The sequence below is a fragment of the Phaeobacter sp. CC-HEC084 genome (assembly GCF_059429255.1).
The window spans coordinates 393,209-450,032 of sequence record NZ_JCAIJQ010000002.1; the positions used below are offsets into that span (position 1 = coordinate 393,209).

50 protein-coding genes and 4 pseudogenes (2 of these 54 cut by a window edge) are annotated in these 56,824 nt (G+C 59.7%); 24 read left to right on the forward strand and 30 right to left on the reverse strand.

What is annotated here, in order from left to right; all coding sequences use genetic code 11:
* Positions 1-589, forward strand: partial view of a CDP-alcohol phosphatidyltransferase family protein gene (locus tag AC5SSZ_RS02265; protein ID WP_274837478.1) — the 3' portion only. The gene continues 26 nt to the left of window position 1, outside the view; 589 of the gene's 615 nt are visible here — the last part of the coding sequence; the start codon falls outside the window, past its left edge; its stop codon occupies positions 587-589.
* A gap of 44 nt (positions 590-633) precedes the next feature.
* On the opposite strand, the gene AC5SSZ_RS02270 is transcribed toward AC5SSZ_RS02265, so the two are convergent.
* From AC5SSZ_RS02270 to xdhA, 8 genes are all read right to left on the reverse strand, one after another.
* Positions 634-951: a hypothetical protein gene (locus tag AC5SSZ_RS02270; RefSeq protein ID WP_495436643.1), complete on the reverse strand. Its 318-nt coding sequence runs from the start codon at positions 949-951 to the stop codon at positions 634-636.
* 211 nt (positions 952-1,162) lie between these two features.
* Positions 1,163-2,236, reverse strand: coding sequence for a BMP family ABC transporter substrate-binding protein (locus tag AC5SSZ_RS02275; RefSeq protein ID WP_065271094.1), 1,074 nt, complete (start codon positions 2,234-2,236; stop codon positions 1,163-1,165).
* Between the two features lie 71 nt (positions 2,237-2,307).
* Positions 2,308-3,228, reverse strand: coding sequence for an ABC transporter permease (locus tag AC5SSZ_RS02280; RefSeq protein WP_495436646.1), 921 nt, complete (start codon positions 3,226-3,228; stop codon positions 2,308-2,310).
* A 1-nt stretch (position 3,229) separates the two neighbouring features.
* Positions 3,230-4,312 carry an ABC transporter permease gene (locus AC5SSZ_RS02285; RefSeq protein WP_065271092.1) on the reverse strand — a complete coding sequence of 361 codons (1,083 nt, stop codon included), beginning with the start codon at positions 4,310-4,312 and terminating at the stop codon, positions 3,230-3,232.
* Between the two features lie 39 nt (positions 4,313-4,351).
* Positions 4,352-5,869 carry an ABC transporter ATP-binding protein gene (locus AC5SSZ_RS02290; protein ID WP_065271091.1) on the reverse strand — a complete coding sequence of 506 codons (1,518 nt, stop codon included), beginning with the start codon at positions 5,867-5,869 and terminating at the stop codon, positions 4,352-4,354.
* Entirely contained in the window at positions 5,866-6,828 is a 963-nt protein-coding gene (gene xdhC / locus AC5SSZ_RS02295) for a xanthine dehydrogenase accessory protein XdhC (RefSeq protein ID WP_274837481.1), read from the reverse strand. Before xdhC ends, AC5SSZ_RS02290 begins: the two co-directional genes overlap by 4 nt.
* A complete protein-coding gene (xdhB, locus tag AC5SSZ_RS02300) occupies positions 6,818-9,115 on the reverse strand; it encodes a xanthine dehydrogenase molybdopterin binding subunit (RefSeq protein ID WP_495436650.1) in 2,298 nt (765 codons plus the stop codon). The genes xdhC and xdhB overlap by 11 nt, the downstream gene beginning before the upstream one ends.
* Complete coding sequence (xdhA, locus tag AC5SSZ_RS02305) at positions 9,112-10,473, reverse strand: xanthine dehydrogenase small subunit (RefSeq protein WP_495436652.1); 1,362 nt, start codon at positions 10,471-10,473, stop codon at positions 9,112-9,114. The genes xdhB and xdhA overlap by 4 nt, the downstream gene beginning before the upstream one ends.
* Positions 10,474-10,866: 393 nt before the next feature.
* Between xdhA and dnaE the strand changes: the two genes are divergently transcribed.
* Positions 10,867-14,379 (forward strand): DNA polymerase III subunit alpha, encoded by a 3,513-nt coding sequence (dnaE, locus tag AC5SSZ_RS02310; RefSeq protein WP_274832291.1) that lies wholly within the window; start codon positions 10,867-10,869, stop codon positions 14,377-14,379.
* Between the two features lie 142 nt (positions 14,380-14,521).
* The gene (locus AC5SSZ_RS02315; RefSeq protein ID WP_274830837.1) at positions 14,522-16,120 is read left to right on the forward strand and encodes a putative bifunctional diguanylate cyclase/phosphodiesterase; all 1,599 of its coding nucleotides are present in this window, start codon (positions 14,522-14,524) and stop codon (positions 16,118-16,120) included.
* 95 nt (positions 16,121-16,215) lie between these two features.
* Here AC5SSZ_RS02315 and AC5SSZ_RS02320 read toward each other — a convergent pair whose 3' ends face one another.
* On the reverse strand, positions 16,216-16,410 hold the full coding sequence (locus AC5SSZ_RS02320; RefSeq protein ID WP_065271085.1) for a SlyX family protein: 195 nt from the start codon (positions 16,408-16,410) through the stop codon (positions 16,216-16,218).
* Positions 16,411-16,543: 133 nt separating this feature from the next.
* On the opposite strand from AC5SSZ_RS02320, the gene AC5SSZ_RS02325 reads away from it, so the two are divergent.
* From AC5SSZ_RS02325 to hisG, 4 genes are all read left to right on the forward strand, one after another.
* On the forward strand, positions 16,544-17,347 hold the full coding sequence (locus AC5SSZ_RS02325) for a crotonase/enoyl-CoA hydratase family protein (protein WP_495436655.1): 804 nt from the start codon (positions 16,544-16,546) through the stop codon (positions 17,345-17,347).
* Positions 17,348-17,487: 140 nt separating this feature from the next.
* Positions 17,488-18,972: a histidine--tRNA ligase gene (hisS, locus tag AC5SSZ_RS02330; protein ID WP_495436657.1), complete on the forward strand. Its 1,485-nt coding sequence runs from the start codon at positions 17,488-17,490 to the stop codon at positions 18,970-18,972.
* A gap of 4 nt (positions 18,973-18,976) precedes the next feature.
* Positions 18,977-20,065 (forward strand): ATP phosphoribosyltransferase regulatory subunit, encoded by a 1,089-nt coding sequence (locus AC5SSZ_RS02335; protein WP_274866591.1) that lies wholly within the window; start codon positions 18,977-18,979, stop codon positions 20,063-20,065.
* On the forward strand, positions 20,062-20,751 hold the full coding sequence (gene hisG, locus AC5SSZ_RS02340; protein ID WP_274836264.1) for an ATP phosphoribosyltransferase: 690 nt from the start codon (positions 20,062-20,064) through the stop codon (positions 20,749-20,751). The genes AC5SSZ_RS02335 and hisG overlap by 4 nt, the downstream gene beginning before the upstream one ends.
* Before the next feature lie 60 nt (positions 20,752-20,811).
* Here the strand turns inward: hisG and AC5SSZ_RS02345 are convergent, their stop codons facing one another.
* Positions 20,812-21,243 (reverse strand): DUF1489 family protein, encoded by a 432-nt coding sequence (locus AC5SSZ_RS02345; protein WP_065271080.1) that lies wholly within the window; start codon positions 21,241-21,243, stop codon positions 20,812-20,814.
* Positions 21,244-21,593: 350 nt separating this feature from the next.
* On the opposite strand from AC5SSZ_RS02345, the gene AC5SSZ_RS02350 reads away from it, so the two are divergent.
* The 4 genes from AC5SSZ_RS02350 (at position 21,594) to AC5SSZ_RS02365 (ending at position 26,126) form a co-directional block, all read left to right on the forward strand.
* Positions 21,594-23,888, forward strand: a complete 2,295-nt coding sequence (locus tag AC5SSZ_RS02350; protein WP_495436660.1) for an adenosylcobalamin-dependent ribonucleoside-diphosphate reductase — start codon at positions 21,594-21,596, stop codon at positions 23,886-23,888.
* Positions 23,889-24,205: 317 nt separating this feature from the next.
* Positions 24,206-25,306 (forward strand): AAA family ATPase, encoded by a 1,101-nt coding sequence (locus AC5SSZ_RS02355; protein WP_495436662.1) that lies wholly within the window; start codon positions 24,206-24,208, stop codon positions 25,304-25,306.
* Positions 25,303-25,491 (forward strand): hypothetical protein, encoded by a 189-nt coding sequence (locus tag AC5SSZ_RS02360; RefSeq protein WP_065271078.1) that lies wholly within the window; start codon positions 25,303-25,305, stop codon positions 25,489-25,491. Before AC5SSZ_RS02355 ends, AC5SSZ_RS02360 begins: the two co-directional genes overlap by 4 nt.
* A 107-nt stretch (positions 25,492-25,598) precedes the next feature.
* Entirely contained in the window at positions 25,599-26,126 is a 528-nt protein-coding gene (locus AC5SSZ_RS02365; RefSeq protein ID WP_065271077.1) for an RNA 2'-phosphotransferase, read from the forward strand.
* Between the two features lie 575 nt (positions 26,127-26,701).
* Here the strand turns inward: AC5SSZ_RS02365 and AC5SSZ_RS02370 are convergent.
* The 3 genes from AC5SSZ_RS02370 to AC5SSZ_RS02380 form a co-directional block, all read right to left on the reverse strand.
* Positions 26,702-26,878, reverse strand: coding sequence for a hypothetical protein (locus AC5SSZ_RS02370; protein WP_274831099.1), 177 nt, complete (start codon positions 26,876-26,878; stop codon positions 26,702-26,704).
* A 131-nt stretch (positions 26,879-27,009) separates the two neighbouring features.
* On the reverse strand, positions 27,010-27,240 hold the full coding sequence (locus tag AC5SSZ_RS02375) for a DUF982 domain-containing protein (protein WP_495436665.1): 231 nt from the start codon (positions 27,238-27,240) through the stop codon (positions 27,010-27,012).
* 140 nt (positions 27,241-27,380) lie between these two features.
* Positions 27,381-27,587 carry a cold-shock protein gene (locus tag AC5SSZ_RS02380; protein ID WP_274831098.1) on the reverse strand — a complete coding sequence of 69 codons (207 nt, stop codon included), beginning with the start codon at positions 27,585-27,587 and terminating at the stop codon, positions 27,381-27,383.
* A 370-nt stretch (positions 27,588-27,957) separates the two neighbouring features.
* Here AC5SSZ_RS02380 and AC5SSZ_RS02385 point away from each other — a divergent pair, with 370 nt between their 5' ends.
* Positions 27,958-28,698 (forward strand): NYN domain-containing protein, encoded by a 741-nt coding sequence (locus AC5SSZ_RS02385; protein ID WP_274832300.1) that lies wholly within the window; start codon positions 27,958-27,960, stop codon positions 28,696-28,698.
* A gap of 279 nt (positions 28,699-28,977) precedes the next feature.
* Here AC5SSZ_RS02385 and AC5SSZ_RS02390 read toward each other — a convergent pair whose 3' ends face one another.
* Positions 28,978-29,577, reverse strand: coding sequence for a TetR/AcrR family transcriptional regulator (locus tag AC5SSZ_RS02390; protein WP_495436668.1), 600 nt, complete (start codon positions 29,575-29,577; stop codon positions 28,978-28,980).
* A gap of 76 nt (positions 29,578-29,653) precedes the next feature.
* Between AC5SSZ_RS02390 and AC5SSZ_RS02395 the strand changes: the two genes are divergently transcribed.
* Entirely contained in the window at positions 29,654-30,445 is a 792-nt protein-coding gene (locus AC5SSZ_RS02395) for a crotonase/enoyl-CoA hydratase family protein (protein WP_495436669.1), read from the forward strand.
* Positions 30,446-30,867: 422 nt separating this feature from the next.
* On the opposite strand, the gene AC5SSZ_RS02400 is transcribed toward AC5SSZ_RS02395, so the two are convergent.
* Complete coding sequence (locus tag AC5SSZ_RS02400; RefSeq protein ID WP_495436671.1) at positions 30,868-31,542, reverse strand: SOS response-associated peptidase; 675 nt, start codon at positions 31,540-31,542, stop codon at positions 30,868-30,870.
* Positions 31,543-31,662: 120 nt separating this feature from the next.
* Between AC5SSZ_RS02400 and AC5SSZ_RS02405 the strand changes: the two genes are divergently transcribed.
* On the forward strand, positions 31,663-31,863 hold the full coding sequence (locus AC5SSZ_RS02405; protein WP_274869250.1) for a hypothetical protein: 201 nt from the start codon (positions 31,663-31,665) through the stop codon (positions 31,861-31,863).
* Between the two features lie 150 nt (positions 31,864-32,013).
* On the opposite strand, the gene AC5SSZ_RS02410 is transcribed toward AC5SSZ_RS02405, so the two are convergent.
* Entirely contained in the window at positions 32,014-32,412 is a 399-nt protein-coding gene (locus AC5SSZ_RS02410) for a MerR family transcriptional regulator (protein WP_495436673.1), read from the reverse strand.
* Positions 32,413-32,483: 71 nt separating this feature from the next.
* On the opposite strand from AC5SSZ_RS02410, the gene AC5SSZ_RS02415 reads away from it, so the two are divergent.
* The 6 genes and pseudogenes from AC5SSZ_RS02415 to AC5SSZ_RS02440 all read left to right on the forward strand — a co-directional run.
* Positions 32,484-33,761: an NADH:flavin oxidoreductase/NADH oxidase family protein gene (locus AC5SSZ_RS02415; protein ID WP_495436675.1), complete on the forward strand. Its 1,278-nt coding sequence runs from the start codon at positions 32,484-32,486 to the stop codon at positions 33,759-33,761.
* A 31-nt stretch (positions 33,762-33,792) separates the two neighbouring features.
* On the forward strand, positions 33,793-34,836 hold the full coding sequence (locus AC5SSZ_RS02420; RefSeq protein ID WP_495436677.1) for an acetoacetate decarboxylase (ADC): 1,044 nt from the start codon (positions 33,793-33,795) through the stop codon (positions 34,834-34,836).
* Between the two features lie 428 nt (positions 34,837-35,264).
* On the forward strand, positions 35,265-35,669 hold the full coding sequence (locus tag AC5SSZ_RS02425) for a transposase (protein ID WP_495436679.1): 405 nt from the start codon (positions 35,265-35,267) through the stop codon (positions 35,667-35,669).
* Entirely contained in the window at positions 35,666-36,016 is a 351-nt protein-coding gene (gene tnpB / locus AC5SSZ_RS02430) for an IS66 family insertion sequence element accessory protein TnpB (RefSeq protein WP_495436681.1), read from the forward strand. Before AC5SSZ_RS02425 ends, tnpB begins: the two co-directional genes overlap by 4 nt.
* A 497-nt stretch (positions 36,017-36,513) precedes the next feature.
* Positions 36,514-36,744, forward strand: a pseudogene (locus tag AC5SSZ_RS02435) (AAA family ATPase); the annotation flags it as partial.
* Between the two features lie 63 nt (positions 36,745-36,807).
* Positions 36,808-37,206, forward strand: a pseudogene (locus AC5SSZ_RS02440) (HupE/UreJ family protein); the annotation flags it as partial.
* Positions 37,207-37,556: 350 nt separating this feature from the next.
* On the opposite strand, the pseudogene AC5SSZ_RS02445 reads toward AC5SSZ_RS02440, so the two are convergent.
* From AC5SSZ_RS02445 to AC5SSZ_RS02480, 8 genes and pseudogenes are all read right to left on the reverse strand, one after another.
* Positions 37,557-37,772, reverse strand: a pseudogene (locus AC5SSZ_RS02445) (IS5/IS1182 family transposase); the annotation flags it as partial.
* A 54-nt stretch (positions 37,773-37,826) separates the two neighbouring features.
* Entirely contained in the window at positions 37,827-39,107 is a 1,281-nt protein-coding gene (locus AC5SSZ_RS02450; RefSeq protein WP_495436683.1) for an MSMEG_0569 family flavin-dependent oxidoreductase, read from the reverse strand.
* Positions 39,108-39,118: 11 nt separating this feature from the next.
* Positions 39,119-39,406 (reverse strand): MSMEG_0570 family nitrogen starvation response protein, encoded by a 288-nt coding sequence (locus AC5SSZ_RS02455; protein ID WP_274832306.1) that lies wholly within the window; start codon positions 39,404-39,406, stop codon positions 39,119-39,121.
* A complete protein-coding gene (locus AC5SSZ_RS02460; protein WP_495436685.1) occupies positions 39,399-40,361 on the reverse strand; it encodes a sll0787 family AIR synthase-like protein in 963 nt (320 codons plus the stop codon). Before AC5SSZ_RS02460 ends, AC5SSZ_RS02455 begins: the two co-directional genes overlap by 8 nt.
* A complete protein-coding gene (locus AC5SSZ_RS02465; RefSeq protein WP_274869090.1) occupies positions 40,358-40,909 on the reverse strand; it encodes an MSMEG_0567/Sll0786 family nitrogen starvation N-acetyltransferase in 552 nt (183 codons plus the stop codon). Before AC5SSZ_RS02465 ends, AC5SSZ_RS02460 begins: the two co-directional genes overlap by 4 nt.
* Complete coding sequence (locus AC5SSZ_RS02470; protein WP_495436687.1) at positions 40,906-42,027, reverse strand: MSMEG_0568 family radical SAM protein; 1,122 nt, start codon at positions 42,025-42,027, stop codon at positions 40,906-40,908. Before AC5SSZ_RS02470 ends, AC5SSZ_RS02465 begins: the two co-directional genes overlap by 4 nt.
* Complete coding sequence (locus AC5SSZ_RS02475) at positions 42,020-42,988, reverse strand: Nit6803 family nitrilase (RefSeq protein WP_495436689.1); 969 nt, start codon at positions 42,986-42,988, stop codon at positions 42,020-42,022. The genes AC5SSZ_RS02470 and AC5SSZ_RS02475 overlap by 8 nt, the downstream gene beginning before the upstream one ends.
* An 89-nt stretch (positions 42,989-43,077) precedes the next feature.
* A complete protein-coding gene (locus AC5SSZ_RS02480; RefSeq protein WP_274830929.1) occupies positions 43,078-43,560 on the reverse strand; it encodes an MSMEG_0572/Sll0783 family nitrogen starvation response protein in 483 nt (160 codons plus the stop codon).
* A 292-nt stretch (positions 43,561-43,852) separates the two neighbouring features.
* On the opposite strand from AC5SSZ_RS02480, the gene AC5SSZ_RS02485 reads away from it, so the two are divergent.
* The gene (locus tag AC5SSZ_RS02485) at positions 43,853-45,220 is read left to right on the forward strand and encodes an aminotransferase-like domain-containing protein (protein ID WP_495436691.1); all 1,368 of its coding nucleotides are present in this window, start codon (positions 43,853-43,855) and stop codon (positions 45,218-45,220) included.
* A 134-nt stretch (positions 45,221-45,354) separates the two neighbouring features.
* On the opposite strand, the pseudogene AC5SSZ_RS02490 reads toward AC5SSZ_RS02485, so the two are convergent.
* Positions 45,355-45,702 (reverse strand): annotated as a pseudogene (locus AC5SSZ_RS02490) (transposase); the annotation flags it as partial.
* A gap of 70 nt (positions 45,703-45,772) precedes the next feature.
* Between AC5SSZ_RS02490 and AC5SSZ_RS02495 the strand changes: the two are divergent.
* Positions 45,773-46,228 (forward strand): transposase, encoded by a 456-nt coding sequence (locus AC5SSZ_RS02495; RefSeq protein WP_495436693.1) that lies wholly within the window; start codon positions 45,773-45,775, stop codon positions 46,226-46,228.
* A 237-nt stretch (positions 46,229-46,465) separates the two neighbouring features.
* On the opposite strand, the gene AC5SSZ_RS02500 is transcribed toward AC5SSZ_RS02495, so the two are convergent.
* Positions 46,466-46,729, reverse strand: coding sequence for a hypothetical protein (locus AC5SSZ_RS02500; protein WP_495436695.1), 264 nt, complete (start codon positions 46,727-46,729; stop codon positions 46,466-46,468).
* A gap of 479 nt (positions 46,730-47,208) precedes the next feature.
* Here AC5SSZ_RS02500 and AC5SSZ_RS02505 point away from each other — a divergent pair, with 479 nt between their 5' ends.
* Positions 47,209-48,033, forward strand: coding sequence for a flagellin N-terminal helical domain-containing protein (locus AC5SSZ_RS02505; RefSeq protein WP_065271064.1), 825 nt, complete (start codon positions 47,209-47,211; stop codon positions 48,031-48,033).
* 450 nt (positions 48,034-48,483) lie between these two features.
* Here the strand turns inward: AC5SSZ_RS02505 and AC5SSZ_RS02510 are convergent, their stop codons facing one another.
* The 4 genes from AC5SSZ_RS02510 to AC5SSZ_RS02525 all read right to left on the reverse strand — a co-directional run bounded on the left by AC5SSZ_RS02510 (position 48,484) and on the right by AC5SSZ_RS02525 (position 55,536).
* Positions 48,484-50,007: an amidohydrolase family protein gene (locus tag AC5SSZ_RS02510; protein WP_495436697.1), complete on the reverse strand. Its 1,524-nt coding sequence runs from the start codon at positions 50,005-50,007 to the stop codon at positions 48,484-48,486.
* 377 nt (positions 50,008-50,384) lie between these two features.
* On the reverse strand, positions 50,385-51,311 hold the full coding sequence (locus AC5SSZ_RS02515; protein WP_495436699.1) for an ABC transporter transmembrane domain-containing protein: 927 nt from the start codon (positions 51,309-51,311) through the stop codon (positions 50,385-50,387).
* A gap of 400 nt (positions 51,312-51,711) precedes the next feature.
* Positions 51,712-53,379 carry an alpha/beta hydrolase gene (locus tag AC5SSZ_RS02520; protein WP_495436700.1) on the reverse strand — a complete coding sequence of 556 codons (1,668 nt, stop codon included), beginning with the start codon at positions 53,377-53,379 and terminating at the stop codon, positions 51,712-51,714.
* Positions 53,380-53,688: 309 nt separating this feature from the next.
* Entirely contained in the window at positions 53,689-55,536 is a 1,848-nt protein-coding gene (locus AC5SSZ_RS02525) for an amidohydrolase (protein WP_495436702.1), read from the reverse strand.
* Between the two features lie 614 nt (positions 55,537-56,150).
* On the opposite strand from AC5SSZ_RS02525, the gene AC5SSZ_RS02530 reads away from it, so the two are divergent.
* On the forward strand, positions 56,151-56,824 hold the 5' portion of the coding sequence (locus AC5SSZ_RS02530) for a transporter (RefSeq protein ID WP_495436704.1). 172 nt of this gene lie beyond the right edge of the window; the window shows 674 of its 846 coding nt (coding positions 1-674); it begins with the start codon at positions 56,151-56,153; its stop codon lies off the right edge, out of view.

Consider the following 56,824-nt stretch of genomic DNA (forward strand, 5'->3'; position numbering starts at 1 on the left):
GATCGACCCTGCGTTGAACGCGCAGGGCAGGGTCATTGCGCGCTGGGGGATCAGTGCCAATCAGGTGACGCTATTAGGGCTGGCGCTTGGGCTTCTGTCTGCTGCGCTGATTGCTCTCGGGATGTTTGGCTGGGCGCTGCTGCCGTTGTTGCTATCACGCCTTGCCGATGGGCTGGATGGGGCGGTGGCGCGGGCCAGCGCGCCGACGGGCTTTGGCGGCTATCTCGATATCACCTGCGATTTCCTGTTCTATGGCGCGGTGCCCTTGGCATTCGTGCTGGCGAACCCTGGGGCCAATGGCGCGGCAGGTGCCTTTCTGCTCATGTCTTTCTACGTGAACGGTGCTAGCTTCCTTGGCTATTCCGTCCTGGCCGAGCGGCACCAGATGTCCAGCACCGCGCGCGGCGTCAAAACGCTCTACTTTACCGGGGGGCTGCTGGAAGGGGCGGAGACAATCGGGTTCTTCGTGGCGCTGTGCCTGTTTCCGGGGGCCTTTGCCCTGATGGCCTGGGTCTTCGGCGCTTTGTGCTTCGTGACGGCTGCGTCGCGTGTGCTGTTGGCCTATCGGGTGTTCTCGCAGAAGCGCTAGGCCCCCAGTGATTACTGTCGAGGCTGCGCTGTCTATGCGCCAGCTTATCGGCGTCTGATCCGATCCCGTCGCGCGACAATGTGAGTGACCGCACAGACCGGAAGCCAGATCTGAGCAAGCAGACCCGCGCCCAGTACGTTCCAGAACAGCGCCTCGGCGCCGCCCGAAAAACCGAACCTGGTTCCGGAGAGCAGGAACGCCACGCAAAAGGCGATCAGGCAGGACAGGAAAAATGCGCGCCATGGCTGGTTCGGCAGACGCCGGATCGTGAGAATAGACGCTGCGCAAGCAACCACGACAAGGGCGATGGAGTAGGGGAGCCAGTCGCCCGCCAAGAGATAGCCGTAATCGAAAAACTCCATCCTTTTCTAGGCCTCCCGGTCTAGCGCCCGCCGATGCTGGTGCGATGAGAATATTAGGAGAGTTGGTCGTGGTCTGCAAAAGGTTGCTTTGCTGCAGAAGTTGGGGTCGCCCAAGATTTGCGGAGTGGCTGTGCAGAGGAGAACTGCAGCCACCAAAAGAAAAGGCCCGCCAATCTGGCGGGCCTTTCCGTAACTCGTCTGGGCAAGCCGCTTACTGCGGGATGTCGCCTTCGATGCCTTCAACAAAGAAGTTCATGCCGGCCAGGGTGCCGTCATCGGCGGTTTCACCCTCTGCCAGCCACGCCGAACCGTCCTGCTTGTTCAGCGGGCCGGTGAACGGGTGATAGGAACCGTCCGCGATCGAGGCTTTCAGCGCCAGCGCGGCTTCTTTTACGTCGGCGGGAACCGCGTCGGAGATTTCACCGATGCCCACCATGCCCGGGCCGATGCCGTCCCAGGTGTCAACCGAGGTCCAGGTGCCGTCCATCACGGCCTTGGTACGGGCGATGTAATAGGGCGCCCAGTTGTCGATGATCGAGGAGACGCGCGGTTTCGGCGCATACTCGGCCATGTCGGAAGCCTGACCAAAGGTGATCACGTTGCCTGCGGCCTGTGCAGCGGCCTGCGGCGCGGTGGAGTCGGTGTGCTGCAGGATCACGTCGGCGCCCTGTTCGATCAGAACCTTGGCGGCGTCGGCTTCTTTGGCCGGGTCGAACCAGGTGAAGGCCCAGACGATCTTGAAGGTGACGTCGGGGTTCACTTTCTTGGCGTGGATATAGGCAGAGTTGATGCCGCGGATCACTTCGGGGATCGGGTAGGACCCGATGTAGCCGACGATGTTGCTCTCGGTCATGTTGCCCGCGATGGTGCCCTGAACGGCGCGGCCTTCATAGAAACGTGCGGAATAGGTCGAGACGTTGTCGGCGCGCTTGTAGCCAGTGGCGTGCTCGAACTTCACGTTCGGGAATTTCTTGGCGACGTTGATCGTGGGATCCATGTAGCCGAACGAAGTGGTGAAGATCAGATCCGCGCCTTGAAGGGCCATCTGGGTGATCACGCGCTCGGCGTCGGGGCCTTCGGCGACGTTTTCAACATAGACGGTTTCGACCTTGTCGCCGAATTCCTCTTCTACGGCCAGGCGGCCCTGATTGTGCTCATAGGTCCAGCCACCGTCGCCGACGGGACCGACATAGACAAAGCCTACCTTGGTCTTGTCTTCGGCCATCGCACCGGTCGCAAGGCCAAGCGCCATGGCGGCGCTGGTCAGAAGTGTCGTCAGTTTCATCAAAGGGATCCCCCGTTTTGTTTATAATGTGCCCGGATGCCCGGGCAGGGTGTTTGGCCTGCCGTCAGATCCTAACGGGAGGCATGGAAATTGCGGCCAAGGGCAGCGGGTGCGCTGCTCTTATCCGCTGATAGAATGACAAGCACCACAATGGTGATCAGATAGGGCGACATTGCCAGATACTCGACCGGGATGGCAACGCCTGCTGCCTGAAGATTAAGCTGCACCACGGTAACACCGCCGAAAAGATAGGCGCCCAGCAGCACCCGCCAGGGTTTCCAGCTGGCAAAGACCACCAGCGCAAGGGCGATCCAGCCGATGCCGACGGTCATGCCTTCGGTCCACTGGGGGACCCGGATCAGGCTGATATAGGCACCGCCCATGCCTGCGCAGGCGCCGCCGAACAGGATCGCCAGCACCCGGATGCGCAGCACCTTGTAGCCAAGCGCATGGGCCGCATCGTGGTTTTCCCCCACCGCGCGCAGGATCAGACCCACACGGGTGTATTTCAGTACCACCCAGACCACCGCTGTCAGGACAATGCCGAAATAGAGGATGATGTCATGGCCAAACAGGATCGGTCCAACGACGGGCAGATCGCTCAGTACCGGGATATGGATGTCCTGCATCTGCGGCGGTTTGATGCCGACATAGCTTTGTCCCATCAGCGCCGAGATTCCGAGCCCGAAGAGCGTCAGCGACAGGCCCGATGCGACCTGGTTGGCCTTGGCAAACTGGGTGAGGATGGCGAAGAGGGTGGACAGCGTCGCCCCCGCCACTGCGGCGATGACAAAGCCGAAGAGCGGCGAGCCGCTTTCGACGGCGGTGGCAAAGCCGGCGATGGCGCCGGTGATCATCATGCCTTCGACGCCAAGGTTCAGAACGCCTGCCTTTTCCACCACCAGTTCACCCACGGCGGCCAGCAGCAAGGGCGTGGCCGCCACCATGAGGGAGGCGATCAGCAGGACCGGGTTGATTGCGGATAGATCCATCTTACGCCACCTCCGGCTTGCCGATTGCGATACGGAAATTGGTGAGCAGGTCGAATGCCAGAAGGAAGAACAAAAGCATCCCCTGGAAGACCTGGATCGCCGCCGAGGGCAGACCCATGTTCGATTGCGCGATATCGCCGCCAATATACGTCAGCGCCATCAGCCCTCCTGCCAGCAGGATCCCGACGGGATGCAGGCGACCAAGAAAGGCCACGATAATGGCAGTGAACCCATAGCCCACGTTGAAATCGATCGAGACCTGGCCCGACGGGCCGGAGACCTCGAACAGGCCCGCAAGGCCGGCCAGCATGCCGGAGGTGCCAAGGCAGAACAGCACCAGCCGCGCCGGGTTCACGCCGGCAAAACGCGCGGCGCGCGGCGCTTCGCCGGTCAGGCGGATCTGATAGCCCAGCATGTGCCGGTTCAGCAGGACATAGGCAAAGATCACCGCGATCAGCGCGGCAACCACACCCCAGTGCATGCCGGAGCCTGCGATCAGATCGGCGTTATGAGCGCTTTCATATTGTTGCAGGTTGCGGCTGCCGGGAAAGCCAAAGCCTTCGGGGTTTTTCAGCAATCCCAGCGACATGGAGGCGAGGAACTGTTCGGCCACATAGACCAGCATCAGCGATACGAGGATTTCATTGGTGCCGAAGCGAACCTTCAGAAAGGCCGGAATCATCGCCCAGATCCAGCCGCCAAAGGCCCCTGCGAGGACCATGAGCGGGAAGATGTACCAGGCTTCATGGGGATAAAAGGCCAGCCCCATCCCGGCGCCGAACAGCGCGCCCATGATGTACTGCCCTTCGGCGCCGATGTTCCAAATCCCGGCGCGAAAGCCCAAGGACAGCCCGATGGCGATCAGCACCAGCGGCGCGCCTTTGATCAGCAACTGCGGGCGGTAGTAGAAGGCAAACTCGCCAAACAGCGGTTCCCAGAAGATGGTGCGGATCGCCTCGACCGGGTCCTTGCCCAGGATTGCGAACAACAGCCCGCCCGCGATCATCGTTGCGAGCACCGCCACCAGCGGCGTGGCCATCGACCAGGCGCGCGACGGCTGTGGCCGTTTCTCAAGCCGGATCATGCGTCGGCTCCTTCATTGATAGTCAAATACTGGCGGAGATCAGACATGCGCCACCTCCATGCCGTGGGCGCCGCCCATCATCAGGCCGATTTCATCCACTGTCAGCCCCGCAGCCGGGCGCGGGGCGCTCAGGCGGCCTTCGTTGAGAGCGGCGAAACTGTCGGAAATCTCCATCAACTCGTCCAGATCCTGACTGATGCAGATGACGGCGGTGCCACCTGCGGCCAGATCCAGCAGCGATTGTCGGATCGCGGCGGCGGCAGAGGCATCGACGCCCCATGTGGGCTGGTTCACCACCAGCACCTCGGGGCGTTGCAGCACCTCGCGGCCGATGACGAATTTCTGCAGGTTGCCCCCGGACAGGGAGCGCGCCGCGTTTTCCGGTCCCGGCGTGCGCACGTCGAATTCGGAAATCACGCGTTTGGCAAACGCCTTGGCGGCGGGCCAATTGAGGAACCCACGGCTGACCAGACCTTCGCGTACGGCGGCGGTCAGCATGGCATTTTCCGTGAGGCTCATGTCCGGCGCCGCCGCATGGCCAAGGCGTTCTTCGGGGGCCGACAGCAGCCCAAGGCGGCGCCGCGCAACCGGACCCAGCTTGCCGATGGGCTTCCCGTGAAGTTTTACAGCATCCGGAACCGACAGGGTCTCGCCCGACAGAACTGCAAGGAGTTCATCCTGCCCGTTGCCGGCCACACCGCCGATGCCAAGGATCTCCCCCTTGCGCACGCTCAGGTGGACATTTTTCAGCGCGGTGCCAAAGGCCGAAGGTGCGGGAACCGACAAGCCGCTGATGTCCATCGCCACGTCGCCGAGGTCACGGCCAGCGCGTTCCGGGGTCTTGAGTGCGGTACCCACCATCATCTCGGCCATATCGCGGGCCGAGGTTTCGGATGGGGTGCATTCGCCGACATTCTTGCCCAGCCGCAGGATCGTGGCGTGATCGCACAGGGTGCGGATCTCTTCCAGCTTGTGACTGATATAAAGGATCGAGGTGCCTTCGCTGCGCAGTTTCTGCAGGGTCTCGAACAGGATCTCGACCTCCTGAGGGGTCAGCACCGAGGTTGGCTCGTCCATAATCAGCAGTTTCGGGTCCTGCAGCAGGCAGCGGATGATCTCGACCCGCTGGCGTTCCCCGGCAGAGAGATCGCCCACGGTGCGGAATGGATCGAGCGGCAGACCATAGGTTTCAGAGACTTCGCGGATGCGGCTGGCCAGATCGCGCAGCGGCGGCGGGTTTTCCATGCCAAGGGCGATGTTTTCCGCCACGTTCAACGCATCGAACAGGGAAAAATGCTGGAATACCATGGCGATGCCATCGGCGCGGGCGGCGCGAGGCTCGGCCGGGGCAAAGGGCGCTCCGCGCAGCAGCATCTGGCCGCTGTCCGGCTTCACCAGCCCGTAGATCATTTTCACAAGGGTGGATTTGCCGGCGCCGTTTTCACCCAGAAGGGCGTGGACCTCGCCTTCGCCGATGTCGAAGGACACCTGATCGTTGGCAACGACGCCCGGGTAGGCCTTGGTCAGGCCCTGGAGGCTCAGAAGGGGTACAGTCACGCGTGCCGGTCCTTTCTTAGTTCCTGTTCTGCGCTGCCTCTTGCATCCAGCGCCAGCAGCTGCGCCGTCACACCGACCGCGATTGCCTGCGGGTGCTTGCCCAGGGCCGGATCCCCAATTGGGCAGGTGATCCGGTCGATCCGCGCGGGGGCGTGGCCTAGGGCAGCAAGCCGGGAACGGAAGCGCGCCCATTTGGTCGCGGAGCCGATCAGCCCGGCAAAGGCAAAGTCATGTTTCAGCAGGGCGTGGCATAGCGCCAGATCCAGCTCATGGGAATAGGTCAGAACCAGATGTCGGGCAGTTGACGGCGCGTGAGCCACCAAAAGCGACGGATTTTCAGCCCATACGGGGGTTATGGTGTCCGAAATATGCTCAGGAAACCGGTTTCGGGCGGTGTCGACCCAGGTGATGTCGTGATCGGGCAGGGGCGCCAGAACATCGACCAGCGCGCGCCCGACATGGCCCGCGCCCCAGATCCACAGCGGGTGCTCTGGCTGGTGCCTGGCTTCGATCATCCAGCCATCGATCAACTGTGGGGCCGGGCGCTGGCCCTGATTGCGCTGCCGGGTCAGCAGACGCCGCACCGTGAGCGGCATCGGGCTGTCCTGTCCCGCAGGACGCGCGATCACCTCGGTGTCGAGGCGTTCTAGGTCATCCGCCTGATAGACTTCGCTCAGCAGCGTTACCGATCCGCCGCAGCACTGGCCCAGATCGGGGCCAAGCGCGTGGGTGCTGAGAACCGATGCCCGGTCCTGCACGACGGCCTTTTGCGCTGCTTCATATTCAAGCGCTCCGCCGCCGATGGTGCCGGACTGGGCAAAACCGTCCTCTGTGCGCCAGACCAGCATGGCGGCGCCCACTTCGCGCGGGGAGGAGCCGCGGATGGCGGCGATCAATACGCGGGTGACACGACCGTGTGCTGTTACTGCGGCCTTGAGCCCGTCCAGATCAACCCCCATCACTGGTCCTCCGCGCCGCGCGCCAGATCTCTTCGGCGGTGGCCGGTGCATCAAGGGCAGGATAGGTCGCGCCAAAGGCGGACACCGCATCCGACAGCGCCAGCCAGGCCGAGATCCCTAGCATGAAGGGCGGCTCGCCCACCGCCTTGGACCGGTAGATGGTGTCCTCGCGGTTCTTTCCGTCATAAAGCGCCACGTTGAAGACGTCCGGACGGTCAGAGCAGGCCGGGATCTTGTAGGTTGAGGGCGCATGGGTACGCAAAGCGCCCTTGTCGTCCCAGACCAGTTCCTCGGTGGTGAGCCATCCGGCGCCCTGCACATAGCCGCCTTCGACCTGGCCAATGTCCAGCGCCGGGTTCAGCGAGGCGCCCGCATCATGCAGGATGTCGGTGCGCAGGATGCGGTTTTCGCCAGTGAGCCGGTCAACGACCACCTCGGTCAGGGCGGCGCCATAGGCAAAGTAGAAGAAGGGGCGCCCCTGTCCCTTGATCCGGTCCCATTCCAGTTTTGGCGTCTTGTAGAAACCCGTCGATGACAGGCTGATCCGCCCTTCGTAGCAAAGTTTTGCTGCGGCATCGAAGCTGAGCTCTATCGCATCGCCAATCCGAACCACGCCATCTGCAAAGACCACATCCGCAGGCGCTGCCTGATGCAGGTTAGCCAGATGTTCGGCCATACGGGCACGGATGGTGTCGCAGGCGGCCTTGACCGCCATCCCGTTGAGGTCAGACCCGGAAGAGGCCGCCGTGGCGGAGGTATTGGGCACCTTGGCGGTGTCGGTGGCGGTGATCTTCACCTTCTCCAGTGGGATGCCAAACCGGCTGGCGGCCACCTGCGCGACCTTCTGGAACAATCCCTGTCCCATCTCGGTGCCGCCGTGGTTCAGGTGGACCGAGCCATCCTGATAGACATGAACCAGTGCCCCAGCCTGGTTGAGGTGGGTCAGGGTGAAGGAAATGCCGAATTTGACCGGAGAGAAGGCAAGCCCCCGTTTGAGGTGTGTCTGCCCCTGGTTCCAGGCAGCGATTTCTGCCTTGCGGGCGGCATAATCCGCGCTCTCCAGCAATTGCGCGGTCATCTCGTGCAATTCGAAATCGCTGACCTCCATGCCATAGGGGGTCGTGTTGTCGCCCGTGGCGGTGCCGGGAGCGGCGTAGTAGTTGCGTTGCCGCAATTCGACCGGGTCCAGCTTCAGATCATGGGCGATATGATCCATCACCCGTTCGATCCCGACCATGCCCTGAGGGCCGCCAAAGCCGCGATAGGCGGTGGCGCTTTGCCGGTTGGTCTTGAGACGATGACTTTCGATGCGGATCGCGGGGATCGCATAGGCGTTGTCAGCGTGCAGCATGGCGCGGTCAGCCACCGGCAGCGACAGATCCTGCGCCCAGCCGCAATCCACCAGATGGGTGAACTCCACCCCCAATAGGCGGCCGTCCGTGTCAAACCCCGCCCGGTAGGAAATGCGGAAGGCGTGACGTTTGCCGGTGATGACCATGTCGTCATCGCGGTCATAACGCATCTTGCACGGGCGCCCGGTGTGGCGCGCGGCCACGGCGCAGGCGACAGCCAGCGCGTTGCCCTGGCTTTCCTTGCCGCCAAATCCGCCACCCATGCGCCGGGTCTCCACCCGCACCGCATGCATTGGCAGGCCGATGGCCTCGGCCACCTTGTGCTGGATCTCGGTCGGGTGCTGGGTCGATGAATTGACCAGCATGCCGCCATCCTCTTGTGGCTGGGCCAGCGCGGCCTGGCCTTCCAGATAGAAATGTTCCTGCCCGCCAAGGTCAAAGCTGCCTTCGACCATGCGCGGGGCGGCGGCGATGGCTGCGGCGGCATCGCCCTTTTGATAGATGCGCGGGCCTTCCTCGAAACGGCTGTCGGCGGCCAATGCGGCCTCCAGCGTTAGCAGGGGTGTTTCCTCGGCGTAGTCGATGACGGCTTTGCGGGCGGCGATGCGCGCGGCCCGGTGGCTGGTTGCCACCACCAAAAACACCGGCTGGCCGACATAGTTGACCGCGCCGGATGTCAGCAACGGCTCATCATGGTTCGATGGGGAGACATCATTGTCAAAGGGCAGATCACCGGCGCTCAGCACCGCGACCACGCCGGAGCTTTGGCGGGCGGGCTCCAGATCCATCTTGGTGATGCGCCCCTTGGCGATGGGCGACAAGCCGAAGGCCAGATGTAGGGTGCCGCGCGGCGTCGGGGTGTCGTCCACATAGCGGGCGGCGCCGGTCACATGCAGGCGGGCGGCGTCGTGGGGCAGGGGTTTTGCAACGCTCATTGGCCCACCTCCAGCACGCTGACGGTTTCGCCCGCGAGATCCGCGAAACAGCGTTGCAGCATGTTGCGGGCGCAGTCGAGACGGTATTCATCCGAGGCGCGCATGTCCCGCATCGGGGTGAAGTCCTTGTCGAATTCCGCTTGGGCAAGGGCAATGGTTGCCGGTGTCCAGGGCTGCCCGATAAGAGCGGCCTCAACATTGGACGCGCGCTTGGGAATGCCTGCCATGCCGCCAAAGGCGATGCGCGCCGCGCGCACGATGCCATCTTCGACCGTGACATTGAAAGCGCCGAGCACGGCCGAGATGTCCTGGTCAAAGCGTTTGGAGAGCTTATAAACGCGCAGGGTATCGGGCTGACGCGGGAAAGAAACCGCCTCGACGAATTCGCCCGGCTGACGGTCCTGTTTGCCGTATTCAAGGAAGAAGTCTTCAAGCGGCAGATCGCGCCGGGTGTCGCCCTTGCGAAGATGCAGCGTGGCGCCAAGCGCGATGAGCGCGGGCGGGTTGTCCCCGATGGGGGAGCCATTGGCGATATTGCCGCCGACCGTGGCGGCTGCACGCACCTGCTGCGAGGCATAGCGGCGGATCATCTCGGCATAAGAGGGATGCAGGGGCGCAATGGCAGCCCGCATCCGGTTCATGTCGACCATGGCGCCGATGCGGACTGTCTCGTCGCTGATCTCGATCTGTTTCAGATCGGCGCAGCGGTCGAGGAAAATCATCTGTTCCAGATCGCGCAGGCCCTTGGTCACCCAGAGACCGACATCCGTCGCTCCGGCCACCAGCGTTGCCTCGGGGTAAGCGGCGAAGAGCGCGGCGAGATCGTCGGATGAGATCGGCATGTTATCAAGGGGTGTGGCCGCAGGCGGGGCCTCGGACGCAATCCAGTCCGGCACTGGCTGATCGGCCGCAGCCTTGGCCGCGCGAATGATGGGGGCATAGCCGGTGCAGCGGCACAGGTTCCCGGCCAATTGGTCGTCGAAATCGCTGGTGCCGTTCTTGTGGGCAGTGACCATCGACATGACGAAGCCGGGGGTGCAGAACCCGCACTGGCTGCCGTGATGCGCGATCATCGCGTCCTGAACCGGGTGCAGGCTGCCGTCCGGCCCGGCAGCGCCTTCGACGGTACGCACCGATTTGCCATTCAGCTGCGGCAGGAACAGAATGCAGGCATTCAGCGGCTTTGCGCCCTGTGCATCGGTGACCATGACCGTGCAGGCGCCGCAGTCGCCCTCGTTACATCCTTCCTTGGTGCCGGTCAGGCCGCGCTCTTCGCGCAGCCAATCGAGCAGCGTCGCCGACGAATTCGCATCGCTCAGCGTTACCTCCTCACCGTTCAGATGAAAGGTGATTGTCATCTTGTGAAACCCGTCGCCTTACCCTGTTTTCCCGTACTGCCGACCCTTCGATGCGACGTAGAAGAGCCAGCGGGATATATGCATGCTTGTTAAGCATAGCCTAGAAAGCCCAAGCGGATTCTGGCAAGAAAAAGCGACACTCCGGGCGGCAAAAGCTTTTGGCCGTGAAATCGTCCGGCCGAATGATTTCCATTTGTTATTAGTACGGTAGCGGGAATTTTGGTGCGCTGGCTTGCCGCGCCTGTTGAAAACACTTTCAAAAAGAGGCGAAGAATACAGCCCATTATTCAGGCGAAAAGACAGAATCTGCGGTGACAGGCGGCAGCGCGTAAACTGCCGGGCGCGGCACGAATGCGCTTTTCTCCTGCGCGTGGGATCGGATAGCTTGCAGCCATGACCAACGCTCCCCGATTCATTCACCTGCGCACCCACACCGAATACTCGTTGCTGGAGGGGGCGCTGCGGCTGAAGAAGCTGCCGGATCTGTGCAAGGCAAATGATATGCCTGCCATCGCGGTGACGGATACCAACGCGATGTTTTCCGCGTTGGAATTCTCGGTCACCCTGTCCGGCGCCGGGATCCAGCCCATCATCGGCTGTCAGGTGGATCTGACTTTCGAGAAGACCGAACCGGGAGAGCGCCCCAAGGCGCCGGCCCCCATCGTTTTGCTGGCCCAGAACGAGGAGGGATACGAGCATCTGATGAAGCTGTCCTCCTGTCTTTACGTGGACAAGGGTGGGCAGCTGCCGCAGGTCACGCTGGAGGATCTGGAGGTCAATTCGGCGGGTCTGATCTGTCTGTCCGGCGGGCCGGACGGGCCGGTGGGACAGCTTTTGCAGCAGGGACAGCGCCCGGCGGCCGAAGCGCTGATGCAGCGGTTGAAGGCGATCTACCCGGATCGGCTGTATGTAGAATTGCAGCGCCATCCGGGCGAGGACGGGCAGCCCGATGCGGAAAAGCTGACCGAACGCGGCCATGTGGAAATGGCCTATGCGATGGAACTGCCGCTGGTCGCCACCAATGACGTCTATTTCCCCAAGACCGAGATGTATGAGGCGCATGATGCCATGATCTGCATCGCGGAAGGCGCCTATGTGGACCAGTCCGAGCCGCGCCGCCGCCTGACCGCACAGCATTATTTCAAAAGCCAGCAGGAGATGGTGACGCTGTTTGCCGATCTGCCCGAGGCGGTCGAGAACACGGTGGAAATCGCCAAACGTTGCGCTTTCATGGCCTATCGGCGCGACCCGATCCTACCGAAATTTGCCGATGACGAGGTGCAGGAACTCAGGCGACAAGCGAACGAGGGCCTGCAGAACCGGCTTGCGGTGATCCCGCATGCGGTTAGCGTCGAGGAATACCAGAAACGGCTCGATTTCGAGTTGGACATCATCGAGGGTATGGGTTTCCCCGGTTACTTCCTGATCGTTGCGGACTTCATCAAATGGTCCAAGGACAACAATATCCCTGTCGGGCCTGGCCGTGGCTCGGGTGCGGGCTCGTTGGTGGCCTATGCGCTGACCATCACCGACCTTGACCCGTTGCGCTATAGCTTGCTGTTCGAACGCTTCCTCAACCCGGAACGGGTGTCGATGCCCGACTTCGACATCGACTTTTGTATGGACCGGCGTGAAGAGACGATCCGCTACGTGCAGCAAAAATATGGCCGCGACAAAGTAGGCCAGATCATCACCTTCGGTGCATTGCTATCCAAGGCGGCGGTGCGCGATATCGGACGCGTCTTGCAGATGCCCTATGGTCAGGTGGACCGCCTGTCAAAGATGATCCCGGTGGAAGGGGTGAAACCTGTCTCCATCGAAAAGGCCTTGCAGGACGAACCTCGCTTGAAGGAAGAAGCCCGCAATGAGCCTGTGGTGGACCGGCTTCTGACATACGGTCAACAGGTCGAAGGTCTGCTCAGGAATGCCTCGACCCACGCGGCGGGGGTGGTGATTGGCGACCGGCCATTGGATGCGCTGGTGCCGCTTTATCAGGATCCGCGGTCGGACATGCCCGCGACCCAGTTCAACATGAAATGGGTGGAACAGGCCGGTCTGGTGAAGTTCGACTTTCTGGGCCTGAAGACGCTGACCGTAATTCAAAACGCGGTGGATCTTATCAACCAGTCCGGGCGCGATCTGCACATCGCAGCCGATGGCACCCAGCTTTATGAGCCGCCCGAAGGCGCGGTGAACGAGATCAACGCCATCCCGCTGGATGACGAGGCCTCTTACAAGCTTTATTCCTCGGCCAAGACGGTTGCCGTGTTCCAGGTGGAATCCACCGGCATGATGGATGCGCTGAAGCGCATGAAGCCGAACTGTATCGAGGATATCGTTGCGCTGGTGGCGCTGTATCGTCCTGGTCCGATGGAGAATATTCCAACCTATTGCGAGGTGAAGAACGGCCAGCGCAAGATCACCTCGGTCCACCCGCTGATCGACCATATCCTTGAGGAAACCCAAGGCATCATCGTCTATCAGGAACAGGTGATGCAGATCGCCCAGGTCATGGCGGGCTATTCGCTTGGCGGCGCGGACCTCTTGCGCCGCGCGATGGGTAAGAAGATCAAGGAGGCGATGGACGCCGAACGCCCGAAATTCGAAAAGGGCGCCGCGGAAAATGGCGTCGACAAGAAGAAAGCCTCGGAGGTTTTCGACCTTCTGGAGAAATTCGCCAACTACGGCTTCAACAAATCCCACGCGGCGGCCTATGCGGTGGTGTCCTACCAGACGGCCTGGTTAAAGGCGAACCACCCGGTGGAGTTCATGGCCGGGGTCATGAACTGCGATATTCACCTGACGGACAAGCTGGCGATCTATTTCGAAGAGGTTCGAAAGGGGCTGAGCCTGCCCTACGTGCCGCCCTGCGTGAACCGGTCAGAGGCGACGTTCAACGTGGTGAACGGCGAACTGGTCTATGCGCTAGGTGCGCTCAAGAACGTCGGCGTCGATGTCATGCGGCTGGTGACAGCGGCGCGGCGCGAGGATGGCACGGAACGGCCCTTTGTCAGTATTTTCGACTTTGCCCGCCGGGTGAATCTGAAGAAGGTCGGCAAGCGCCCGCTGGAAATGCTGGTGCGGGCCGGAGCCTTTGACCAGCTCGACAGCAACCGCCGCCGCCTGTTCGAAAGCCTTGAGGGGCTGGTCAATTATTCTGCCGCGATCCACGAACAGAAGAATTCCAACCAGGTTTCGCTATTCGGCGAGGCGGGGGATGACCTGCCGGAACCACGCCTTGCTGGTACCCCGGACTGGCTGCCTGCCGAACGTCTGGGCGAGGAGTTCAAGGCGATCGGTTTCTACCTGTCCGGTCACCCGCTGGACGACTATATGCCCGCCCTGAAACGCAAGGACGTGATGACCCTGGATGAGGTCACCGCCAAGGCCGAGCGCGGCCCCTTCATGGCCAAGATGGCCGGGGTTGTCGCCGGGCGGCAGGAGCGCAAATCGGCGCGCGGCAACCGGTTTGCCTTTGCCCAGCTCAGCGATACCAGCGGCGCCTATGAGGTGACCCTGTTCTCCGAAGTTCTGGAAAAGTCGCGGGAGTTCCTTGAGACCGGTGCCAAGGTGGTGATCACCGCCGAGGCGACCATGGAAAGCGATCAGCTGAAACTGTTGGTGCGCTCGGTCGGGCCAGTGGATGCGGCCATTGCCGATGCAGGGAAAAGCTCGCTCAGGGTCTATGTCAGCGATGCCAGCGCTATCGGCACCGTGGCCCGCGTGCTGGAGGATGCAAAATCCGCCGCCCGCAACGCCAGCCGGGGCGAGGTGCTAATGTATCTGCAGGATCCCGGCCTTCCCGGGGATGTGGAAATGGATCTGGGGCAGATCTTTCCGATCAACCCGCAGATCAAGGGCGCGCTGAAGTCGCTGGAAGGTGTTTTGGATGTCGAGGAAATCTAACCCCAGACCCGGCGGGAAACCACCGCGCCGGGATGTGGGGAGGGAACCGTTAAAGCTTTAGATAAACGTTTTCTTCTTGCTGAACGTGTTTTTAGGATAACTGGCATAGTCAAAGGGAAACCTTTTGCACTAGGGCTGCTTCGTGTCATCGTTTTTCGCCAGATTGAAAGACTACTGGGTCTACCTGCTGATCTGTGCAGGGACGATGGTAACCTTTGTGATCAGCGTTGAAATCGATGCATTCGATACCTTCTACGAGTACAGTCGCGCGCATGAGGACTGGGAGCTGGACGAGATCGCCATTCTGGTGCTCAATCTGGCCTTCGGGTCGTTTGTTGCGCTGATCGTAAGGTCCCGCCAGTTGGCCCGCGTTGCAGGGGAACGGGACCGGGCCGAGAAAGAGGCGCAGCAGTTCGCGTGGCATGATCCCCTGACGGGCCTGCCGAACCGGCGTGCGTTCGTCGATCACCTGGCTACACTCGACAGCGCAGACGGGGCATCGGGCGGGGTTGTGCTGATGCTGGATCTTGATCGGTTCAAGGCGGTCAATGACATCCACGGACATGCCTATGGCGATCTGGTCCTGATGGAGTGTGCAGCGCGGCTGAGGGCAGAACTCACTGCGGATGATCTTGTTGCGCGTCTGGGCGGAGATGAATTTGCAATCGCGCTGGATCCAGAGACCACCGCGACGCGCGCTGAAAGCGTCGCCCGACGTTTGCTGACTGCGATTTCACAGCCGATTCTGGTGGATGGTATCCGGCTGTCCGTCGGCACCAGTGTCGGACTGGCCTTGCTGACACCCCGGCATAAGGCGTCAGACGCCCTGCAATACGCAGATCAGGCGCTCTATTCGGCCAAGAAAGGCGGCCGTGGGCAATTTGCCTGGTTCGACGCAGAGTTGGAACAGGAGGCGCGGGAGCGGCGCGCATTGGAGCTGGATCTGAAAGAGGCCGTAGCGAATGACGAAATCGCGCCCTTCTTTCAGCCCGTCTTTGACATTGCCACCGACAGGCTGCGCGGCTTTGAGGTGCTTGCGCGCTGGACCCACGCCACCCGCGGCGTGGTGCCGCCCGATCTGTTCATTGAAATCGCCGAGGATGTCGGGCTGATTGCCCCGCTGGGCTGGAGCGTCCTGCGCCAGGCCTGCCTTGTGGCGCGCAGCTGGGATCCGCGGGTGCGGCTGGCGGTGAATGTATCGCCGACCCAGTTCCGCGACGGTCATCTGGTCGAGCGGATGAAAGAGGTGTTCGAGGAAACGGGCTTTGATCCCCGCCGGTTGGAAATCGAACTGACGGAAACCGCAATCATGTCGGATTTTGCCATGGCACAATCCACCCTAAGACAGCTGCATGCACTGGGCGTTACAGTGGCGCTGGATGATTTCGGGGCGGGTTTTTCGTCGCTGTCCAACCTGCGGCAATTGCCGTTCGACAGTATCAAGATCGATGGCAGCTTCATTTCCGACATCAAGGATCGGCCCGAAAACCAGCGAATCGTATCGGGGATCCTGGCCCTGGCGCATGGGCTGGATCTGGAGGTGACGGCGGAAGGAGTGGAAACCGATGCGGATTTCGACTTCTTGCAGTCGGTGAAATGCGAAATGGGGCAAGGGTATCATTTCGCCCGCCCCATGTCGGGGGAAGACGTGGCTTGGATGCTGGAAACAAAGTGGTCATCGCTGCGGCGCATGCGCTCCAGTTCTGATCCGGAGCAGGACCGGTTCTCCAAGGCAGGCTAGCGCCGCGTGCCTGAAACGCCGCAGCGGCGGGGCGGAAACGGGTGACCGTGGCCGGGGAAGGGGCTTTCCAGCCTTGCCTGCAATCCTATAGCAGCTCAGTAATGCGGCGGCCGTTCATCTCCGAAAATCACCCCGCCGGTGCCTTCCTGAGACCGGGTTGCCTCGCGCTCGAACAGCATCTGAACCCGGTGGGTCAGGCGGTCCAGTTCGGTTTGCTGACGGGCAATCACATCGCTCAGCTCGTCAACGGTGCGGGTAAGATGCGCGATCTGTTCTTCCAGGTGCTGCATGATGTGTCTCCTTGGCTGCGCAACGTCATACGCGTGCCGGGCTTGCCGGTCCATGGGGGAAACGCCAACCTGCTACTGCGGTGGGCCGACGGGAGACGGCCGACAGGCACAGGATCGACAGTGAGGACAGGTCATGACAGTCAGTAGCGAAATACGGGATGGGGTCACCACCATCTCCATCTGCCGCCCCGAGGTGCGCAACGCGGTGGATCCGGATACGGCTCGCGCGCTGTTCGAGGCCTTTCTGGCGTTTGACGCAGATCCCGATGCCCGTGTTGCGGTGCTGACGGGGCAGGGCGGTTATTTCTGTGCGGGCTTTGACCTGAAATCCGCAGGATCGGGCGCTGCCGATGCCTGGATTGCCGGGCTGGATATACCTGAAGGCTGGTCTGATCCGATGGCCGATCCGCTGCCCGGACCGATGGGACCCTCGCGGCTAATGCTGCGCAAACCGGTGATCGCTGCCATCGAAGGACCTGCCGTCGCCGGGGGGCTGGAACTGGCCGCATGGTGCGATCTGCGCGTGATGGGTGAAGACGCGACCGCAGGCGTATTCTGCCGTCGCTGGGGGGTGCCGCTGATTGATGGGGGCACGGTGCGCCTGCCGCGCATTCTGGGGCAGGGGCGCGCCAATGATCTGATCCTGACCGGACGCCCGGTGCAGGCATCGGAAGCCCTGTCGATGGGGCTGGCAAGTCGGGTCTGCGCCCCAGGGGCTGCGTTGGAGGAGGCTCAGGCGCTGGCCGCCGATCTGGTGCGCTATCCGCAGGCCTGCATGCTGGCCGATCACCTCTCCGCCCGTATGGCACCGGGGGAACTGGCGGCAGCGCTGAAACGCGAATGGCAATCGCGCGCAAGCTTCGTGGCCGAAGGGCGCGATGGCGCGGCGCGCTTTGCCGCAGGCAAGGGACGTGGCGGGGATTTTGCCAATATCTGACAGGCTGTCGCACCTAAACGCAGCTGAGGCGCAAAGGCCGCGACATTGCCTTCGCGCGTATCGTTACCTTGCCGTTGTTACATGCATCGGCTAGACCCCGCGGCACGTATCAGACCAACGACACCCGTGAGGAGGCCACAATGGCCAAAGTCAAGAAACAACCCCGCCCCAAGGCCATCACGCCCAAGGGTTTCCGCGATTATTTCGGCGCCGAGGTCACCCAGCGCACCGAAATGCTGCATGCGATCGCCGGGGTTTACCATCGATACGGGTTTGATGCGCTGGAATCCTCGGCCGTGGAAACGGTGGAGGCGCTGGGCAAGTTCCTGCCGGATGTGGACCGCCCGAACGAGGGCGTGTTTGCCTGGCAGGAGACAGACGAGAGCGGCCAGGGCGACTGGATGGCGCTGCGCTATGATCTGACGGCGCCGCTGGCGCGGGTTTATGCCCAGCACCGCAACGATCTGCCCACCCCCTATCGCCGCTACGCGATGGGGCCGGTCTGGCGCAACGAAAAACCGGGGCCGGGCCGCTATCGCCAGTTCTACCAATGCGATGCCGATACCGTTGGCACCGCTTCGATGGCAGCGGACGCCGAAATCTGCGCCATGCTGTCTGACACGCTCGAAACCGTCGGCATTCCGCGTGGCGACTATCTGGTGCGGGTCAACAACCGCAAGGTATTGGACGGCGTGTTGGAGGTAGTTGACCACAATAAAGTTTGTGATCGTGAAGCCATTCTTAGGACCATCGACAAGTTCGATAAGGTCGGCGAAGAGGGTGTGCGTCAGTTGCTGACCAAGGGACGGCTTGATGCCTCCGGTGCCTATATCGACGGAGTCGGTCTCAGTGAGCAACAGGTAGGGCCGGTTCTGGCCTTCCTGACCTCCAAGGCTGCCGACACCGCTGGAACGCTGGAAAACCTGCGCGCTGCGGTTGGTGACAGCAAGATCGGCGCCGAAGGCATTGCCGAGCTGGAGCAGATTGGCGCGTTGCTGGCGGCGGGTGGCTATGGCCCCGACCGGATCGAGATCGACCCCTCGGTGGTGCGCGGTCTTGGCTATTATACCGGTCCGGTGTTCGAGGCCGAGCTGACCTTTGAAATCCTTGATGAAAAGGGCCGCAAACGGCAGTTCGGCTCGGTTGCGGGCGGTGGACGCTATGACGGGCTGGTGAAACGGTTCACCGGCCAGGAAGTGCCGGCCGTTGGGGTCTCCATCGGTGTCGACCGTCTGTTGGCGGCGCTGCGCGAAAAGGGACGTCTTGCGACCCAGCCGACCGGGCCCGTGGTGGTCACCGTGATGGACCGCGACCGCATGGCCGATTATCAGGCGATGGTAACCGAACTGCGCAACGCAGGCATCCGGGCCGAGGTCTATCTGGGTAATCCCAAGAATTTCGGCAACCAGCTGAAATATGCAGACAAACGCCATTCCCCCGTCGCCGTGATCGAAGGCGGCGACGAAAAGGAAAACGGTGTGGTGCAGATCAAGGACCTGATCCTTGGGGCAAAGATTGCCGAAAACGCCACGCTGGAAGAATGGAAAGAACGGCCCAGCCAGTTCGAAGTGCCGCGCACGGATCTTGTCGCGAAGGTGCGCGAGATCCTCGAAAGTCAGGGATAGTCCGATGCCCACACGTTCAGACATATTGGCCCGCGCCGCACGGTTGCGGATGAATTTCGAGGCGGCCGGTGCCCAGGCAGTCGAGCCGCCGCTGTTGCAGCCTGCGGAAACGCTGCTGGATCTTTACGGCGAGGACATCCGTGCCCGCGCCTATATCACCTCGGATGCGCTGCGCGGCGAACAGATGCTGCGCCCCGATTTCACCGTGCCCGTCGTGCAGATGCATATGCGCCAAGGCGCCGATCCGGCCCGCTACACCTACTCGGGCGAGGTGTTTCGCCGTCAGGAACATGACCCGGATCGCGCCAATGAATATGTGCAGGTCGGCTATGAGGTCTTTGACCGCGCCGATCCCGCCGGGGCCGATGCTGAGGTTTTTGCCCTGATCGCCCTGCAGCTCCGGGGCCTGCCGCTGCGCGCCGCGACTGGCGATATCGGCATTCTGATGGCTGCGGTAGAGGGGCTGAACACCACCGACAAGCGTAAATCCGCGCTGATGCGGCATATCTGGCGGCCGCGCCGGTTCCGCAGCCTGCTGGAACGCTATGCCGGGCGGGGCACCGTGCCGGAAAGCCGTAAGAAACTCTTGTCCACCGAAGGTCCCCTGAGCGGATCCGCCCCCGCGATTGGCAAACGCCGCGCCGCCGAGGTTGATGCGCGGGTTGAATTGCTGCGCGCCGATGCCGCCATGCCGCCGATTTCCGAGCATGAGCTGTTGGCGTTGGAAGCGCTGATGGCCGTGCGCGAAACCATCCCCTATGCCATCGAGCAGATGCGCGATATCGCGGTGGATCTGCCGCAAATCCTGCCCGCGCTGGATCGGCTGGAGGCGCGCAGCGCCGCGATGAAGGCGCGTGGCATCGATGTCGACAGTCTCGATTTCGAAGCCTCCTACGGGCGCACCTCGATGGAATATTACGACGGCTTCGTCTTTGGTTTTTATGCCGAAACCAAACCCGGACTGCCGCCGGTCGCCAGTGGCGGACGCTATGATGCGCTGACCCGGCAGTTGGGGCAGGGCGACGAAATCCCGGCGGTGGGCGGGGTACTGCGCCCCGATCTGATGCTGATGCTCGAGGAGGTGCAGTCATGAGCCTGAAGCTTGGCGTGCCGTCCAAGGGGCGGCTGATGGAAAAGACCTTTGACTGGTTTGCGAAACGGGGCGTGACTCTGTCGCGCACCGGGTCAGAGCGTGAATATGCCGGGGCCATCGAAGGCGTGCCGGGGATGGAGCTGGTGCTGCTGTCCGCCGGAGAGATCCCGCGCGAACTGGCGGCGGGGCGGATTCACCTTGGGGTGACGGGCACCGATCTGGTGCAGGAAAAACTGCCCCGCTGGGAACAGCAGGTCGAAGAGCTGGAGCCGCTGGGGTTCGGGTTTGCCGATCTGGTGCTGGCGGTGCCGCAGTTCTGGATCGACGTGGATACGCTTGATGATCTGGACGCGGTTGCGGCAGCGTTTCGCCAGGCCCATGGGCATCGGCTGCGGATTGCCACGAAATACCACCGGCTGGTGCGTGAATTCCTGACTGAGGCCGGTGTAGCCGATTACCAGCTGGTCGACAGCCAGGGTGCCACCGAAGGCACGGTGAAGAACGAGACCGCTGAAATGGTCGCCGATATCACCTCGACCGGAGAAACCCTGAGGGCCAACCACCTGAAGCTGCTGAGCGATGGTTTGGTGCTGAAGTCCCAGGCCACTCTGTGGCGCAGCCGCGAGGCAAAATACAGCGCCGATGAAAAGGCCGCGCTGAATACCCTGTTGGACATGATTGGATAAACTCTCACGTCGGCCTGCGGCTCCCGCATTTGCGGGGGCCGGGTTCCGCGGCAGGGCGCGTTACAGGACGCCGATCTCCGCCAGCGCTTGCGACAATTCGGCGGGCAGGGGCTGTTCCTCTTCGCGCCCCTCGGGCAGGTCTGCGGGGCTGTCCTCGGGCTTCAGATAGCGCCAGCCCTGAAAGGGACGTTTGGGCGCGGTGTTGGTGCGATGCAGGTCGCGGTCCAGCACGATAGCGCAGCGGCGAATTCCGTCCTCGCCGGTGACTTCATCCAGTCGCAGAATGCGCTGGCGGCATTGGATCAGTCCCTTGATCACCCAGAAGATCGAGCCGCCATTCAGCAGCTCGGCCTCGCGTTTCGGCCACATGCGGGTCACGTGGCGGGGCAGGCCTTCGGGCAGCGTCTGGCGGTACTGCTCCTGCCAGGCCTGAAGGGTTTCCACGCTTTCGGTTCCGACCGAAAGTTTGACCAGATTGATGTGTTTTTCCAAGGTCGTCCCCCAAGTGCCCAGTCATAGTGACCGGGTTCGTTAGTCTAGGCCTTTTGCCGCGCACGGCAAGCGACTGCAAATCGCTTTTGCGTGGGAGACACCTGCGCTGCTGTCATGTGCAGGTCCGGGCGAGGCGTTCGAAAATTCTCCCACAGTTATCCACAGGCTGCCCACAGGTTTCTCCCCGCAGGCAACAGCATCTAGTGTTTCGTTTGGGGGTAGGCGTCAATATGTGGTAGGGTCAAGGGCAAAAATCTATGTCGAAATCGTAAATTTGCGTTGAGGCTTCTCTAAACCGTGTAGTATCGAGAGCGCCACGCCGTAACGACCAGCCACGAGGGATTCGCTGTATGAGCCGCTTTGCCGCCCCCATTGCCGAGCAGATCTGGGACATGAAATACCGCTTTAAACAGGCGGATGGGACCCCGATTGACGTCACTGTCGAAGACAGCTGGCGCCGGATTGCGCGCGATCTGGCACGGGCCGAGGACAAGCCCGATGTCTGGGAGGAAAAGTTCTTCGAGGCGCTGGAAGATTTCAAATACCTGCCCGCAGGCCGCATCACCGCAGGGGCGGGGACCGCGCGTCAGGTGACCCTGTTCAACTGTTTTGTGATGGGCACAGTGCCCGACAGCATGGCGGGTATCTTCGACATGCTGAAAGAAGCAGCCCTGACCATGCAGCAGGGCGGCGGCATCGGCTATGACTTCTCGACCATCCGCCCGCGCGGCGCGGATGTGAAAGGCGTGGCAGCGGATGCATCAGGTCCCTTGTCCTTCATGGATGTCTGGGACGCCATGTGCCGCACCATCATGTCCGCAGGCTCGCGCCGCGGCGCCATGATGGCGACCATGCGCTGCGATCACCCGGATATCGAACAGTTCATCACCGCCAAATCCGACCCGGCGCGGCTGCGTATGTTCAACATGTCCGTGCTGGTCACCGATGACTTCATGGATGCTGTCAAGGCAGACGGCTCCTGGGATCTGGTCTTTGGCGACAAGGTCTATCACACGGTCGAGGCACGTGATCTGTGGAATAAGATCATGCAGGCGACCTATGACTATGCCGAACCGGGTGTGATCTTCATCGACCGGATCAACAAGGCCAACAACCTCTCCTATGTCGAGGAAATCTGCGCCACCAACCCCTGCGGCGAGCAGCCCCTGCCGCCCTACGGCGCCTGTCTGCTGGGCTCCATCAACATGGCACGGCTGGTGTCGAACCCGTTTGAAACCAATGCCGAGTTGAACCTTGATGCGATGCAGGAACTCGTCGCCACCGCGGTGCGGATGATGGACAACGTCGTTGATGTCTCCAAATTCCCGCTGGAGGCGCAGGCGGCCGAAGCCCAGAACAAGCGCCGGATCGGCCTCGGCGTCACCGGGCTCGCCGATGCGCTGCTGATGCTGGGTCTGCGCTATGGCTCGGACGAAGCGGCGCGTCAGACCGACGAATGGCTGCACCAGATCGCCCGCGCCGCCTATCTGGCCTCGGTGGATCTGGCCAAGGAAAAAGGCGCCTTCCCGCTGTTCGATGCGGAGAAATATCTGGCGTCGGGCAACATGATGAACATGGACGAGGACGTGCGCGACGCGATCCGCGAACATGGCATCCGCAACGCGCTGCTGACCTCGATTGCGCCCACCGGCACCATCAGCCTTTACGCGGGTAATGTCTCTTCGGGGATCGAGCCGGTCTTTGCCTATGCCTATACCCGCAAGGTGCTGCAAAAGGACGGCTCGCGCACCGAAGAGGAAGTTGTGGACTATGCCGTCAAGATGTATCGCGACAAGTTCGGCGCCGATGCGGAACTGCCCGACTATTTCGTCAACGCCCAGACCCTGGCGCCTGCGGATCACGTCAAGATGCAGGCAGCGGCGCAGAAGTGGATCGACAGTTCCATTTCCAAGACCATCAACTGCCCGGAAGACATCTCATTCGATGACTTCAAGGATGTCTACATGCAGGCCTGGGACCAGGGCTGCAAGGGCTGCACCACCTACCGCCCCAATGATGTCACAGGATCGGTCCTGTCGGTCAGCGAAAGCGCCGATACTGCGCCGGGTGAAACTGCGGATGCACCGCACGAAAGCGACACGGAGAACGGCGCAGAAGTGGTCTATATGTCCGAGCCGCTGGACCGTCCGCAAAGCCTGGAAGGCCATACCTACAAGCTTAAATGGCCAGACAGCGAGCACGCGATCTACCTGACCATCAACGACATCATCATTGGCGGCCACCGCCGCCCGTTCGAGGTCTTCATCAACTCCAAGAACATGGAGCATTACGCCTGGACGCTGGCGCTGACGCGGATGATCTCGGCCGTGTTCCGCCGTGGTGGCAACGTGTCCTTCGTGGTGGAAGAGCTGAAAGCCGTCTTCGATCCACGTGGCGGGGCATGGGTGCAGGGCAAATACATCCCATCGATCCTTGCCGCCATCGGCGGGGTGATCGAAACCCATATGGTTGCCACGGGCTTTCTCGAAGGCGAAGGCATGGGGTTGAAGTCGGATCCCAAGGCGGAAGTCGTCACTCTGAATACCCCGCGCGGCAAGGCCTGCCCAAGCTGCGGCCAGTTCGAGATGCAGATGGTCGAAGGCTGCATGACCTGCCGCAGCTGTGGCCATTCCAAATGCGGCTGAGCGTGGGGTAACCAAAAGTGTCGGGACCACTAATAAACTGCCATTGACGGGGGTTTTTTGCCATTCCCGCACGAGATAAATTGCCACCGGCTGCGTTGCAGTCGGTGGTTTTGTTTTTAAACAATGACTTAGGCGAGGCCCCCGATTTACCTGCTGAAGGAGGCCTTACTTCCTTGAGCAACAAAGGCACCTGTTGACCGAGGCAACCGTATTGAGCAGGAGTGAACTCAATACCTGGCCAGGTTCTTCCCCAAACTTCCCGACCGCACTTCCTTGCATTCGGGAACCAAACGGCGCGGTGCGTCGGGAAAGGACCAATGATGACTAAGATCAAATTCATTGAGGCGGAGTTTTATGATGCCAATGCAGACAAACGAGCAATTCGGCGGCGCCTGGAACGGTTCCTGAAAGTACGCCGCGCTCCAGGGCTCGGGGTCGCGCCGCCCGATCCGGATGCTCCGAGTGATCTCCTGCGTTGGGAGAGCGATTTGGCCTTTGTTGAAATCGGGCGCGAAGTTGAGGGGCGGATAGATCGCCGGGCTGGTAGGATGGTGGAAATGCGGGCCGCGCTCGCAGGCCTCTCTCATCTCAAGCACGATGACTTGAAGGCCCTGAAGGTTTTGCGCAACGGTGCGGAGCTGATCCGGATCCGGTCGGAGCAGCAGGCGGATGAAATCGCTGCCGGGATCCACGAAAACATGCCTTGGATGGCGCCCGCGACAGATTTTCTCTGGAAGTCGATGCGACGCTCATTTCGCAATGGCGACGCGGGCTTCCGCCTTCCTCCGGTTCTCCTCGACGGACCGCCGGGGATCGGAAAAAGCATGTGGGCCCGCCAGTTGAGCACAGCACTTGGTGTGCCCCGCTGTGGCGTGGAGGCGACGGCAGAGCAGGCGTCGTTTAGCATCGTGGGGGCGCAGCGCGGCTGGGCCAGCGCACTTCCGGGACGCCCATTGACGACAATCCTGAAGCATCTGATTGCGAACCCGGTGGTTGTTGTGGACGAAGTTGAAAAGGCCGGGACTGCCAACTCGACCAAAGGGACCAGCTTTGGCCTGACCGAGGGGTTGTTATCTCTTTTGGAGCCATCTTCCGCGATCTCGTGGCAGTGCCCCTATTACCAGGTGGGGTTCGACATGTCCTGGATTAGCTGGGTGCTGACTTCCAACACATTGGCGACTTTGCCTGCTCCATTGCTGAGCCGCCTGGAGGTTATGCGCCTGCCAGCGATTCCTGTTGCTGAACTAACCGATTTTGCCCGTCGGGAGGGCATGAGGCGTGGACTAACGCAATCTTCGGTCGAGGCCGTCGTCGAGACGTTGGACATCGCTGGGCGAGGTGCGGAGCTGAACCTGAGGCATGTGACCCGAATGCTGACACGGGGTGAAGCGATGGAGGTGGCTGGAATTCGTCATTGAGCACACAGTTCTGCGCCCACTTCATCCACAGAAAAGGAGCCGCATATCCGAAGCCCGCGCGGAGAGATCCAGGTTTCCTGGCATGGTATCTTTTCTTTGATCTCCTGACTTTGGATGCATTGAAGGTCACCGAAGAAACCTACGACTTCCTGACCGAGATCATGAACAGGACGGTTGACGAGTAACCCACACCCGGATCCGCGATCCTTTCTGTAGAACGTACATATTTACAGGGGCATTGATGAAATCGTCCCCACCTTGGAATGAAGTGAGATGAGGTACCACAAAGACCATGTCGAGACAGAGCAAGCTTTTATCACGCATCCTCCGGCATGAACCTGACCTGGTCGGGCTGACACTTGGCAGGGGCGGCTGGATCCAGGTGGATGACCTGCTGCGCGCCTTGAAAAAGGCAGGACATCGGATCACGCGCGACGCTCTTCACCAGATCGTCGCGGAGAATGACAAGCAGCGCTTCACGCTGTCCGGCGACGGGCGTCGCATCCGGGCGGCGCAAGGTCACAGTATTCCTGTCGAACTGGAATTGACGCCCTCCGAGCCCCCGACCGTACTGTTCCACGGTACCGCAAGCGCTAACCTTGATGCGATCTTTGCATCTGGCCTCATCCCTGGCCGCCGACAGCACGTCCACCTGTCACCCGATCAGGACACTGCGTTGAAGGTCGGCACGCGCCACGGCCGCCCGGTCGTCCTGCGGGTCAACACTGCGGCCATGCACGCAGATGGCCTCATCATCTGGAGAACGGATAACGGCGTTTGGCTTACCCCATCCGTTCCATCCAAATACTTGGGCTTCTGAGCTCTCGATCACTCTCAGAGCCATAGACCCAGACCGTTATCTTGGGCGAAATTGGCAGCCTACATTGGGAACAGCGCGGCTATACTGCCCCTACAGCCGTCTGGCATGACCGGCCGACTAGGCGCAGGAAGTAGACCTGGTGTTTGGAGTATAGAACGCCGCCCAGTCCGGCGCGTCAAAGCCCTTCGTGTGAGACACATAGTACGGCCGCAGCCCAGCCCAAACAAGACATTGGTGCTGAGTGCAGCGCGAGCCACGCTGCATACGCGAAGAGAAGGAACGGATTTCCCGAAAGCAGTCATTCAAGAGGAAACCTCGGCCATGGGAGATGGTGCAACCCAATTTTCGGGATGCTGCCGCTCAAAACCGACGCGACATCTCGGAACAGGGCCAACAGGAGGTGCGAAAAACCTCATGGGCAGCACTTACGACACGCACTCCCCCAAAATACCGCAGGAAACATTAGCGATAGAAAACCGCTCTCTCGGCAATTTCGGCTTGCGGGTGGAGCTCCCCTGCCGTCTGGAGACATAGAAACGGCAATATCTCGGTCCGGCTGTCAGAAGGGATTTGTCCTACCGATCGCCGCGTTCATATTGCAGTCGGGATCGTCTAAGGCGCTCATTCTTGGCTCGGCGCATTTCGTTTTCGTCATCCAGAATTTCACGTGCTGCACGGGTGGTTTTCTCCATCGCTGTTTCCTTGCGGCGAACACCGACGAGTTTCAGCGCCTCAGTATCAAGCTTGGTCATGGTCTTGCTCCGTTGAGATCGATTGTGCGGCAGGGCGGTATTGCGTAAAAATTCAGTCCGTTTTCTGTCGGGTGGGCTATGGGATGGATGGAAACGGCTGCGCGGCCATGGCGCCAACTAGCGGTGGCTGCCTAAGCAGCCGCAGGAACATCCGCCTGAAATCCAGCGGTGTCCACTGCCAGAAGGAAAGCGGCGTGCGCAGCTCCGACAGGAGCAAGACAGTCCATGGCCGCATCGATCTGCTCGAGTGCGACGTCTCTGTTTCTGTAAGAAACAGGCCATGCTTTCTGCAGCCAAAAATGGGCTTGTTCGATTGTGGAGATTTTCCGCGTTCGCCCTTCGGACGGCAGGAAAATGGTCATGGGGGTGCCCCAAGAGAGTTCTATCAAGTGTATTCTTTCGGTACTTTGGGAAAAACCGCATCTGGAACATGATCACTGAAGATGCGGGAAGCGAGAGCATTGCAGAATGCTCCCGCTGAGTGCTTGAAACCTGTAAAGGTTTAGGCGAGTGCAAGATTGCTGGCGGACTCGCGCCCGTCGCGACCGGCCTCGACATCAAAGGTCACGGCTTGACCATCGTCCAACTGCTGGATGCCAGAGCGTTCCAGAGCGGAAATATGGACAAAGATGTCCTTCGATCCGTGCTCGGGCGCGATAAAACCAAAACCTTTTTGAGAGTTGAACCATTTCACGGTGCCATTGGCCATCGTGTCGTCTCCTTGAAAAAATGCCATCCGCAACATGCGATAGCCCGGCCCAGTGTCGACATAAGAACAACTGGGGCCGTGAGGAAACAGAAGAACGTAGGAAGAAGCTTTGCCCAACCTACATGGGGGAGGTCCCCGGCAATTGCAAGGATTTTCAAGTGTTTTGCAGTAAACCGCATGCCCGCGCCGGAGCCCAATCCCTTTGCGACGGCATGTTTCCGGTTCGATTGCATCGCCGATCAAGATCGGGTCTAAAGAACTTTAGCTGGCTCCGCAGGCAATCATAGCAAGGCTGAAGACAGCCGTATCATTTTGCATACCCATGGGTTTGTCCTCGTGGGACAGGTCAACACGACAGAGAGTTTACCCCATGCTGAGCACATCCAAGCCACCGCTCCTGGCCGTCCTTATTGACGCAGACAACATATCTGCCAAACACGCCGAGATCATGTTTGAGGAGATCGCATCCCTGGGAGAGGCGAGCATTCGCCGTATTTACGGCGATTTCTCGGGGTCCGGCGCTCAAGGCTGGACCAAGGAAAAGCTTGCCTCGTTGGCAATCGTGCCGCATCAGCAGTTTTCCAATACCACAGGCAAGAATGCCTCTGATATCGCGCTGGTCATCGATGCCATGGATATTCTTCATTCCGGTCGCTTCGACGGGTTTGTTCTGATCTCCTCGGACAGCGATTTCACGCGGCTGGCCAGCCGCATACGCGAGCAGGGATTGGATGTTTTCGGCATGGGGATGCGCAAGACCCCAACTGCGTTCGTGAAGGCCTGCAAACGGTTCATTTATGTTGAAAACCTCATCTCAGAGCCAACAAAGACAACACCTAAATCAACGGCCCCAAAAGAGGACAGCCAGGACGGTGCTCCGACGCATCTGGAAGATCCAAGCAAGCTTGTGAAGCGGGCAATGGATGCGATCAATCAGGACGATGAGTGGATTCCGCTTGGGCAGATCGGGCAATATCTCTCCACTGCTGCTCCTGATTTTGACACGCGCAGCTATGGAAAGCGAAAGCTCAGCGAGCTGATCGCCACATTGAAAACGCTCGAGACCAAACGCGGCGAAGGCAATCAGATTATGGTGCGTCGTCTCGACTAGGGGTTAAGCTCGCCTTTGCCTAACGTCGTTTGACCGCTTCCCGCTGTACGACCCGTCGTGCTGCACATGGCTCGAATGCGCCACGGCCAAGGTCTGCTTGTGAGTGCGGCGTCACAGCGGTGAGGACCTATTGAACTGGCCCGAAGGCCAGACTTTGCAAATGTCGCTATCTGCGCATTACGGTCGTCCATGGTTGGCGCAGAGAAGGTCGGCTCAATGCGCCATGCCACGCTGCATCCCAGGTCGGTTCCGACCCCGGACTGACCGTTGTTGCGAAGATCAGGAAAGACTGCTGTCAGCAGCTCCGAGGCTGTGATGAACAAGTTCTCGCGCAGCCATCGCTGCGGCCTCAGCATAGCTGGGATCGCGATGCGTCAGCATGGCCGCGAACGCCCCGTCCATCAGCACGGCCACCTGCCGGGCCACGACATCGGAGTCGCCGATTCCGGCCGCGGAAAATCGTCCCGCCAACCAGACCTCGAACTTCTTCTTGTGGGCGGCCCCCACCGCCACCGCCGGATGCCCCGGCATGTTCGCAAGCTCAGCTACGGTTCGCAGGAACCCACAGCCCTTCCATTTGGGATGCCGGGCGTTCCGTGCGACGTTGAGAAAGATGGCTGACGTCTTGTCGGCCACCGACCCTTCTGCGGCGTCAAACCATCCTTCGAATGCAGCGAGATTCGGCTGATCCCGGGAGACAAGATAGGCCTCGATCAGCTCATCCTTGCTGCGGAAATGATAGTAGAGCGAGCGCTTGGTCAGTCCGGCCTTTTCCGCGATAGCATCGACGCTCACCGCGCGGATGCCTTCGCCGTAAAACAGCTTGTTGGCCGCTGTAAGGATCCTGTCGCGCGTGGTCTCGGCAGAAGGTCGTGGCATGTATACTACCCAGTGAGTTTACTTAAACATCCTCGGTTCGCAGAGTCGTGTCAATGCAATCAATGGAGGTAGCATCATGACTGAAACTGTATTGATGGAACGCGAGGGCGCGATCGCCGTGCTGACGCTCAACAGGCCCGACAAGCTCAACGCGCTGAACTATCAGATGAATGATCGGCTGATCGAACTTCTGGACGTAATCGAGGATGACAGCACTGTGCGCGCTGTCATTCTGACCGGTGCAGGGGATCGCGCTTTCTCGGCCGGCGGGGATATCCATGAATTTTCCAGAAGCGTGAAGATGGGTCCGGATATCGCGATCAAGCAGTTCGTGCGCCGGGGGCAGAGAATGACGCGGCGCCTGGAGGCCTTCGGTAAACCGATCATCGCTGCCGTGAACGGGATCGCCTTCGGTGGCGGCTGTGAAATCACCGAGGCGGTTCATCTTGCCGTGAGCTCCGACAAGGCCATTTTCGCAAAGCCCGAGATCAATATCGGCATCCCGCCGACCTTTGGTGGAACCCAACGTCTGCCGCGGCTTGCCGGGCGCAAGCGTGCGCTTGAGCTTCTGCTTACGGGGGATACGTTCGGGCCGGATCGTGCTTACGAGCTTGGCCTTGTCAACCGGGTCGTTCCGCACGACGATCTCATGCCCGTCGCATTTGGGTTGGCCGAGCGTATTCTGCGTCATTCGCCCTTGGCGGCCGCGCGGATCATCACCGCCGTGACGCGCGGTCTGAACGCCTCCATCACGGAGGGCCTTGCAATTGAACGCGAACAGTTTGGCCGTATGGCTGCCACCTGTGACATCGGCGAGGGCCTGTCGGCATGGATCGACAGGCGTACTCCTGTATATTCCGGCACGTGATAGCCCGGGCGCAGCCACCTGACCTTGTATTCGGATTTTTATGCCGAGTGATCAGGCGGCTGCGATTTGCCGCAAGGCGACATCTGCATTGAGGCACACAAGGTCACCTTTTCGGCGCACCAGTCTTCCGGACCCAAGGCGTTCGCAGTTGCCGCTGATGTCTCCTTCGACGGGCAGCGCCGCGGGGTAAGGGCCTGAGGGTGAAGGTCGGCTTAGGGCGTTCCTGTCGGCTACCATCGACCTGAACCCCCAACTTTGCAAATTTCGCTTTCTGCGCATTTCAGTCGACCATGAATGGCGTAAAAAACGCCCGTGACCGACTATGTCAGCAGCTCGCCCCCCGATTTCGCCAGAGGCAACAGGTGGCAGCGTCAATACGTTTCCAGAGCTGATTGCTGCTGCTTTGACCGCGAACTTCACCTTCATATGAGCCGCCCACTCTCATCCGCTGTGTCGAGAGGCAGGAGTGCCCCATCAGGTAGTGGTCGCTGCAATTGTTGGGCAGCCTCAATGGGCGAATTTAGCCAGAGGTCCCACTCACCCGGCTCCGTCAAAATCACCGGCATAGCCTTCGGATGGACCGCAGCGACCTCGGCATTTGGCTGGCACGTCAGAAAGGCAAAAAGATCGTCCTCCGTCTCCCCATCCTTGACCTTGCGCACCGAGCGCCAACTGCGCGTCTCGATCCCCGCGAAGAACATTGGGCGATCTGGATCGGCGCAACTGAACCACTGATTGCCCCCTTTGATCGGCTCGGCAAAGGAGGTGATCGGCACCAAACAGCGATGTGCAGGTCCCAACCAGCTTTGCCAATGGCGCGAGGCCAGGTTTCGCACGTTGGTGACGCCAGGATCTCGCCTCGTCTTCAGCACAAAAGCAGGGGATGGCATTCCCCAACGCGCTTTGACCAGTTCCAGTCCGTTGGCTGAATGCCGAATGATCGGCGCCAGCTGGTCGGGGTAATAGGAGCCACTTCCCAAGTTCCCGGCGCGATCCACGAGGCCGGGGAAGAGGTGTCTCATGGCGTCTTGAGATCTGGTGTTGCTGTAGAGGTTGCACATATCGCCACGCTGCCGCCATTGGCTTCGGTTGGTCAAGGCTCCAACCTAAGATGTTCTGTGTGGTTTCACTCTCGGGGGCGGCTTTGATGATTGTGCCGTATGGAATACTACGGCAGGAGCGCAAGCGCTATGTCCACTACTGATCAGGAGGCGTGTATGAACGATGCACAGATTGAGGTTTCAAGATTGCCTGATGGGCAAGTTAGCGTTCGTAAAGGGTTCTGGAATGATATCTTTCCTGAAGAGCGCCGGGAGCCTTGGGCGGCTTGGTATCAGAGCATGTACGAACAGTATGGATATGCCGGTTACCTTAATATGGCGCGCGCCTTACGGGACTTAGGTCCGATAGCCAGCTGATCTTTGAAAAGAGTGTAGCGGCCCAAAGCCGCCTTCCACCCTACAAGCAGGTGCCGCGCCGCAGCTTCACCAAACCGGCCATTCGTCCGTGGTGCAGCATTTTCGGATGATGAAGGTCGGCAGAGCGGACGAAGCTGCCGTTGGACAGCATCAAGGCGATGTTCGCTTTGTTGAAGAGGTGACTAGTGGCACGGCTGCCCCGTCATCCTGCTGTAACTGGACGATCAACGCCTTGATGTCTTTCTTTCGCTGACGTGCTGTCGCGATCAACTCATCCACAGCGGATAATTTTTGAGTAAGCAATTCCACCGCAACGGCGCAGGATACCGGATGGGCGCCAGATCCAGGCTCAACATCCCGAATTTCGTTTAGCGTAAAGCCCAGCTTCTGTGCCTGTTCGATGAACCCCAACTGTCTGATCAGATCGGGTGAGTATTCGCGATACCCGTTATCATTCCGTGTCGCATGTGGGATAATGCCCCGCTTTTCGTAGAACCGAATTCGTGAGGTCGTAACCCCGGCTTTGCGAGCGATTTCACCAATCTTCATCTTTGGCCCTTGACCTTCAACCTAGGTTTAAACCCTATATGGGGTTGCAAGAGATGTCGAGGAGCAATGAAATGACCGATCTTGCACAACAATCCCGCTTGTTTGAACCGCTTGCACTGCCTGGTGGGCAAATCATTCCGAACCGTATCGCCAAAGCTTCTATGGAAGAAAACATGGCTTCAAAGCAGCATACTCCTAGCGACGCGCTGTTGACGCTTTATCGTCAATGGGCCGCAGGGGGGGTAGGCTTGCTGCTGACCGGCAATGTCATGGTTGCGGCAGACGCAGTGACCGGGCCAGGTGGGGTGATCCTTGATCCTGACCAACCATTGGAAGCGTTTAGAAAATGGGCGGAGGCAGGGCAGTCCGGCGGAGGTAAAATCTGGATGCAGATCAATCATCCGGGCCGCCAGGTCTTTGCTGCAAACAACCCGCAAGCAATTGCACCCTCAGCGGTGCCGATGGACATGGGCGAGTTCTCCAAGATGTTTGCCATCCCGCGCGCCATGACCGACGCCGACATTGAGCATGTGATCAAGCAATTCGCAACGACTTCGGCACTGGCGCAGAAGGCGGGTTTTGACGGAGTGCAAATCCATGCCGCGCATGGCTATCTGCTGAGCCAATTCCTGTCGCCCAGGACCAACAGGCGCGATGACAGATGGGGCGGATCAGTTGAAAACCGTGCCCGCCTTCTGGTCGAGATCGTGAAGGCAGTTCGTGAGAAAGTTACTCCCGACTTTGGCCTGGGGGTAAAGCTCAACTCGGCTGACTTCCAGAAAGGCGGCTTTGATACACAGGATGCGATTGCGGTTGTCCGACTGCTGAACGACCTGCCTGTCGATCTGGTCGAGATTTCAGGCGGCAGCTATGAAAGCCCCGCCATGCACGGTGCCCCGCAAAAATCCAGCACGCGAGCGCGCGAAGCCTATTTCGTCGACTTCGCCCGCGACATACAGAGCGAAGCGACTATGCCGATCATGGTGACGGGTGGAATCCGCCGCCGGGAAGTCGCGGAAAATGCGCTTGTTCCAAAAGACGGCCTTGACGGTGTGGCAATGGTCGGCATTGCGCAGGCATTGGCCTTTGCCCCGGATTTGCCCAACCGTTGGCGGGAAGAGGGGCATAATGTTGAACTGCCTGAAGTCGGGTTCAAAAAACAAGGGATCGCCAGCATGGCGCGCATGGGCATCGCAAAGTTTCAACTGCGCCGAATGGGTCACGGAAAACAGCCAAAATCATCGGTATCTCCGCTTTGGGCGTTAATTGCGCAACAAGCTCTGACCTGGTCTCGTAACCGCATTTACCGGAATTGGCTTCGGCGTCGCTCGGTTCAGAGCGAAGGCTGAAATGACACATACCAAGCGGAGTTCCGGAACAATGAAAATCACCAAAATATTGCTCGGCATTGCGGCCGTCACTACCTTCCTGCTGTTCGTCCCCAACTTGTTTCTGAGTAAGGCTGTGATTACCAGTGTATCCAGCAGCACCATGGCCAGCGCACTACCGCCGGACGGCATACAGGGTCAAAGCACCGTGATTGACCTAGCGGGCTTCGATGTTCCAGTCCTGAAAGGCGGGTTATACGACCGCTACCGGTCCAATCCGCCCCTGTCGGTGATTGCGGAAGAACGGCCGGATATCGACTTGGGTTGGTTCGAAACCTTGGAAAAACAACGCGAGGACGTAGGCTTTACCACCTATTCGCCCAATTTCTACTACAGCAACACAAGCATCACCGCCATTTACACGGCTGATATGGACCGCATCAAAACCTTGATCCCAGCGAAGGTGCGTGAACTGGTGCAACCCATTTCCGTTACGCCCGGTCAGGGCCTGATCGCCTTTACCTCCTACGCCTACCATTATTGCGACAATGACTCTTACAATGAGCTATCGGTCTCCATCGTCACAACGAAACCGCACTCGGGCAATCTCGGGTTGATTTCTCTGATGGGGGAACTGAACGACAAGAGCATGTGGGGATATGTGCTGAAACTGCCGGTGGATACCGAACTGGCGCGCGTGCGTGGTGTTATCGGCTATAACCTTCCCAAATGGCTGATCCCTATCGGCTATGACGCCGAGGGCGATAACGTGGCTTTCACCTATTACGACGAAAGCGGCAATTTTGACTTCTCGATGGTCGGCAAAAAGCTGGATGTCAGCGGGGCCACCCCAGCCATATCGCGAATGAACTTCACCAATTTGGATGCAGAAGGGCAGCTGTCTCACGGCTACAGCGATGTCAGAGCATTTCAAAAGGCCAGCAGTAGTAGCTCTGATGATGTTCAACTGAACCTGTCCGATGGCCCGCTTTCGACATTCATCAAATCGCTGGGGCTGAAGAAACTGGTCCGCTACGACTACCAACCCGATTTTCAGGCCGCTCTCTATACACCCGAAGGACGACCTGCGGAGTAGAAGCGCCGAGCGGCATGACACCCGTTTTGCGGCCAGTATTGTCTCATTTGGTATGCATTGCGGGCGTCTGGGACTATCGCGATCCCACACATCATCCAATGAACAACCGCGTTGCAAGGTACTGGCGACCCGTACAAGACAGTGGCAATCATGCAGGACAAGCTGCTGCAGAGCAGCCAGTTAATCCTCTACGAAGGTTTTTCGCACGGATCACTGACGGTGAGCGCCGACATCGTAAACGCCGATTTGTTGAAGTCACAAAGAGCTCAGGGTAATAAATTGGTGGCCGCCTGCACATGCGGGCGGCCATTTCCTCGACGTTCAAAAGCGATACGACCGCAACCAAGCCGTAAGCGGTGCAAAGACCCCATGTTTCAATAAAATAAGGGGTTTGAGATACTGGCGCCACCTGAAGAAAGGAGGTGGCAATGCTGGATGGAATGATGCCGGAAGAGGTGAAAGTGTGGGGGATCACGGTTCCTGTTTCCCCAACCGGGAGGCGGAAATGGCCAGACGCGCTCCGTGCCAAGGCTGTTCAAAAGATCCTAGCTGGAGCCGGAATCCGCGAGACGGCTGAGGAGATCGGCGCCAACAAATCTCTGGTCGCTCTCTGGGTTAAGAAGGCCGACACTTTCGGGAAGAGCCCAGCTTTTGTCGAGGTCGTTGCTCCGGCGGTCCAGCGGCTGGCCGAGCCTCCTCGCGAGAATGACCGCGAGACTACAACCGGCCCCTCCTGCCGGATCAGTATCGGAACGGCAGCCATTGAGATACCCCCTGGCTATCCTGCCGATCACCTGGTGGAAGTTCTGCGGGCTGTGAGGGCAGCACAATGATTTCTCCTGCGAACAACTTCCGGATTTACCTTGCCTCAGAGCCGGTCGATTTCCGCAAGGGTATGGACGGGCTTGCAGCCTGTGTGTCTAACAATTTCGATCTCGACCCCTATTCAGGGGCGATTTACGTGTTCCGCTCACGGCGCGCCGACCGGTTGAAGATTCTGGTTTGGGATGGTTCAGGCCTCGTGCTGATCATGAAACGGTTGACCGGTAAGCGTTTCACCTGGCCGAAACCGCAAGCCGGGCCTGTCACTTTGAGCAAAGTCCAGTTCGACGCCCTGTTCGAAGGGATCGATTGGACCCAGGTGGCCGCATCAAGCAGCCGCAAGCCCGTTTTTCTGTAAACCCAACAGCCAGTTCCTTGTTGAGTGGCCGGAGCGCTCCCGGCCAATAGCCCAACTTTGCCATAGGTCTTAATCTGATGTCCCGCATCCCCTTCATCGAAGCCCGGTTTTTCAACCCGGATGAAACCACCTACACTCTGGAAAAACGGTTTGTGCAGCACCTGCGCGACCTACGCAGCCGGGAGCTGTCAGATACCAACGCTGGTGCAGAGCACGCAGACAGCAGTGAAAACGCCGCAAGGCACTGCCACTCCATCAGCCCCAGCGACCAGGAACGAGCCCGGATCAAGTGCCGTGTTGATCTTCTTCTCGAACGCCGGAAGGCAGCTTCCCGCATAGGGCATCTCACCCGAGAGCACAGGGAGCGGCTCGCTGTGCTGCGTGATGGCGTCAGGCTCGCTGCAATCGCTACTGAACACCAGGCTGATGAACTGGCGGCCGAGCTGCACGGGGAAATGCCCTGGATGGCTCCGGCGACAGAGGCCGTATGGCATGCGATGCGCCGGTCCGTGCGCGAAGGGTGGCCGGGTCTGCGTTTGCCGCCCATTCTGCTGGATGGGCCGCCGGGTATCGGAAAAAGCCACTGGGCGCGGCGCCTCGGGCAGCTTCTCACAGTCCCGACGGCCGTTGTCGAAGCTACTAGTGAGAATGCATCGTTCGGCGTTGTAGGGTCCCAGCGCGGCTGGGGCAGTGCGCATCCAGGGCGCTTGCTGGAGACCATTCTGCAGGCGCGCGTTGCAAACCCGGTTCTTGTCGTGGATGAAGTGGAAAAGGCCGGCAAAGTTTCGTCCATCAAGGGCCATACATTTGGCTTGGCTGAAGCGCTCTTCATGTATCTTGGGGCCAAGCACATGGTCACCGGATATGACCATATCCTGTTCCTGGTGGGCGTCGTCTTCTTCCTCTACAAAATGAAGGACGTGGCCATCTACGTCAGCCTCTTCGCGCTTGGTCACTCGACCACGATGCTGATGGGGGTATGGTTCGGCTGGGGCGTGAATGCCTATGTCGTGGATGCCATTATCGGCCTGTCCGTCGTCTATAAGGAACTCGATAACCTCGGAGCCTACCAGCGCTGGTTCGGGGTTCAACCCAATACCAAGGTTGCAACGCTGGTCTTTGGCTTTTTCCACGGTACAGGGCTGGCAACCAAAATCCTTGACTACAACCCGGCAGCCGATCGCCTGATCCTGCCAAGAGATGCAAGACGCTTGATGTGATGATGCGAAACGAAGTCAACCAAGAGCAAGGACACTCCGACGAATGTCGCGGCCCCCAGTGGTCGTTGAGCCGATAGGAACCTCGCTTGCGGAACTCATCAGGGCCAGTGGCAATAGCCACGCAAACAGGCCGGACACACGACTGTACTGACAGACCATCGCAATCGCAAAAATCGCTTGCAATGCAGGAGTCATCCACACAGGACATACGCACCTTGCAAGCCTTTGCGATTAGAATACTTTCTGTGATGTAGTCCGTTCAAGTGGGCGTTGTTGCATTACCCACGCGTGAGATGTGACTTCCACTTTCTCCGTTGTCGTTATGACACGCGTTGGATCTTGGAGGTGACGAGGGCCGAGAAGCGGTTCATGAGGGAAATGCGGATGTGGATTTCGTCGGTCTGGCGGTCGGGGTCTCTGGCGTCGATGCGTTCTCCGAAGGCTTTCAGGCAGCGCATCTTCGCTTCGACCCGACTTCGGGCGTGATAGCCCGTCCAGCGCTTCCTGAAGGCCCGGCCATAGTAGTGGAGGCCCCTCCCCAGGCCCAAGCCGGAGCACCCGATGCAGGTGCTCCAGCCGTGGAACGTAATTTACGCATACTCAGACTGCTTGACGCCGGTGTGGATCTGCTTCGCGATCTGATCTGCCAGATAGCGGCTGTCTTCTTCGATGCCGAGGAACCGGCCTGACCCCCAGGTGTTAAGCCAGCCAAGACCGATGAAATGCAGCCCTGGTTGCGCAGTCACGCCGCGGTCAAAGACAGGCTTGCCGCGCGCGTCGAACACATCGGCTTCGATCCAGGAATAATCGGGCCGGAACCCGATGGCCCAGAGCACGGAAGAAATTCCCGCCTCCGCCAGATCAATCTCGGTGCGTTCCTCTGCGGGCTCCCAGACTTTTTCGAAGGGCGGTTCGACCGGGGCATCGATGCTTTCCCATTGGATATGGGCGTCGATCTGGTTGCGGATGCCGACGTAGGAGCGGTCCGCGTCATCAAGGTTTTTTGTGAGGTCTGGCAGGAACTTGACCGCCGTGCCGTCCATGTCCGCAAGGGAGCCGTAAAGTTCTACGCTGTGATCGATATGAAATTTGCGCAGGTCGATTTCCTTGCCGCCATCGCGGCCTGACATGTAGTGGTTTGTTTGGGTCAGCGCCTTGTGCGGGTCCGGGTGCTGGGCAATGGTGACGTTGTAATGCCCCGCGTCATAAAGCCAGTCGGTCGCATCACGGCCCCGGTATTTGCGGGGGCTGCGCGGCGCAGGGCCGACTGCCAGATGGACGTCGCGGCCCGCACGGGTGAAATCCTCCATTAGCTGCACGCCGGATTGGCCGGTGCCGACGATCAGAACGCCGCCCTCGGGGAACTGCTGGACGTTGCGATAGTCGACCGAGTGCATCTGAAAAATCTCGGGAGACAGGTTCTTGGCATAGGCCGGTTCGATGGGCGTGTCGTATCCGCCAGTGGCGATCACCACCTGCTCGCAGGTCCATGTGCCCACCGAGGTCTCGACGGTAAAGCCGCCATCACGCGGCACGACCTGGGTGACATCCACGCCTTCGCGCAGGTTCGGCTGGGTCATCTCTGCAAAGGCATCGACATAGGCGGTGATTTCGTCCTTCAGCATAAAACCGTCAGGATCGGTGCCACCATATTCGCGGTCATAGTGGAAATCGGGCAGGCGACATTGCCAGTTGGGGGTGACAAGGCAAAAGCTGTCCCAGCGGTTGTTACGCCAGGAGTGGAATTTCTCATGGCGCTCGAAGATGATGCTCTCGATGCCTTTCTGTTTGAGGCAATAGGCTGTCGAAAGCCCGGCTTGACCGCCGCCGACGATGACCACCGGAATATGGGGGGTCTGGGTATCTTTCATGGTGCTGTTCCTCATTGCGTGATGTTCAGGCATGTGATGCTGGCGCCGTCCTGTTGCGGAAGGGCGTCTATCTTCGCCTCGATCCGGTCCAGCTGGGCCATGGCAGAGCTGCAGGCGTAGCCGAATTTCCGCTCCACCCGGTTGGAGGCGCGTTGCAGCGCGATGCGGGAGCGGTGCAGGAAGTCTGGGACCGGATAGGTCTGACCGGCTTCAAACAGCTCTGCCACCACGCTGGAGGGGGAATATAGTTTCTCTTCGCTGCCGTCCGGCCAGCGGACGGTCCAGAATGTTTCAGGCATGGTGGTCTCCAAGATCCAGATAGGGGGTTTGGGCGTGGTCCCAGAACAGCGCGGTCTCTTCCATGTCGCTCAGGGTGACTGCAGAGCCCGACCTGATGCGGCCCATCACGCCTGCGGTTATGTTGCGGCTTTCAAACCGCTGGCAGACTTCCTGTGCCTGACCGGCGGGCGCGGTGAGGAGGAAGCCGAAACTCGGGAAGCTGCGCAGCCAGCGCTCCAGCGGCACGCCAGCGGGCGGCGTGATTGCGGTCAGGTCGATATCGAGGCCGACGCCCGAGCATTCCGCCAGCATCAGCGCGGTGCCCACGATGCCGCCCTGGCTGATATCCTTGCCTGCGCGCACCAGCCCGTCTTCGGCGAGTGCAGGCAGTAGCGCCAAGTCCGCGCGCAGCCGGTCGGAAGGGGCCTCTAAAGCGGCGCAGAAATTGTCGAAATTGCGGTAGGCGCCGCGTTGATCGATTGCGGCGATCAGCACATCGCCGGGCATTGCGTCGAAGCTGGTGATCAGGCGCTGCGCCTTTCCAGTCACTGAGGCCGCGAGGCCAAGGGCGGGGGCGGCGAGATTGGTGTGCCCCCCAACCAGCGGCACGCCATAGACAGCTGAGGCGTCGCGCAGACCTTCAAGCAGCGGTTTCACCGCCTCAGCATCTGGGGCCCAGACCTGATCGATCACTGCGGTGGCGCGCCCGCCCATCGCAGCGATGTCCGAGAGGTTCACCATCACCGCGCACCAGCCGGCAAACCACGGATCATCCGCAATAAAGGCGGGGATGAAGCCTTCGCCGGCAAAGAGGTCGTAGCCGCCGTCGCAGGGTAGGGCGGCGGCGTCGTCGCCCGGGCGTCCGGCAGTCTGCGACGTCAACTCCAGCACCCGCGTCGCATGGGCGATGCCCAGCTTGGAGCGGATGGAGGGATGGCTGCGCAACCGCTCAGCAAGATCTGCGGGCGTTGTCATGACAGATGCTCCCGCACGCGCGGACGGTGATACCAGCCAGAGACAGGATCCCGGCAAGGCGGATAGTGAATGAGATCGGCGGCCATTTTCATATGGGGTGTGCCGTGAATGGTGACCTCTTCCAAAGACTGCCAGTGCATCCGGTGAAACAGAGGCACATTCTGCATCTGCACATGGGCCAGGAAACGATCACAGCCCCGCGCATTGGCGCAGCAGACCGCAAGACGGATCAACTCTGCCCCAAGATGTCCGACGGCGCGGAAATCCCGGTCTACAGCTAGGCGCGAGCCCCACCAAAGACCCGGTGCCTCTTCGTGAATGCGCACGGTTCCGACCACCTGATCGGCCTCATGCGCATAGGTGGAGAGCGCCACCAGATGGGTGGCAATCAGGTCGATATCATCCCGGTCGTGATCCGGGAAAATTCCCTGCTCCTTGACGAACACCCGGTGACGCAGTGCGGTTGCGCCCTCGGCCTCGAAGGCCTTTGAGGCGGCGCGGATATAGTAGCCTGGGCATTGAAAATGACGTGGTTCAAGTTCGATCATGCCGGGGCTCCCTTTGCGGGTACCTTCAGCTTTTCATAACTGGACAGTGCCGAGCAGGCGCCGCATTTGCCGCAACCCGCCTTCATATCGGCAGAGCGGATACCGGCGCGGGCGATCATCTGACCGAGCGGGCGCAAGATCGAGGCCATGAATTCCGAAGAGGGGCTCGGGTGGCTTTCCAGCGGCGTGCCGGAGATCGGCACGAAGGGCACCACGAAGGGATAGACGCCCATCGCGCAGAGTTTTTCACCCATCTCGAGGATCGCCTCGCGGCTGTCGCCCAGTCCCGCCAGAATATAGGTGGAGACCTGCCCGCGGCCGAAGACCTTCACTGCCGCCTCGAAACTGGAGAAATATTTCTCCAGCGGCACCGTGGCTTTGCCCGGCATGATGCGCTTGCGTACTTCGGGGGTGACGGCCTCAAGATGCATGCCCAGCGTTTCGATCCCCGCATCGAACATGCGCTGATGCCATGTGTCGTCCTCGGGCGGCTCGCATTGGCCCTGCAGCGGCAGATCCACCGCCGCCTTGATGGCCTCAGCACTTTCACACAGCACCTTGGCGCCGCGATCCTTGCCCGCAGGTGTGCCGGTGGTGAGCACCATATGCGTCACGCCATCGAGTTCGACTGCAGCCTTGGCCACCTCGGCCAGTTGGTCCGGCGTCTTATGCGCAATGGTGCGCCCGGCGGCGAGGCTCTGGCCGATGGAGCAGAACTGACAGGTCTTCTTGCGGCTCTCGTAGCGAATACAGGTCTGCAGGACGGTGGTGGCCAGCACATCCTTGGAATGCAGCGTCGCGATATGGCTATAGGGAATGCCGTCCGCTGTTTTCAGCTGGTAGAACTTTGCGGCCGTCGGAAAACGGACCTTTGCGATTTCAGTCCCGGCGCGGGTGACGCGGGCGGCGCCGGTGGGGTCTGGCGCCTCGACGAGGTAGGGGCTGTCGAAACTGGGTGCGGTATGCACCGGGATCATGACGGTGCGCTCACCGATGGTGATGGCCTTGTGATCCGATGGCCCTGCGCCGCCGCGGCGGCTTTCCTGTCCGGCGCTGGGGTCGACCAGTCGCATTCCGTGAGTCTGCAACTCGGTGATGAGTTCGGCGTGATCAAGCATCCTGACAATCCTCCTGCAGGTCCGGTGTGGGTTCGGTGACGTGGCGCGTCTGGGCAGCGCTTGCGTTGTGGTTCAGCGACAAAAGCTCGGGGCGGGCGTAATGGCCAACGCTGTCCATCATCCGCTTGCGCTTGGCGACAAGCTTCATGTCGAGATCCGCGATCAGGATGCCTTCACCAGAGGTCAGAGGTTCGGCCAGATGGCGCCCTTCGGGAGAGATGATGCAGGTCATGCAGCCGCTGTGCATGGCCTTTTGCAACGCCGGATCCGGGTGAACTTGGCTGATCTGTTCTTCACTGAGCCAGCCGGTGGAATTGACCACGAAGCAGCCGGATTCGAGCGCGTGATGGCGCATCGTCACCTCGATCTGATCGCGGAAGATGTCGCCGACGAGAGAGCCGGGGTAATGGCCGGCGTGAATTTCCTCGTGCTGGGTCATCAGCGCATAGCGCGCCAGCGGGTTGTAATGTTCCCAGCAAGCCAGAGCACCGACACGGCCGACCTTCGTCTCCACCACTTTCAGACCAGCGCCGTCGCCCTGACCCCAGACCATGCGTTCATGGTAGGTCGGCGTGATCTTGCGGCGCTTCAGGGCAAGCGTGCCGTCGGCGTCGAAAATGAGCTGGGTATTATAAAGCGAGCCGTGATCGCGCTCGTTCACGCCCAGCACCACCACGACCCCGCGCTTGCGGGCGGCATCTGCCACCGCCTCGGTTTCCGGCGAGGGCACGACGACCGCTTCCTGCATCAGGTCCAGGTGAGGGGCACCCTGCTGGACCGGTGGCAGCACAAAGCTGAAATAGGGGTAATAGGGCACGAAGGTTTCGGGAAAGACGATGAACTGCGCGCCCTTGTCGGCGGCGTCGGCAATTGCGTTGAGCACGCGTTCTATGGTGCCTGCGCGACCGGACAGGTCCGGTGCGATTTGGACGGCGGCGGCGCGGATGGTGTCGGTTCGCATGGCTGTGCCTCTGGTTTCGGGAGGAGCCGAGCCGCCGGAATAGACGGCTCGGGGCCGGGGACCGAACAAGGCCCCCGTGGTGTCGTGGATTAAACCGTCCAGGTGTCGAGGATGACCGCGTCGGCGTTCTTGTGCAGCAGGATGCAGTCCAGCACGTCCTGCGGAGCGATCGGGGTGATGCCGGGCAGCAGCGAGGGTTCGCCGTGGCCGTAGAGCGCTTGCAGAGCAAACCGGCAGGCATAGACCTTGCCGCCTTCGCTCATGAATTTCTTCATGTTCGCGGCATAGTTCTGATGGCCCGGGAAGGCCTCGTCACCCAGCGTCGGGAAACCGCGCTGAATCCCCAGGGTCACGCCGGGACCGTAAAGCAGGATCGAGGTCTCATAGCCTTTGCGGTTCAAGCGGATGGCGTTGAGGATATTGACCAGGCCGATGGAGCCTTCGAAGGCGACGGTGTGGAAGGTGACAAGGGCCTTCTCGCCTTCTTTTGCTTTGACGTCTTCAAAGACTTTTTCTTCGTAGTTGACGAAGAAATCTCCGTCCTTGTGCGCTTCCTTGGTGACTTCAGGCATTTTGGCCTCCTTGTTGATGGTGTCTACAGGGATGGCGCGGTCAAATTGATTGCATCAATAAGCAGTGTAATATACATACAATAAAAGACGCAAAGCGGGTACATCTTCAGGCATTATGCTGGAATTTTGAGCGATTACGCTCCAGGAATCCACGAATTTGACCGAAATACGGTTCAAACGCAGCGCGGGAGTTGCGCTCATCCGGTCAATGATTCCATGAAGGCATACAATTGTCCCATCAATTTTACAGGGGCATCGCATATGACCTCATAACCCTAATGGCAGGACACAGATGATCGACTGGATTCCCGACGCGCTCGAAAGCGGCAAACCCCGTTACCAGGCCATTGCAGACGCGATCGCAGAGGACATCCGGAGCGGGCGGCTGGGGGATGGCAAGCGGCTGCCGCCGCAGCGACGGCTGGCGGCGGCGCTGGGGATCGACTTTACCACGGTGTCCCGAGCGTATGCCGAGGCGCAGGCGCGTGGACTGGTGGAAAGCCATGTTGGACGCGGTACCTTCGTCAAAAACCATGTGATCACAGACCGCCCCGATCCGTCGCGCGCCGGTGAGGCGGATCTGCTGATGAACATGCCGCCCGAACCCAACGATCCCGGCCTACGCCGCCGGATGCAGGAGGGACTGGGATATGTATCGGCCAATCTTATTGATCTGCTGCGCTATCAAAGCGCGACCGGGTCGGAGCGCGATCGGGTGGCTGCCTCAAGCTGGCTCAGCATGCGGGGCATGGTGCCAGCGCTGGAACGCGTTGCGGTCACTCCCGGCGCCCATGCAACAATGGCTGCTATTCTGTCGATCAATACCCAGCCCGGGGATACGGTGCTTTGCGAGGCCATTACCTATCCGGGTTTCCGCAGCGTGGCCGGGCGGTTCGGGTTGCGTCTGGTCGGGATCGAGATGGATGAGGACGGCATTCTGCCGGATGCGCTGGATGCGGCCATCCGCGAACACGGGCCCAAAATGCTGTACCTCAACCCGACGCTTCAGAACCCGACGACGCTGACCATGCCTGAAGCCCGGCGCCTGGATGTGGCCGCGGTCTTGCAGCGGCACCAGCTCATGCTGATCGAAGATGATGCCTACGGCTTTATCCCGGCCAAAGGGCCTGCGCCCATCGCGCTGTCAGCGCCGGAGCTGACCTGGCATATCGGAGGGCTTGCGAAATGCATCGGGGCAGGTTTGCGCCTGGCATTTACGATCGCGCCGACCCCGCGCTGTGCCTATCATTTGGCGCAGGCGATCCGCGCGCTGTCGGTGATGCCCTCACCTCTGTCTATGGCGCTGGTTACCCAGTGGATCGAGGACGGTACCGCAGATGGCATTCGCCGCTTTATCCGGTACGAAAGCGCTGCGCGGCAGGCGATTGCGGCCGAGGTTCTGACAAGTGTCCAATATCGCAGTGCCGACAATGCCTTCAATCTGTGGCTTGAACTGCCGGAGGGCCTGAACCGCGCCGAATTGGTCGCCCGAATGGCCCGGCGCCAGATCGGCGTGATGCCCTCGGATGCCTTTACCGTTCTGGGCAGCCCGGGCGAACAGCTGCGTGTTTCTCTTGGTGGGCCTGCGTCGCGTGACAGCCTGCGGGAGAACCTGCACTTTCTGGCAAATGCTCTCTCTCCCAATAGCTTTATGGGATGAGCGGGGCGCCCATCAGGAATAATCAGCCCGTTCGTGTTGTTGCTGGCGCGACTGGGGGCGTCGAACTCTGGCTGTCGGCGGGCGTTGTTGCATTACCCACGCGTGAGAGGTGACTTCCCCTTACTCCGTTGTCGTTATGACACGCGTTGGATTTCGGCGGTGCCGAGGGCCGAGAAGCGGTTCATAAGGGCAATGCGGATGTGGACTTTGGCGGTCTGGCAGTCGGGGTCTCTGGCGTCGATGCGTTCTCCGAAGGCTTTCAGGCAGCGCATCTTCGCTTCGACCCGACTTTGGGCGTGATAGCCCGTCCAGCGCTTCCAGAAGTCCCGGCCATAGTATCGGATGGCGCGCAGGGTTTCGTTGCGGACGCATGCTGCCGGGCAGTCTTCCTTCCACAATCGACCATTCTTGCGGATCGGAATGATCGGCACCGCGTCGCGCGCGAGGATCGCGCTGTGGCACCGGCGCGTGTCTGAGCTCCCCCCGAAATTCGGACACTGACATAAGCTACGACTTGCAGTCTGCAGATCTTCGACGAGAAAGAGATCAGAGATGTCGAAACGGAAACAGCACGCACTCAAGTTCAAGGCGAAGGTCGCGCTGAACAAGGCCATCCACAAGTTCGGCCCGCTCGAGATAATGAATACCGATCAAGGATTTCAGTTTACCTCCTTCGCTTGGACGGACCGGCTTCGCCGATCCGGCGTGCGGATCTCAATGGACGGAAAGGGGTGTTTCCTCCCCTCTCGGGATATTGCTGCGCAATGGCCTGCCGGGCAGCGGATCAACATCTTCATCGAGAGATTATGGCGGACACTGGAATACGAATGCGTCTACCTGCACGCCTGGGAGACCGGTTCGGAAACGAAAGCGGCCATCCGGAAATTGATGACCTTCTACAACCACCAGCGCTCTCATTCAGCCCTCGGCGGCAAGCCTCCGGCGCTGGTCTACTGGCAGAGAAATGATATCTACCAACCCGATCAGCAGGTGCAACGAGTAGCTTAAATTACGCCAGATCATGTCCAAGAGATGGGGAGTAGCTCAGCTGCCCGTCAACGCATCCTGCGCGACCGTCGGCTAAGCGCAGATAGCGACCTTTGCAAAGTCGGCGGATCTGGCGACATGGCGAGCGATCCATGCCGCAGGCGCGCAAGGAAGAGCTGACCTTCGCCGCAGGCGCAGCCGCCGACCACTTTCGTACGGCGGGAACGCGGACAAAGCGGTGATTTGAACTCAAGGCCCCTACTCCAGTTCCTTGGCTAGATACTGGATTTCCTCGCTTGAGCAAACAGAACCGCTGGCGAGGCGAATGACTGCTTCCGAAACAAGTTTAGGATCAACGTTTAGGGCTCTTTCGGAATTGGCTATTACGGAGAAGTCCTTTGGTTCACAGGAAAAAATACTCCTTCGCCCAAAGTCATCAATAAATTCTGTGAAGCCCGCAAGGTTCAGAACTGTCGCAGATTTTTCAAGGTCGCCACTGCACATATTGTCAAAGACCTTCATCGGCCCGCTTCCGCGTGGGTTTTCTATGCAGAAGTGCATGTCAAAGATGCAGCGGGCGATCGCAAGAATTCTGCCTGCGTGTGTGTTTTCCGGGGCTGGCAACCAAGGCGGATATTCCATGTTTCAAACTATGACGACGCAATTTCTGGGAGGCAAGCACCGCTCCGGGCTCGACACCGGACCTGCGCCGCTGCGGCAAGGGGCGCGTAGCGATATCGCACCTGGTCCCCGCCATCAAATGCCAGCCAGCCCTTATGTATGTGCAAGGTCACAAAGCCCTTGAGGGATTTCACATAAGCTTGGTCTCCAATTTAGCACTTCCTTAGCAAACCTCACGGTAATGTTCCCTCGCGCCTTGGGAAACGGGGGGGCGCGGAAGCCGGATGGCTTAACGCATAGTCAGAAAGACGTCAGAGACGCCCTTCGGGGCATCAAACACGCGAGACGAAACGTCTCATATTGCTAAAGGAATAAAAGCTATGACCAGCATTCTGACGAACAACGGCGCAATGGTCGCTCTGCAGACTCTGAACTCCATCAACATGAACCTGGAGAGCACCCAGAACGCGATTTCCACCGGTAAGGACGTCGCAACTGCCAAGGACAACTCGGCCATCTGGGCGATCTCGAAAGTCATGGAATCGGACGTTGCAGGTTTCAACGCCGTGGGCGACTCGCTGGCTCTGGGTGAATCCACGGTGGCGGTGGCAACGGCCGGGGCCGAACAGATCACCGACCTTCTGAAGGAAATGAAGGAAAAAGTGGTCAATGCGACCGGGGAGAACGTGGACAACGGGAAACTCGAAGCTGAAGTCACCGAGCTGAAAAACCAGATCACCTCGATCATCACAGGGTCGCAGTTTAACGGTGCGAACCTGCTGAACACCGCTGGTGGCGACCTGACCGTTCTGTCCTCGCTGGACCGCGATTCCACGGGTACAGTCACCGCGTCGAACATCACCGTAAGCTCGGTCGATTTTGAAGCCAGCCTGGACCTGACAACCGTAGTGGTCGACACGGCCGCAAACGCTGAAGCTTCCATCGACGACATTGAGGCTCTGATTCAGACTGCGGTTGACGGCGCCGCCGCCCTGGGGGCTTCGGCAGCCCGCATCGAGAAGCAGTCCGAATTCGTCTCAAAGGTGTCCGACGCGATGAAGAGCGGCATCGGTGCGCTGGTAGATACTGATATGGAAGAAGCATCCGCCAGATTGAAGGCGTTGCAAACCCAGCAACAGCTGGGTGTACAGGCTCTGTCGATTGCCAACTCGGCGCCACAGACACTGCAGCAGCTGTTCCGTTAAGCGATCTGATCCGGGGCGCGCCAAGCGCGTCCCGGTCTTTACCCCAGCCCCTCACCGATGACTTGGGCTGTTCATAGCAGCCCTTACCAGAGTTTAGGCGCTGGAATAGTTTCTGCCAGTCTTGCGGGGCGGCGCTCCAGCCCCAATCACGACATTCATTCAAGGCGCAGCGAAGGCACTGCTGCGTGCGCGAAAGGCTTACTGAAGGCGGACCTTCAAGTCTGCTCAGTTGACCCAGGGGATGCTGCGCCCGGCATCAAGGTCAGCGAAGCGCAGGAAGCGGATTTGCAAAGTATGTAATGAGTGCCATGCAGTAGGGCATAGCGACCGAAAGCTACCGTTCAGCCAGAGGTCTACGCATCGGCTGACTCGACCGACGTGGTCGCTTGAATTGGCCACTTTAGAACGTCGTTTCAGATACCGGGCACGACCTATTCAGTGATCCATCGTTCACTGCCCGGCGCGAATTGCCTCCCCGGGATGAACATCCGCGTTCAATTCTCCATTACGGATCACCGGATGTCCGTTGACAATAACATGTACGAAGCCTTTGGAGGCGAGGCTGTTCGTCCCAGCATCGTACCCTGCCATTCCATTCACTTCGTCTGGATCGAAGATAGTGATATCAGCGAATGTTCCCGCTTGAAGACGACCACGTTTTGCCATTGACGGGGCGAAAGGCTCAAGGAATTCAGCTTGCAAATAGGCTGTTTTGGCGATGATCTGCGGCATGGTCAGGGTGCCATCGTCGATCGCGATCCTGAGGTATTTGCCAAACGTGCCTGCGCTGCGTGGGTGACCAAGGCCAGCTCCGAATGGTGCGTCAAAAGGCAATGAATGCCCGTCATCATCAACCAGAGGCATACCATCGCTGCCGATGATGATGTCCGGGTGCAAGATGGCGGCCATCATGTCGGGTTCTTTTATGTGCTCCATCACGAAGAAGCCATCGGGACGTTCGGCGCGATATTTGTTGAAAGTCTCCTCGGTCAGCGTTTCTCCGGTTTCGACCCAAATCAAATCCGAATAGTCCATGCCGGTCCGTTCCTGCCACCCCGGAGAGAGGATCTCGGCGGCGATGAAGCTTGAACCTTTCACATAGGGAAAGGCCTCTCCCAGGATCTTCGCGCCATTCGCGTTGCCCCGGTCAACCATGGCAAGCGCGGCTTTTGTATCGGATAGGGCGTTTGTCGGAATGTGGTGCAATACCAGTGGCACGTCGTATGCCATCGACAGGGCAATGAACTCTTGCTGCCCTAACACTCCACTAGGGGCAATGTTGCTCAGGTAGCGGGGATGAGTGGTTAGGAAACTGTGGTTGTCAGACGCAACGCGCGCCATCCGAGCGATGCCTTCACTGCGGGCGGATGGATAGTATCCGACCATGACGCCAATCCCGAGTCCACCATTATGAATTCCGTCTGTAACCAAATCATCGATCTGATCCAGTTGTTCATCCGTGGCTTGGTTGACGGACCATTGATTGCCAGTCTTACCCGCCTTTTGCAGAGCGTGGGTCATCATAGGGCTGCCGTGGGACTCTACGCCATCCATCAACAATAGACGGGCAGAAGCATGGCCAACCGACGCTCCATAATTCGCCAGCGAGATTCCAGCCTTGGCTTCATAGTAGTCCGAAAGCGGCAGGGCGCCCGCTTCGAGGTCCATTTGTGTCGTGCGACCGTCGAAGATGGAAACCTTCTCGCTGTAGGGGTCCTGGCCATGGGCATGAAAATCGATGAAACCCGGAGCGGCGATCAACCCGCTGGCGTCAATCACGTCAGCACCGCTGATCGCTTCTGGTGTGACGATGGCGATCTCTTCGCCAGAAATGCCGATATTGCGAACTTGGTCCAGCATCGTTTCGGGATCGACTACGCGCGCGCCGGTGATGACCAGATCGTAACGTTCCTCTGCTGAAACAATATTGGACATCAATCCGATGGCGACGGCCATGGTGATCGTACGTATCATATCAAATCTCCAAGCTTGTAGAAAAATGGGCGAACTACCGACAGGCGAAGTCCAGAAAATCTGTATGTGAACGAGCAGCAGCCACCGTGTAGAACCCAAACACTGGACCGCACCCCAAAAGGGCGATGTGAGTTTTATTCACCTTAAAATTATACTGTGGTACTGAGGCAGTTCTTTGACAGGGATCAAAGCGCTTGATCAGCAACAGGATCAATGTGGGGTCCGGTCAGCTCGGGGCACCATGTTCACTGCCACGCATGATCTCGCTTCGTTCCACCTTTCCTGACCCTTTTGCCTCGACAAGGTTGCTAGACACCAGCTGCGTAAGGGCGCAGGCTGAATGGTTGCTTTGGGCAGTTCCTCTCCGCCCACAATGCTCATGTGCTTGCTGCAGCCTGTCCTAAAGGCAGCGTACGAAGCAGTTCGTACTTCACGCGATTAGCGCTGACCTGGCGATAAAAGGCGATCAGAAATGCCGTCGGCGCTTGCAGCCGACTCAATCCTAGGGTCGCGGCCACGATCGTGCCGACATCCGTTCGACCCTCAAGAACAAGCGCTCCGCCCAGCATGAAGACAAAGACCGTGCCTGCACCGTTGATGGCGCTCAGAATGAACTTCGTCGACAGCTTCCAGTGAAACATGGTGCGTCTGGTTTCATAGATACGGTCGAAGTCTTCCTTCACCGAAGTCACGACAGCGCGCAGCTCAGTCTCTGTCAGCTGGTCAGCCGCGCGCCGCAGAATCTTCACCCGCTTAGCTAGCAACATGTTCACCTTGCTCTGAGAGAAGACCACGATCCCGATCTGCGGAACCAGCATCAAAAGCGCTACGACACCCAGCACGGGTTGCGTTGATGCGATGAAGCCGATCACGCTGATCAAGGTCCCCAACTGCATCACCGGTTCCGAGATGGCGGACCCGGTGAACTTGCCAAGCTCTTCGGCTTCGGCCGAAATCGCGGTCGACAGTGCGCCGGTGCGAACACGACCGTTTATTCCTTGTTCACTGACGGCCCCATCCAGCAGTCTGCTGCGAAGTAGACGAATGACGTCCTCCCCAAGGATCTGAGATCGGTATCCCATAAGCCACTTCAGGCCAAGGCTGAGCAGGACCACGCCCATCATGCCGCCCCCGAGAATGAAGAGCTCCGACGTGTCAAAAGAGCCTTCGGTCAGAAGGTTCACGATGTCCTGCTGAAACTTGAGCGGCGCGGCCGCGAGTGCGGCTATGGACAGAGAAAGCAGGATCAGTACAATTTGGCGCGGACCGCTTACGCGCCAAATCGCGGAATAAAGCTGAAGCATCTTGCCCCCCTTTGCGTGGTCGGCCAGAGACACAGTCGCGCCAAGGTCGGCATAGCACAACTCTGAATCATTCGCGTCCCTTCACCAACCGGCCTGTTTGTCCCCCTAGGCGCAATGTGGATTGTAGGGTGCGTTACGGGTGAGAACGGCCCACACTTGGCACAGCTGCCAAGCAAAGAGTTGCCAATTTGACGATAGGGATGGATTGGCAATGTCCATTTTCCGCACTTCGCTTACGCGTGAGCGAAGTGCGGAAAATGGAAAACGGATATCCGAACCCGGCATGGAAACAAACGAAGCGCCACGCTCTCTGCCTTGGCGGAATAGTCCGGTGGCGCCAAACGGCTTGTCTGAACTGGCCACGCCAACGAAGTGCTTGTCCCAAGCAGCCCGGCCCATTTCAGTTCGAACAGCCTCTCTGAAATCCGTTGTCACAATGCGCTTTCAGACGTTGGGTATCGTCGCTTGTCCAGCCCTTGGGTTCGGTAACCTGCACCCACGGGCCGATATAGTCCTGTGCATAGTAGGCATGGCCGTGCCCGGGCGGCGAGCCGAAGGACAGCGCCAGATCCAAAGCCAACTGAAACTGGGTCACTATAGGCATAAAGAAAAAGTGCTTGGACATATCATCTGCGGGCGGGTCACGCATCCATTGAGGTCGACGCCAAAGAGACGCCGGATCGTAGAAGACGACCGGATCACTGGAATACTGCAGAAAGACAATGCGCATAGGGCCCCAGGCGGAAGGTGACCCGGACGCATCGCTGGTGCGTGAAGCGTAGCGCACCAGCGAACCATCTCCGATCTGCGGTAAAACCCAGGAACTGCCCGGATTGCGATGTTTCTGGACGTAGTTCCAAAAATTCGAGGGAAACGGTGGACCTGCCCAGAAAGCCCCATCAATCGGGTCGTCCAGAAGCCGAAAAAGATTGGTTGCATGCATTGAGGACCAGGCACCGAGGCTGAGGCCATGCATGTAGAGCCGCGGACGGGCGCCCTCGGGGAGTGTTTTCCAGTACCGGTGAACAACCTCCTGAAGCGCAGTAGCTTGCTCGAGACCGGTACTGGTCTCAAGGATCAGCGCCAGTGGCGACTGCAGATACGAATACTGTACGGCAACCGTGGCGATGTCACCGTTGTGCATGTATTCGACCGGATCATGCGACCCAGGGTCCATCCAACCGGTTCCGGTGGGGCTCGCCACGATCAGAACCTCACGCTCGAAGGCGCCCAGACGGCGCAGTTCAGCCAGTGCCAATTCCGCACGTTCGCGGGGCGTGGCCGCATTGGCACGGCCGACATACACCCGGATCGGATCGCGCGCTGGCCGTCCTGTGAATGCCGATATGTCTTCCGCATCAGGCCCCGACATAATGAAATCCCGGCCCGGCTTTCCGATTGCCTTCCAGTCGATCAAGGAGGCCGTACTTCCGGTTTTCCGCAGATCAGTCGGCGGTGGCGGGGCGTCATCGAACAGAGCCTGCGCCGCTTCATAGCTTTCATCAAGGACTGCGATGGTCCGGTCCAGAATGCCATCTCGTGTGACCACGAAGAGGATCAGTACGACTGCGATCAGACTGAACACATTCGCCCTTCGTGGCGGCATCACCCGATAGAAGCGCGCCCGGATCAGCCGGAACAGCGATGCGACGAGCCGCCCGAGCACAAAGGCGCAGACGAGTGTCGCGGCCGCAATGATCGAGATCCACGCGAGGTGCAAAGCGTCGGCTGGCTCCATCCCCATTTTCTGGCGGAGATCGTTCTGCCAAGTCAGGCTGGAAGCCAAAACCCACAGGAACATCACAACAATCGCTCCGGACACGATCCAGATCAGCACATTCGCCGGACCGCGCGACAAGCGCGGCAGGTCACCGGCATTCCACATGAGTGCAACGATCTGGCCGACCAGATATCCGAGCGCCGTGACCAACCCGCCAAGCACGCCCTGCAACTCGGGGCCACGTGGAATCAGGGACGGCGTCAGAGAGGCCGCGAAGAACAACAGGCCAAGCAGAAGGCAAGGAACTGAAATCGGGCCGAAGATTAGTGAAAGGATTCTCTTAGTCATCCAACTTTGTCCTTGGTGCCAACGCGCGGCTGCAGAACTGATCTTTCGCAAAACCTAGCCAGTGTCGGTTGCTTGCGAAACTGGGGCGGTGCCCATTCCGTCAACAGGCCCAGCTGCATGTCTGCTGGCCGAAGCGCCAGTCGCACCAGGCTGTTCGATCCACAGGGCATCCGAACCATCGCTTTGACCAGCTAAAGAGCGGCAAACACGCCGACGAGCAGTACATTGGCGAGGTCAATAAAAAACTTGGAAACGAGGGGCAGGACGATGGAGACCAAAGGAGCGGGCCCAAAATGCTTGGTGATGCGTTCAGGACGAGTAGACCCTTCTACCATCCATCCAGGTTTCGAGAACGCTGATGTTTTTGATAGCGTCGGGAGGTACATCGCGCGGGTCCTTTTCGAGGATGACCATGTCGGCAAGCTTGCCCGGTTCAAGACTGCCGACCTCGTGATCGGAAAATAGTTGCCATGCGGCCTCGGAGGTGAGCGCCCGGATCGCAGATTCAACCGATATCGTCTCCTGTGGCGCCAGAATGTAATCCGGCTCTTTCCAGGTGCGCCGGGTGACGGCCATCTCAATCATGTGCAGCGGGTTCGGGTCGGTCACCATGAAATCCGAATGCAGAGTGAAACCAACCCCGGCTTCTTCGACGCTTCGGCATCGGTCTAGCAACTGCGCCTTTTCCTCCCCAAATACCTCGTCACGCATCGCGACGCCCCAGTAGTGAACGTGACCGATCAGAAAGCTCGCCGACACACCGAGCTGCTGCATCCGTTCGATCTGGTCGTCGTGAAGTATCGAGCAATGCTCGATCCGCGGACGGACCCGGGACATGTCGATACCAGCATCAACAAGCGCCTGACAGGTGTCCAGCACATTATCGATCGCCGCATCGCCATTGCCGTGGATCGCAAGGTGCCAGCCCTTCCCGGCCCGCTCAAGCGCCATTGCGGTCAATTCATCAGGTTCCATATAGGCAAGGCCCCGGTCTTCGCTGTTCAGGTATGGTTCGCGCTGCAGTCCGGTGAACCCCTGGTTCGAGCCGTCTGCCACCAGTTTGAAGCCCGCGATGCGGGCCATGGCATCCCCGTCCCCCTGATGGATACCCGCCTCGTCCCAGGCTTCGGTTCCCAAGGTATAGAAAGGATAGGCGCGGATACGCGCCTTGAGGCGCCCGGATTGCGCCGCTGCAGCCATCACCTGCGCGTCCGCAGGCGACTGCGCTAGCGCGCCAAGGCTGAGTTCCGAGACCGTCGTGAGGCCGACCGCGCCCCATTTTTCCAGCAGCCCAATCAGGCCTTCCACCGGATCGGCCTCCATCATGCCCGGGTAGTGCGAGGCAACCTGCAGGAACGCCACGTTGTTCTTCATGAAGCCGTTCAGGTTACCCTCAGCATCGCGGACAAACTCTCCGCCCGAAGGATTTTCGATGTCATTGGGGATCCCGGAGACTTCGAAGGCCTTGGAGTTGGCATAGGCCAGGTGCCCCGAGGCGTTTAAAACGAAAATCGGGTGCTCGGTTGAGATTGGATCCAGCTCGGCAAAGGTCAGCGCATCCGGTCCTTCCTGAACCGCAGGGTCGAAGTTGCGGAAAACCAGCCATTCACCCGCAGGCGTTTCCGCTGCGCGCTTTGCGATGTGGTCCAGCACTTCGGCGGCGGTCGTGAAGCGGGCCATGCCGACATAGTCCATGATGGAGTCCACCACGGAACCGGAAATGACATGGGCGTGAGCATCGATGAAGCCGGGCAAGACAGTCTTACCTTCAAGGTCGACGATCTTGGCATCCGCGCCAGCCACTGCGCGAACCTCACCGTCGGTTCCCACTGCCAGAATACGGTTGCCGCGAAGAGCAATCGCTTCGACCTCGGAGAAATCATCATCGACGGTAAGCACATTGCCGTTGGTGAAGACGGTGACTGACTGCGACTGCGCTCTGGCGCCCCTTCCCATAACGGCTGCCAACCCTACACCGGCGGCACTCGTCTTCATGAAATCCCGGCGCCCCATGCTGGTCCAGTTGATACCCCAGTTGCAGGACCAGCCTGTGCCACTCTCAGCCGCGGCTTTCAGCTTGCTGACGTTTCGGCTTACTTCAAACAACTTTCCAAAGGTGCCACTGCAGCACGGGCAACCAAACTTGTCATGGGTCATGGGCTCATTCCTTTTCGGTTCGTTCAAGTTGTTGGTATTGCAGGAAGGATAAGTCGGTCTTGCACAATATTGCAGCGGTTCAGCTGCGGTCTTGCGACGAGCTCCAAGGCTCCGAGGTGCCAGATATCACGACCCGATCTGCTGCAACCTGGTTCCAGCGCTCCGTTTAGAATAGCCAAAAGATGGCGGGATCGCGAAGGCTTTCGCCAACTGTAGGCATTCACGCCAACAATGCACATCTTCGACGGCGCAGCCATCGCGAGCCTACTTTGTGAACGGAATTTCGTCAGCACGGGCATGCGATGCGACGTGCGGCGTCCTGAACAAAGCGTACCTAGAAAATGAGAAGGCAGCTTCATTGCGCTTATGCCTCATAAAAATCATTCGCAGAATAGCAGTGTTCTCGATTGGTGGTTTTGACGCAAATCAACGCCAATAGCTCAAAACACGTTCAAGCTGTTTTCCAAAGTACTTCATGTGATCGCCAGCAGGGCGCGGCATTTTTTCTTGTCTGCTCGAATGCCGCGATTTGTTGCACTCAGCTCAGGTAGCCTAATAGCAGGCGGCCAGAGGAATTTTCCCGCATGGCGCATTGTCCAATAAGAGGTTTGATTATGAGGATCGATATCTTCCGTACTGACCAGGCGCGACATGCCGATGGCAGCTTTCACCCCGGATGGAGAAGGATGTCATTGACCGGGCTCTTCGCCGCAATAACAGCGTTGATAATCCCCGGCAGTGTCTTTTCGCAGGACACAGATGACCTCGCCAAGCAACTTGCCAATCCGGTCGCAGATCTGATCAGCGTACCGCTTCAGTTCAATTACGATCGCTATGGCGGCCATACTGATCGGTATCTCCTGAACATCCAACCGGTCATCCCCTTTGATCTTGGGGATGACTTGAACCTGATAACGCGCACGATAATACCTGTCGTCTCTCTGGATGGGCCTGGCATCAACCAGAATGGCGTCGGCGACATTGTCCAGAGCTTCTTCTTGTCACCGAAGGTACCCACGGCGGGGGGCTGGATCTGGGGGGCCGGTCCGGTGTTTCTCTACCCCACTGGTGGGGACGGGGTGTCTGCCGACACCTTTGCTGCAGGCCCAACAGCCGTGGCTCTCCGGCAGCGGGGTCCCTGGACCTACGGCGGCCTTGCCAACCACCTCAGGTCGCTTGACGACAATCCAGGGACTAAGATCAACTCAACGTTTCTAAACCCATTCCTCTCTTACACTACGCCTACAGGGACCAGCTACGCTCTGCAGACCGAGGCAACTTACGACTG

Coding starts and splice junctions, on each gene's coding strand:
- AC5SSZ_RS02270 (WP_495436643.1), bottom strand. CDS start 951: ATGGAGTTTTTCGATTACGGCTATCTCTTGGCGGGCGACTGGCTCCCC.
- AC5SSZ_RS02510 (WP_495436697.1), bottom strand. CDS start 50,007: ATGATACGTACGATCACCATGGCCGTCGCCATCGGATTGATGTCCAAT.
- AC5SSZ_RS02455 (WP_274832306.1), bottom strand. CDS start 39,406: ATGCCTGAAACATTCTGGACCGTCCGCTGGCCGGACGGCAGCGAAGAG.
- AC5SSZ_RS02420 (WP_495436677.1), top strand. CDS start 33,793: ATGAAAATCACCAAAATATTGCTCGGCATTGCGGCCGTCACTACCTTC.
- AC5SSZ_RS02460 (WP_495436685.1), bottom strand. CDS start 40,361: ATGACAACGCCCGCAGATCTTGCTGAGCGGTTGCGCAGCCATCCCTCC.
- AC5SSZ_RS02390 (WP_495436668.1), bottom strand. CDS start 29,577: ATGCCACGACCTTCTGCCGAGACCACGCGCGACAGGATCCTTACAGCG.
- xdhA (WP_495436652.1), bottom strand. CDS start 10,473: ATGACAATCACCTTTCATCTGAACGGTGAGGAGGTAACGCTGAGCGAT.
- tnpB (WP_495436681.1), top strand. CDS start 35,666: ATGATTTCTCCTGCGAACAACTTCCGGATTTACCTTGCCTCAGAGCCG.
- AC5SSZ_RS02350 (WP_495436660.1), top strand. CDS start 21,594: ATGAGCCGCTTTGCCGCCCCCATTGCCGAGCAGATCTGGGACATGAAA.
- AC5SSZ_RS02365 (WP_065271077.1), top strand. CDS start 25,599: ATGTCGAGACAGAGCAAGCTTTTATCACGCATCCTCCGGCATGAACCT.
- hisG (WP_274836264.1), top strand. CDS start 20,062: ATGAGCCTGAAGCTTGGCGTGCCGTCCAAGGGGCGGCTGATGGAAAAG.
- AC5SSZ_RS02410 (WP_495436673.1), bottom strand. CDS start 32,412: ATGAAGATTGGTGAAATCGCTCGCAAAGCCGGGGTTACGACCTCACGA.
- AC5SSZ_RS02505 (WP_065271064.1), top strand. CDS start 47,209: ATGACCAGCATTCTGACGAACAACGGCGCAATGGTCGCTCTGCAGACT.
- AC5SSZ_RS02450 (WP_495436683.1), bottom strand. CDS start 39,107: ATGAAAGATACCCAGACCCCCCATATTCCGGTGGTCATCGTCGGCGGC.
- AC5SSZ_RS02275 (WP_065271094.1), bottom strand. CDS start 2,236: ATGAAACTGACGACACTTCTGACCAGCGCCGCCATGGCGCTTGGCCTT.
- AC5SSZ_RS02465 (WP_274869090.1), bottom strand. CDS start 40,909: ATGATCGAACTTGAACCACGTCATTTTCAATGCCCAGGCTACTATATC.
- AC5SSZ_RS02395 (WP_495436669.1), top strand. CDS start 29,654: ATGACTGAAACTGTATTGATGGAACGCGAGGGCGCGATCGCCGTGCTG.
- AC5SSZ_RS02380 (WP_274831098.1), bottom strand. CDS start 27,587: ATGGCCAATGGCACCGTGAAATGGTTCAACTCTCAAAAAGGTTTTGGT.
- AC5SSZ_RS02405 (WP_274869250.1), top strand. CDS start 31,663: ATGAACGATGCACAGATTGAGGTTTCAAGATTGCCTGATGGGCAAGTT.
- AC5SSZ_RS02385 (WP_274832300.1), top strand. CDS start 27,958: ATGCTGAGCACATCCAAGCCACCGCTCCTGGCCGTCCTTATTGACGCA.
- AC5SSZ_RS02520 (WP_495436700.1), bottom strand. CDS start 53,379: ATGACTAAGAGAATCCTTTCACTAATCTTCGGCCCGATTTCAGTTCCT.
- AC5SSZ_RS02355 (WP_495436662.1), top strand. CDS start 24,206: ATGATGACTAAGATCAAATTCATTGAGGCGGAGTTTTATGATGCCAAT.
- AC5SSZ_RS02470 (WP_495436687.1), bottom strand. CDS start 42,027: ATGCTTGATCACGCCGAACTCATCACCGAGTTGCAGACTCACGGAATG.
- AC5SSZ_RS02370 (WP_274831099.1), bottom strand. CDS start 26,878: ATGACCAAGCTTGATACTGAGGCGCTGAAACTCGTCGGTGTTCGCCGC.
- AC5SSZ_RS02500 (WP_495436695.1), bottom strand. CDS start 46,729: ATGAAGGTCTTTGACAATATGTGCAGTGGCGACCTTGAAAAATCTGCG.
- AC5SSZ_RS02495 (WP_495436693.1), top strand. CDS start 45,773: ATGTCGAAACGGAAACAGCACGCACTCAAGTTCAAGGCGAAGGTCGCG.
- AC5SSZ_RS02320 (WP_065271085.1), bottom strand. CDS start 16,410: ATGCAGCACCTGGAAGAACAGATCGCGCATCTTACCCGCACCGTTGAC.
- AC5SSZ_RS02515 (WP_495436699.1), bottom strand. CDS start 51,311: ATGCTTCAGCTTTATTCCGCGATTTGGCGCGTAAGCGGTCCGCGCCAA.
- AC5SSZ_RS02325 (WP_495436655.1), top strand. CDS start 16,544: ATGACAGTCAGTAGCGAAATACGGGATGGGGTCACCACCATCTCCATC.
- AC5SSZ_RS02525 (WP_495436702.1), bottom strand. CDS start 55,536: ATGACCCATGACAAGTTTGGTTGCCCGTGCTGCAGTGGCACCTTTGGA.
- AC5SSZ_RS02375 (WP_495436665.1), bottom strand. CDS start 27,240: ATGACCATTTTCCTGCCGTCCGAAGGGCGAACGCGGAAAATCTCCACA.
- AC5SSZ_RS02280 (WP_495436646.1), bottom strand. CDS start 3,228: ATGGATCTATCCGCAATCAACCCGGTCCTGCTGATCGCCTCCCTCATG.
- AC5SSZ_RS02475 (WP_495436689.1), bottom strand. CDS start 42,988: ATGCGAACCGACACCATCCGCGCCGCCGCCGTCCAAATCGCACCGGAC.
- AC5SSZ_RS02485 (WP_495436691.1), top strand. CDS start 43,853: ATGATCGACTGGATTCCCGACGCGCTCGAAAGCGGCAAACCCCGTTAC.
- xdhC (WP_274837481.1), bottom strand. CDS start 6,828: ATGGGGGTTGATCTGGACGGGCTCAAGGCCGCAGTAACAGCACACGGT.
- dnaE (WP_274832291.1), top strand. CDS start 10,867: ATGACCAACGCTCCCCGATTCATTCACCTGCGCACCCACACCGAATAC.
- AC5SSZ_RS02425 (WP_495436679.1), top strand. CDS start 35,265: ATGCTGGATGGAATGATGCCGGAAGAGGTGAAAGTGTGGGGGATCACG.
- AC5SSZ_RS02415 (WP_495436675.1), top strand. CDS start 32,484: ATGACCGATCTTGCACAACAATCCCGCTTGTTTGAACCGCTTGCACTG.
- xdhB (WP_495436650.1), bottom strand. CDS start 9,115: ATGAGCGTTGCAAAACCCCTGCCCCACGACGCCGCCCGCCTGCATGTG.
- AC5SSZ_RS02285 (WP_065271092.1), bottom strand. CDS start 4,312: ATGATCCGGCTTGAGAAACGGCCACAGCCGTCGCGCGCCTGGTCGATG.
- AC5SSZ_RS02335 (WP_274866591.1), top strand. CDS start 18,977: ATGCCCACACGTTCAGACATATTGGCCCGCGCCGCACGGTTGCGGATG.
- hisS (WP_495436657.1), top strand. CDS start 17,488: ATGGCCAAAGTCAAGAAACAACCCCGCCCCAAGGCCATCACGCCCAAG.
- AC5SSZ_RS02480 (WP_274830929.1), bottom strand. CDS start 43,560: ATGCCTGAAGTCACCAAGGAAGCGCACAAGGACGGAGATTTCTTCGTC.